The sequence below is a fragment of the Polaromonas sp. P1_F8 genome, assembly GCF_056405635.1.
Genome location: NZ_JBFUBS010000001.1, coordinates 733,315 through 790,985, shown reverse-complemented (window position 1 = coordinate 790,985; position 57,671 = coordinate 733,315). Strand labels below are relative to the sequence as shown.

The window sequence follows — 57,671 nt, the reverse complement described above, 5'->3', positions numbered from 1 at the left end:
TACACGGGGAGCGGCTCGTAGGTGTCAATGTCGAATTCAATTTCAGCCATCTGCACGTCAAAAGGCAGGTCGATCAACACCGGGCCGGGCCGTCCCGAGCGCATCAGGTGAAAGGCCTGCTGGAAGGAACGCGGCACCAGCGCCGGCTCACGTACAGTCACGCTCCACTTGGTGACCGGCTTGGAGATGGACTCGATGTCCACCGCCTGGAAATCCTCCTTGTACAGGCGCGCACGGGGCGCCTGCCCGGTGATGCACAAAATGGGGATGCTGTCGGCAATTGCCGAGTACAGCCCGGTGATCATGTCGGTACCGGCTGGGCCGCTGGTGCCTATGCATACCCCGATGTTTCCGGCCTTGGCGCGCGTGTAGCCTTCGGCCATGTGCGATGCGGCCTCGACGTGCCGCGCCAGGATATGCGTGATCGACTGTCGCTCACGCAGTGCGGAATAAAACGGGTTGATGGCCGCGCCGGGCACACCAAAAGCTTGTGTGATGCCTTCTTTTTCCATCACCAGAACGGCGGCCATGGCGGCCTTCATTTTTGCCATCGAAGTCTCCTAGAGGTTGCTGATCGTTGAGACGGATGGTCGCGACGTTGGTGGTTGCGGGGAAGTCCCATCCTGTGCATTACGCTTATTCCAAACTGGAATAAATGATTGCCTGGCCGATGTCGCCGTGGTCTACTTGTGGCCATGGACCGCATTCAAGCCATCCGGCTTTTCATTCGCGTGGTGGACCTCGGCTCTTTCAGCAAGGCGGCGGCCGACATGGGTATGGGCCAGCCGTCGGCCACCAAACTGGTGGTGCAACTGGAAAAGCAGTTGGGTTCACGGCTGCTCCACCGCTCGACCCGCGGCGTGACACCCACCGAGATCGGCGCGCTGTACTACGCCAAGTGCAAGCTGATTGCACACCATGTCGAAGAGGCCGAGACCGTGGCTGCGCTATTACAGTCGCAGGTCCAGGGCGGCCTGCGAATCACTACCTCCGTAGCTTTCGGACGGCGTGTGCTGGTGCCGCTGGTCATGCGTTTCATGCAGATGCACCCCAAATTGCAAATCGAGTTGAACTTCGAAGACCGTTATGTCAACCTGGTTGAGCAAGGCATTGACGTGGCGATCCGGATGGGGCCGCTCGCTGACTCGACGTTGGGGGCGCGTTACCTGGGTATCAACCCGTGGGTGGTCGTGGCCTCGCCCGAATACATCAAGAAGCGCGGTGCGCCGGCCGACCCTGCGGATCTCGTTGAGCACGATGCACTGATTTACAGCACCGTACAGGGCGATGCGCGCTGGCATTTCAACGGGGCCGAAGGCCACGCGCGTCCGGTCTCGGTCAGTGGGCCGCTGCGTTCGAACAATCTCTCGGCGTTGCTGGCGGCTGCGCGTGGCGGCATGGGCGTGGCTGCCTTGCCCAGGTATGTGGCGCATGAGTCGGTGCGCAGCGGTGCCCTGGTGCCTCTGCTGAACGGTTGGGTGCTGCCATCGCAGGAAATCCATGCTGTCTATCCTTCGCCCCAACTGGTGCCAGCCAAGGTCAACGGCTTTGTCGGTTGGCTGCAAGGCCAGTTCGGCGAGTCCTGGTGGGCGGACCAGAAATAGTCACAGGCGAAAGCCCATTCTGGTCGTCCGGCCTGCGATGAATGATTATTCATTGCTAACCCATTTGATACCATGAATTACTTATGAGTTATGGATTAAAGGGGCCGAGATGAAGAATGCGACGTTGCGCCAGCTCAAGGTGTTCGAGGCTGTGGCCCGCAACTTGAGCTTTTCGCGAGCCGCCGAAGAGCTGCACCTGACACAGCCGGCGGTGTCCATCCAGGTCAACAAACTGGAAGACCACGCAGGCCTTCCACTGTTTGAGCAGCTCGGAAAAAAAATTCATCTCACGCCAGCGGGCATTGAGATGCTTCACTCCAGCCGGATCATCATCCAGCAGTTCAAGGAGGTGGAGGAAGCCATGGCGCAGTTCAAGGGCATTTCCGGCGGCAAGCTGAACGTTGCGGTGATCAGCGCCGGCGACTATTTCTTTCCGCGCCTGCTCGTTGAGTTTGCACGGCGCCACTCGGGCGTGACGCTGGACTTCGGCGTCTGCAATCGCGAGGAACTCTTGAGCCAACTGACCGACAACCTGACGGATCTGGCCGTCATGGTGCGCCCGCCGCTGGACATGGACACAGTGAGCGAACCTTTCGCCCCGCACCCTTATGTTGTTGTGGCAGCGCCCAACCATCCGCTGGCAGCCAAGAAGCGCATTCCGCTATCGCGCCTGGCCAGCGAACCCTTTGTTGTGCGTGAAAAGGGTTCCGATACCTGGAATTCGATGGAGGAGGGTTTCGGCACGCACCTGGCTGACCTCAACATCGCGATGGAGATCAAGAGCACGGAAACCATCAAACAGGCCGTGATCGCGGGCATGGGGGTGAGTTTTCTGTCGGCGCATACCATCAGCCGCGAACTTCAGGTGGGCAGCCTGACCGTGCTCGACGTGCAGGGTTTTCCGTTGATGCTGAATTGGTATGTCGTGCACCGTCGCAACAAGCGGCTGACGCCGGTAGCGCAGGCGTTCAAGACTTTTTTGATGACCGATGGCGGGGCGTTGATCGAGCAGACAATTGGTTTTCGGCCCAAAACGGCACAGCCCCGGCGTGCTGTCACCCGCCGTTAGCACAACAAGGGTTAGCGCAGCAGGAAATAGGCTGCCAGGATATACAGCACGACCGCGAAGACTTTCTTCAGCGGCTGGATGTCCATGCGGTGCGCCGTGCGTGCGCCCAGGGGCGCTGTACAAATGCTGGCCACCGAGATGATGACCAGCCCTGGCAGGTACAGAAAGCCGATGGAGCCGGGCGGCATTTGCGGGAGATTCTGGCCGGCCCAGATGTAGCCCAGGGTGCCGGCCAGTGCAATCGGAAAACCAAGCGCTGCCGAGGTTCCCACGGCGTCATGGATTTTCACGTTGCACCAGGTCATGAAGGGCACCGAAACGAAGGCGCCGCCTGCGCCCACCAGCGAAGACAGCATGCCGATGACACCACCCATGCCAAAGGTGCCCAGGCGGCCGGGCAGGGTGCGGCTGGGTTTGGGTTTACGGCCCAGAAACATCTGGGTGGCTGAAAACGCCACAAAAATGGCAAACAGGATGCTGAGGATTTTTCCCGGCAAGGCCACTGCCAGTTGGGCACCAATCAATGACCCCAGCAAAATGCCGGGCGCCAGCAGCCGAACGATGGGCCATAGCACGGCCCCGCGCCGGTGGTGCGCACGCACTGATGACAACGAGGTGAAGCAGATGGTGGCCAGCGAGGTGGCGACCGCCATTTTCACGGTGTATTCCTGCGGGTAGCCCTTTGCCGTGAGGATGAAGGTGATGAACGGCACCATCAGCATCCCGCCGCCGATGCCCAGCAGGCCTGCGAGAAAACCGGTGCACAGACCCAACAAGAGAAGTTCGGCAATAAGTTGGGGTTCGAGAGACATCAGATCTGCTGTGGCACGGCGGGCTGGGCCCGCAACCGGCTATTGTTTTTGTTCGCGGCCTGGATTCCGTTCGGATCCGGGACAAGAAAAGAAAGGTGTCTGCGAGTGCCACTGGACCGTCATCCTGAACCGGGGTTCAGGTGGGCGAGGGCAGTCAGGTTTCGGGTTCGTCTGACGCGAGACGATCACACCTGCCGGACAATTTACCAAGCCCGTGCTCGAAGAGCATTGGTTCAAGGAAATATAAAGCCCAATGCGCATCGCAGACATGTTCATTGTAGGCCTTTGCGGCCCTCGCGCGCGAAGTAGGGAGTGATTTACCGCAGGGGTGCGCGGGCTTAAAGCAGGCGGCCGTCAACACCCAGGGCCGTGTCAAGCCGCTGTAGCAAGGCTGTGAGTTGCGGATGCGTTGTTTCGCCAGCACTGGCGGTTGTTTCCGCTGTTGTCGCGGCGGGTGTGGGCGTGGCGTTTGGCGTGCGCTCGGGGAGCTCAAAGGCGAGATTGAGCGCCGCCAGAACGGCAATGCGGTCACGTGCCTTGATTTTCCCGGCATCGCGAATCCTGCACATGGCCATGTCAACACGGTTCACGGCGTCCAGCATTCGGGCGTCGCCATTTTCGGGGCAGCCCAGCAAATAGCTTTGGCCCATGATCTGCACTTCGAGCTGTTTCATGACTCGGTTCCCACGGTGTTTTTGGCGGCATGCCCGTTGGTTTCGGGCAGGCGCTCCAGCAGTGCATCCACACGGGCGCGTGCCGCGCCGAGCCGCGATTTGAGGGAGTCGCGTTCGTGCGTCAGAACGCCGACCTGCTCCACCAGGAGCTCGTTGGTACGCTGCAGCTCCTCATAGCGCAGCAGGAGCCGCTCAACGCGTTCGACGATCTGGTCGATTTGGGTTTGGTTCGACATGGCAGCTCCGATTGTAGGGTTTGCGGCCGGACATGGGGAAGGCCCGCGTAGAATCTGCCCTGTTGGTGCCCGCAGTGTGGTTCGCACGCTGCAGTTCAACGGGAAGCAGGAGGGGGTCAAAGCCATGCATCAGGTCAACCTGATTCGCTGGCGCCGAGACCTTTAACCTGCGCTGCCCCCGCAACGGTAATACGGACGAATGGGCTCCTGACGCCAAGTCAGAAGCCCATTCAGCTTTCATCACTAGCCACTGAGCGTTTTGAACACACGCTTGGGAAGGCGATGGAGGCAGTTCCGTCAGCCCGGATACCGGCCAACAAGGTGAACGCGCACGTCCATGAACTGGCATGAGCGTTTGTAACGCTCATGCACTGGCGGGGAAGCCAGTGAGGGTATTTTGTTGATTGTCTGATTCCATGAAAACCTGTGTTTTCCACACACGCCTTGCCGTGCTTCCGCTGGCTGTGGCCGCTGCCTTTCCCGCCTTGTCCCAGACTGCCCCGGCGGCCCGGGCCGGCGCGACGCCACAACTCAAGGAAATGGTGGTAACCGCTACGCGCAGCGCCCAACCCATCGGCGATGTCATTGCTGATGTCACGGTCATTGACCGTGAAACCATAGAGCGCGCCGGCCCGGTGGGGCTGGCTGACGTTCTGGTTCGCGTGCCGGGCATACAGATCACCCGTAACGGCGGTATCGGCAGCAATACAAGCGTTTTTGTGCGTGGCGGTGAAACCCGCCACACCCCGGTTTTTGTAGACGGCGTGAGGATGGAGTCGCAGACGACGGCTGGAGCCGCCTCCTGGAACAACATCCCCCTCTCGCAGATTGATCGCATTGAGATCGTGCGCGGCCCCAGCAGCGCAGTCTATGGCTCCGATGCCGTGGCCGGCGTGATCCAGATATTCACCAAGCGCAGCCAAGGTCCTTTTTCGCCTTCCGTGACGGTCGGTTACGGTTCCTACAATACCAGCCGGGTCGAGCTCGCCGCCAGCGGTTCAGCGGGCGGCTTTGACTATTCTCTGGGCTTGACGCAGGGACAAAGCGATGGCTTCAATGCCCGGACCATCCCGGCTCAAAACCCCGATGCCGACGGCTACAAAAGCCAGAGCGCCAATGCCAAGCTGGGTTTGCAGATCAACCCTGACCACCGCATTGAAGCCAATGTGTTGCAGAGCCATATGGATGCGCAGTACGACGGCGGCCTTACCCGCGATTTCCGCCGTATCAGCGACCTGCAGACCCTGGGCCTGCAGTGGGAAGCCAAATGGTCTGGCCAATACAGCACCAAGCTGGCGATCACGCAAGGTACCGACTCAGGTGAAGAAGGCCTGAACGGCTCGACCCCGCAGATTTCTTACGACAAGAGCACCATCAGCACGCTGCTGTTCCAGAACGAATACCGCATTGGCGCGCATCTCCTGAGCGCCACACTGGAAAGCCGTCGCGATGTGTTCCGCCTGGTCGGATCCTCGGCCGTGCCGGCTGGCATGAGCACCCTCAACGGGAACCGTTCGCTGGATGGCGTGAGCCTGGGCTACGGCTGGAGCGGCGGTGCGCACACGGTGCAGTTCAACGCCCGCCATGACACGGACAGCGAATTCGGCGGCAAAACCACCGGCTCCGCCGCCTACGCCTTGGCGCTCACACCGCAGTGGAAAGTGTCCGCATCCGCCGGCACCTCCTTTCGGGTCCCCACGCTGTACCAGCGCTTCAGCATTTACGGCACCTCGACCTTGAAGCCCGAATCCGGCCGCAGTGTGGAAATGGCGCTTAAGTACAGCCAGGGGACTGCCCAGTATGGTGTCACCGCTTATCGCAACCGCCTGACCAACCTGCTGAGCTATGTCACGGGTAACGGCCCCTGCCTCAACGGCGGCCCGCCAACAGTGCTGAGCAATCGTGGCTGCTATGCCAACACGGCGCAGGCCCAGTACACGGGGCTGACGTTCACGGCTGCAGAGGCGCTGGGCAATGTTCACGTCCACGGCTCGCTGGATTTGCAGAATCCCAAGAACCTGGTCACCAACCGAACCCTGCAGCGCCGCTCCCGCCAATACGGCACGCTGGGCGCCGAGATGCCAGTGGGCAGCTGGCAACTGGCGACCGACCTGGTGATGGCCTCGCACACCTTCGACAGCGACACCAGCAACGTGGTGCTGCCAGGCTACTCGCTCGTGAACCTGAGCGCCACGACGGCGCTGTCGCGCGACTGGAAACTGGTCGCCAAGCTGGACAATGTGACCGACAAGGCCTACCAGACTGCCGGCACTTACGCCAATGGCCGGCGCTCTGTGTACGTCGGCCTGACCTGGGCGCCCCAGTAAGTAAGCCTCATCCACACCAGCCATGCAAACCTCCGTCCGTTGCCCTGCAATTCTCATCGCCGCCCCGGCTTCCGGCCAGGGCAAGACGACGGTGACCTGCGCGCTGGCGCGCCTGCATGCGCGGCAGGGCCGCCGGGTGCGGGTTTTCAAGTGCGGGCCGGATTTTCTGGACCCGTGCTGGCACGCTCTGGCCAGCGGCACGCCGGTGTACCAGATGGATCTGTGGATGACGGGCGAGGACGATTGCCGCGCGCGCCTGCATGCGGCGGCGCAGGAGGCCGACCTGATCATTGTCGAAGGGGTGATGGGCCTGTTTGACGGTGAGCCCAGCGCGGCCGACCTCGCACAGCGCTTTGGCTTGCCGGTGCTGGCGGTGGTGGATGCATCGGGCATGGTGGCAACCTTCGGCGCGCTGGCCTTTGGCTTGCAGCACTATCGTCCCGATATGCCCTGGGCCGGCGTGCTGGCCAATCGCGTGGCCAATGCGCGCCATGCGGGCATGCTGCAGGCCAGCGTGGCGCCGGAACAATGGTTGGGGGCAGTGCTGCGCAATGCCGCGATGAGCCTGCCCAAGCGCCACCTGGGCCTGACCGTGGCCACCGAAGTGGCAGATGCCATGGAGCGGCTGGACGCCGCAGCCGATACGCTGGCCACCACGCCGCTGGGTCAGATGACCCTGGACGACTTGCAGCGCTGGGCGGTGGACTTCGCGGCACCGGAAGCCTCTGCGCCCATTGCTCCCATGCTGAAAGGCAAAACCATCGCTGTTGCGCGCGACGCCGCCTTCTGCTTTATCTACGCCGCCAACCTCGACACCCTGCACTCGCTGGGTGCCGACGTGGTGTTTTTCTCGCCGTTGTCTGGCGCGGCGCTGCCTGCGTGCGACGCGCTGTGGATTCCCGGTGGCTACCCTGAGCTGCACGCAGAGGCGATTGCCGCTAACACCCCCATGCGGGAAAGTCTGGTCGAGCACATTGCCGCAGGCAAACCTGTGTGGGCTGAGTGCGGCGGCATGATGGCGCTGTTTGAGACGCTGGTCACGCTGGATGGCGAGCGCCATGTGCAATGGGGCGTGCTGCCTGGTGAGGTGACCATGCAAAAGCTGCTGGCCGGCCTGGGCCCGCAGCAGCTGCCGCTGGCCAGCGGCACCTTGCGCGGCCACACCTTCCATTACTCGACCACGGCCACGCCCCTGCAGGCGACGGCCCGAACATCGCGCCCAGGTACCGAACCTTCAAACGACGCGGGTGAGGCCGTGTGGCAGCAGGGTGCGGTGCGCGCCAGTTACTTTCACGCCTGGTTTCCATCCTGCCCCGAAGCGGTGGCGGAGCTATTCACCGCACCTGTGGAGGCGGTTACATGACGGACTTGCTGCACTACCAGCCCGGCCCGCAGCGCATCGTCTGCCTGACCGAGGAAACCACCGAATGGCTTTACCTGCTGGGCCAGCAGCAGCGCATTGTGGGCATCTCGGGCTACACCGTGCGGCCCAGGCGCGCGCGAGACGAGAAGCCGCGCGTCAGCGCCTTCCTGAGCGCCAAGATCGACAAGATCATGGAACTGCAGCCCGACTGCGTGCTGGGCTTTTCGGACCTGCAGGCCGACATTGCATCGGACCTGGTCAAGCGCGGCGTGCAGGTCACCATCTTCAACCAGCGCAGCGTGGCCGAGATTTTCTCCATGCTGTTTCAGTTGGCTGCCATGGTGGGCGAGGCAGAGCAGGGCGCGCAGCGCATTGCGCAGATGCAGGCCGATCTGCGTGCCATGCAAGTGGCCGTCGCAGCCAGGGTGGCCAACGGTGCGCGCCGCCCCAAGGTGTATTTTGAAGAATGGGACAGCCCACACATCAGCGCGATCCGCTGGGTGTCCGAGCTGATCGGCATTGCGGGAGGTGACGATTGCTTTCCTGAGCTCGCCGCCGAATCGCTGGGCAAGAATCGCATCATTGCCGACGGTACTGAGATCGTGCACCGTAACCCGGACATCATTCTGGGCTCCTGGTGCGGCAAGAAATTCCGGCCTGAGAACGTGGTGGCGCGCGAGGGCTGGAGTGCGGTGAATGCGGTGCGTCACAACCAGCTGTTTGAAATCAAGTCGCCCGACATCCTGCAGCCCGGCCCCGCTGCGCTGACCGACGGCGTGGCTCGGATGCACCAGATCATTTTGCGATGGATGGACGCTGACCAAGCCGGAGCGTACCAATCATGAACGCGATGACGATTGCCAAAAGCGAATTGATTTTGGGTGGCCAGAAAAGTGGCAAGTCACGCCGTGCCGAACTGCTGGCGCGGCAATGGTTGTTGCAGTCGACAGAAAACCGCGCTGTGTTGATCGCCACGGCCCAACCCTGGGACGACGAAATGCGCGAACGCATTACCCGCCATCAACAGGACCGTGCCGCACGCGTGCCTGGCATGGCCACGGTCGAAGAGCCGCTGCAACTGGCGCAGGCCCTCGCGCAGCACAGCCGCATGCACACGCTGGTCGTTGTCGATTGCCTGACCCTCTGGCTGACGAATTTATTGATGCCGGCGGAAAGTCTTAAGGAAAAAGAGCCCGCAGCGCAGGAGGGACGGGCGCAAGTAGCTATGCTTTTAGGAGCAATACAGGCTGCCGAGGGGCCGGTCGTGCTGGTCGGTAACGAGATCGGGCTGGGGGTGATACCGCTGGGCCGCGAGACGCGCGCGTTTGTAGATGCGCTAGGGCGCCTGAACCAGGATGTGGCCGTCACCTGTCAACGGGTGACGTTGATGGCGGCGGGCCTGCCATTGACTTTGAAAGATACGGCATGAGGGTACAACTATTCAGCCGTTTTCATGGGCTCCTCCCGCGGCGAGGGCGCGGGGCGGCAGAGCGTTCTGCTCCGTGTCCCCCGCCCGCTTTGCGGGCTCCTCCTTTACCTGCGCAGAACCCTCTACCGCCCCGCGTCTTGGCGGCTTTAATGCTTGCGTTCGCTTTTACGCTGACCAGTGCCGCCCACGCGCTGCAGGTCACCGACGACCGCGGCGTCACTGTCACGCTGCCAGCAGCACCCCAGCGCATCGTCAGTCTGCTGCCCTCGTTAACCGAAACCGTATGCGAACTCGGCCAGTGCCAGCGTCTGGTCGGTGTGGACCGCTATTCCAACTTCCCGGCCAGCGTGCAGAAGCTGCCACAGGTGGGTGGTGGCTTGGACCCAAATATCGAAATGATCGTTGCCCTCAAGCCCGACGTGGTGCTGATGGCCACTTCGTCCCGCGCGGGCGAACGGCTGCAGGCGCTGGGCATCAAGGTGGTGGCCCTGGAGCCCAAGCGCCATGCCGATGTGCAGCGTGTGATACTCAAGCTCGGCCAGTTGCTGGAGGTGCGTGATGCCGCACGCATCTGGCGCGCGATTGATGCGGGTGTCTCTGCCGCAGCCCAGTCGCTGCCGGTCAGCGTGCGCAATGTGAAGGTCTACTTTGAAGTGAACCAGGGCCCGTATGCGGCCGGCGAGTCGTCCTTCATTGGCGAAACGCTCACGCGCCTCGGTGCCCAGAACATCGTACCCGCCAAGCTGGGCCCGTTTCCCAAGCTCAACCCCGAATACATCGTTCGCGCCAATCCTGACCTGATCATGATCGGCCAGCGCAGCGCCGGCGGTTTGACGGCCCGGCCCGGCTGGCAAAGCATCCGCGCACTGCGCGAGCAGCGGGTCTGCATCTTCCCACCCGACGAGGCCGACATGCTGGTGCGTCCCGGCCCGCGCATGGCTGAAGGTGCGCGCCTGATGGCCCAATGTCTGCTGAAAAATGCGCCCGCCCCGGGAGCCAAACCATGATGCAAACCCGCGTTTTCTGGCTGGTCTGGGCCGGTGTGCTGGGAGCATTGGCTTTGGTGGCGTTGGGTATCTGTGTCGGCAGCGCCGGACTGGAGAACCTGATTCGTCCGCTGCTCAACCCCGCACAGGACCCGCAGCAAACCGCCATGGCACAGCAAATCATCTGGCAGATCCGCCTGCCGCGCACCTTGGGCGCCTGGGCCGCCGGCGCCTTGCTGGGCCTGGCCGGTGCCGTAGCCCAGGGCCTGTTTCGCAACCCCCTGGCTGACCCGTATTTGCTGGGCAGCGCCTCGGGTGCCTCGCTGGGCGTGGCGCTGGCATTGGCCGCTTTGGGTGGGGGCGCCGGCATGTTGGGCGGCAGCATGATGAGCGGCGGTATGGCCGTCAGTGTGTTCTCCAGCAGCTTGTGGGTGCGTCTGGGGTTGACCGGTGCGGCGTTTCTGGGCGCCGTGTTTGCGGTGATGCTCACGCTGGTGCTGTCGCGCGGTGTGGGCCACACGCTGCGCCTGCTGCTGGCCGGTGTGGTGGTGGGCGTTGTGCTGGGTGCCATGACGCACCTGGTGCTGCTGTTCTCGCCCGAATCGTTGCAGGCCATGCAGGCCTTCATGCTGGGCTCGACCGCCTTTGTCGGTTGGACCTCGTGCGTGCTCATGGCCAGTGTCTGGGGCGTGTGTGTGCTGGCGGCGTGGCTGTTGGCGCGCGTCCTTGATGGTTTGAGTTTGGGTGACGCTACGGCGATCAGCCTGGGCCTGCCGGTGGCGCCTATGCGAGCGGCGCTGGTGGCGGTACTGGCGCTGGCTACGGGCACCGCGGTGGCTCAAACCGGGTTGATCGCTTTTGTAGGCCTGGCCGCACCGCACCTGGTGCGCTCGGTGGTCAAGACCACGCACGCGCACCTGATGCTGCTCTCCAGCCTTATGGGCGGCGTGTTGCTGATGGCGGCCGACACGTTGGCACGCTGGCTGATCGCGCCGCAGGAGCTGCCCGTGGGCATGCTCACCGCGGTGCTGGGCGGCGGCTATTTGTTGTGGCTGATGCACCGTAGCAGCAGTCTGGGTGGAGGGCGTGCGGTATGAGTGATGCTATGAAATCAATAGCTGTCCGCGCAGACTCCATAAAGGCCAGTCTCGGAAATGGCTTGCAAAAGCAACACGTACTGCACGGCATCAGCCTGGACATTGCGGCGGGTCGATGGACCAGCATCGTCGGCCCCAACGGCGCAGGCAAGTCCACCTTGCTCAGGGCGCTGGCCGGCGTACTGCCGCACAGCGGTGAAGTCAGCTTGCTCGGCCAGCCGCTGCAAAGCCTGCCGCACCGCGAACGCGCCCGGCAGCTGGCCTGGCTGGGTCAGAACGAAACCTCGGCCGATGACCTGACGGTGTGGGACGTGGCCATGCTGGGCCGCTTGCCGCACCAGGCCTGGCTGGCCCCGCCCAGCGTCGCCGACCGTGCAGCGGTGGAGCAGGCCCTGCGCGCCACCCGTGCCTGGGACTGGCGCGAGCGCGCCTTGGGGCAACTGTCCGGCGGCGAGCGCCAGCGCGTGCTGCTGGCGCGTGCCCTGGCAGTGCAGGCCCAGGTGCTGCTGATGGACGAGCCGCTGGCCAACCTCGACCCGCCGCACCAGGCCGATTGGCTGGACGTGGTGCGTGCGCTGGTGGCCGAAGGAAAAACCGTGGTCAGCGTTCTGCATGAGATCACCATGGCATTGCAAGCCGACACCATGGTCGTGATGGCTGAAGGCCGCATCACCCACCAAGGCGCCTGCGCCGATCTGGCCACCCACCGCGCACTGGAAGACGTATTTGACGGACGCCTTGCCGTTCATCCCTTGCAAGGGCAGTGGATTGCGCTGCCCAAAGTCAACCATCCTGCAAAGAGAGCCCCCATGCAAATTGAAACCCCACCCGTCGATTACGAGCGTGTCGTTCCCACGGCCGAGCGTCGCGGCCTGATCATGATCAACACCGGCCACGGCAAAGGCAAAAGCACCGCAGCCTTTGGCCTGGCCCTGCGTGCGCATGGCCGCGGCAAGGCCGTCAAGGTCTACCAGTTCATGAAGGTGCCTACGGCGCGCTTTGGTGAGCACCGCTTGTTTGAGCAACTGGGCATTCCCATCGAAGGCCTGGGCGACGGCTTCAGCTGGAAGAGCCGCGACCTGGAGCACTCTGCGCAACTGGCACTCGACGGCTGGGCCAAGGCAGAAGCCACCATCCGCGCGGGAGAACACTTCATGGTGGTGCTCGACGAAATCATGTACCCGCTGCGCTACGGCTGGATTCCGCTGGAGACCATCCTCACCTGCCTGCGCGAACGCCCGCCGCATGTGCATGTGGTGCTGACGGGCCGCAATGCACCGGGTGAGCTGGTGGACCTGGCGGATACGGTGACGGAGATGACTTTGATCAAACACCACTTCAAGGCGGGTGTGCCCGCGCAACGTGGCATTGAAGACTAGAAATATGGCCCCCACGCTTTTCACTTCGCCTTCGGCTCCGTGTAATGCGCTGCCCCCCGGGTGGGCGCTGCGCCTGCGGCCCGGCAAAGCCGGTTCCGCGGCCCCGGCTGGTGAAGGCGGGGCGCGGACTCGGAGCTTGCGTAGGCGAGTTCCCGCCGTGGCGTCGTTGGTGGTGCTGGGGCTGCTCTCGAGCTTCGCGATGGCGCAGGGCACGCAGCCGGTGTCGCGCATCGTCACGCTCGCGCCCTCGCTGACCGAAGCCGTGTGTGCGCTGGGCCGCTGCGCGCAGCTGGTGGGCACTGATCGCCACTCCACCTGGCCCGTTTCGGTACTGGCGCTGCCCAAAGTGGGCGGGTTGGAAGACGCGCAGGTCGAGCGCATTGTCACGCTGCGGCCGAACCTGGTTTTGCTGGGGCCGCGCAGCCGCGCCGGTGAGCGCCTGCAGGCGCTGGGCGTGCCGGTGATGATGCTGGATGCCCGCACCCATTCGGATCTGAAACGCATGCTGGTGAAGCTGGGCGACACCTTGGGTGAACCGGCCCGCGCCACCGAACTGATAGCCCGTATCGACACCGAACTCGACACCGCCGCGGGCCGCATGCCCGCCGCATTGCGCGGGCGCAGCGTGTATGTGGAAGTTGGGGCAGGGTCGTCCGCCGCCAGCGAAAAAAGCTTTATTGGCGAGACCGTGGCCAGGCTGGGCCTGGTCAATGTGGTGAGCGGCGAGCTGGGCCTGTTCCCCAGGATCAATCCCGAGCTGCTGCTGCGCCGCCCGCCCGACATCATCATTGGCCCGCGCGCCACGCTGGCCAACTTGTCAGACCGCCCCGGCTGGAGCGCCTTGCCGGCGGTGCGCCAGCAGCAGCTGTGCCTGCTGGATACTGAACGCATGGACCTGCTGTCACGCCCTGGCCCTCGCCTGGGCGAGGCCGCCCAGATGCTGGTGGAGTGCCTCAAGGCCCTGCCTCCCCGTGACGCGCCCCGTTAATTTTCTTTACCCGAGAGACTCTTATGCAAACCCGAAAAATTCCCGCCACCATCGTCACCGGTTTCCTGGGCAGCGGCAAGACCACGCTCTTGCGCCACCTGCTGGCCAACGCGCAGGGCCGTCGCATCGCAGTCATCGTCAATGAGTTTGGCGAACTCGGCATCGACGGCGAACTGCTGCGCGGCTGCGGCATAGGCTGCGACGAGAACGGTGAAGAAAACGGACAGCTCTATGAGTTGGCCAACGGCTGCCTGTGCTGTACCGTGCAGGAAGAATTTGCACCGGTCATGGAAAAGCTGGCCGCTCGCCGCGACCAGATCGACCACCTGATCATCGAGACCTCGGGCCTGGCCCTGCCCAAGCCGCTGGTACAGGCCTTCCAGTGGCCCGCGCTGCGCAATACCTTCACGGTGGATGCGGTGGTGACCGTGGTGGACGCGCCTGCGGTGGCCGCGGGAGACTTTGCCGACGACCCGGTGGCCGTGGACGCCCAGCGCCGCGCCGACGACAACCTGGACCACGACTCGCCACTGCACGAGTTGTTTGAAGACCAGCTCGCCACGGCCGATCTGGTGATCGTGCACAAGACGGATGGGTTGACGGCCGAAGAATTGGTGGGCGTGGAAGCCGCCATCCGCGCCGAAACCTTGCCCGGTGTGAAGCTGGTGCATGCGCAGCATGGCCGCATCGATATTGGCGTGTTGCTGGGCCTGGAGCGCGCAGTGGAAGACCAGATCGACCAGCGCAAGACGCATCACGACGAGGAAGAAGACCACGACCATGATGCGTTTGACTCGGTGCAGGTGGCGCTGGACGTGACCGGCCGCGAAGCATTGCTGGCCGCGCTGCGCGATGTGGTGGGCCGCCACGAGATTTACCGCGCCAAGGGTTTTGTGGCCTTGCCCGGGGTGGCCATGCGCCTGGTGGTGCAGGGCGTCGGTACGCGCTTTGACAGCTACTTCGATCGCCCCTGGCGTGCGGATGAAGTGCGCCAGTCGCGCCTGGTGCTGATTGGTTCCGAGCTCAATGCGGCTGTGTTGCAGGCTGAGTTGAGTGCGGCGCTGGCGGCACCCGTCGCGGCTTGAATCCAAATGCACGCTGAAGCTTTAGTTTTGTGGCGGGCACAGGCCGACGGGGCACTCCGCTCCGCGGCTGTCCTCCGCCCTGCGGGCTCCTCCTTTATGCCGCTGCGCAGAGCGCCCCATCGACCTGCGCCAGGATGGGCTGTTCAACCTTACCTTGTGAAATAAAACATGCATTTGCTCTCCACCCGCCCCGGCGGCCACGTTGAAGACGGTGGTCAGGGTGTGGTGCGCGTGGAGCAAACGCCGGGTGACATCGTGGTGCTCAGCGCGGCGGACACGACGCTGTCGCTGCTGGCCGATGCAGCGGGGGCGTTGCCCGAAGGCTTTCCCACGGTGCGCCTGGCTAACCTGATGTGGTTGCGGCAGCCCGCGTCGGCGGACATGTATGTAGACGAGGTGTTGCAACATGCGCGCGTGGTGGTGATTGACCACCTGGGCGCTGCCAGCGACTGGGCCTATGTGGTGGAGCGCGTGCGTGAACTCGCGCGCGAACGCGGCCAGTGGCTGGCCCTGTTCTCGGGTGACGCGAGTGAAGACCTGCAACTGCTGTTGCGCAGCACCGCCCCGCATGAGGACTGCCGCCAGTTGTGGCGTTGCCTGCGTGAAGGTGGCCGTGACAACGCCCGCAATTTTTTTGAATTGATAGGCCACTCCGCTTTTGGCCTGGGCGCACGGCCCACGCCACCTGCAGCGTTGCCACCGGCCATGGTCTACCAGTCGCCTGTGCCGCAGGCGTGGCGTGACGGAGCCCCTGCGGCGCTGCTGGTGTTCTACCGCGCGCATGTACAAGCTGGCAACACGGCGGTGTTTGATGCCATGCTGGCTGCACTCAGTGATGCGGGTCTGAATACCGTGGCCGTGGCGGTGGATTCGCTGAAAACCCCCGCCAGCCTTGCGCTGTTGCAGTCACTGGCTGCACAGCATGGGGTGGGCGTGGTACTCAATGCCACCAGCTTTGCCATCACCGCGCTGGATGGGGATGACGTTGACAGCGTGGACGGCGCGCAGATGGAGCCTCTGGCCGGCGACGCGCCCGTGTTGCAGCTGATCACCGCAGGTTGCGCGCAAGAGCAGTGGGCGGCTGACCCGCACGGCCTGGCCCCGCGCGACCTGGCGATGCAGGTGGTGCTGCCCGAGGTGGACGGCCGCATCGGCACCCGCGCCATCAGCTTCAAGGGCCTGGCCTGGCGCGATGAACGCACCGAGGTGGACGTGGTGCGTTACCAGCCCGAACCCGAACGCATGGCCTTTGTGGCCGAGCTGGCGCGCCGCTGGTGTGTGCTGCGTGACAGGCCCAATGCCGACAAACGCGTCGCGCTGATCCTGGCCAACTACCCCAACGACGATGCCCGCCTGGCCAATGGCGTGGGTCTGGACACCCCGGCCTCCACGGTGGCCCTGCTGCGCGCCATGCAGGACACAGGTTATGCCACAGGTGCCTTGCCCGAGGGTGGTGACGCGCTGATTGCCGCGCTGGTGGCGGGCGTCACCAACAACCTGGACGCGAACGATATCCGGCCGGCAGGCCAGAGCCTTGCCATGGCCGATTACCTGCAGGACTTCAACCAACTGGGCCTTGCCAGCCGCGACGCAGTGAACGCGCTGTGGGGTTCGCCCGAACAGGACCCCATGGTGCGCAGCGGCCGCTTCATGGTCCCCGGCCTGCGCCTGGGGAATGTGTTTGTCGGCATCCAGCCCGCGCGCGGGCGTGACCTGGACCTGGTGGCCACGTATCACGACGCCGACCTGGTGCCCACGCACAACTACCTGGCGTTTTACTTCTGGCTGCGGCGCAGCTTTTCGGTGGACGCAGTGGTGCACGTCGGCAAGCATGGCAACCTCGAATGGCTGCCTGGAAAAAGCGTGGCGCTGGGCGCAGCCTGCTGGCCCGATGCCATCCTGGGCCCCTTGCCGCACCTGTATCCCTTCATCGTCAACGACCCCGGCGAAGGCAGTCAGGCCAAGCGCCGCACGCAGGCCGTCATCATCGACCACCTGATGCCGGCCCTGACCCGCGCAGAGACCTACGGCCCGCTGCAAAAGCTGGAGCGGCAGATGGACGAGTACTACGAGGCCCTGTCGCTGGACCCACGCCGCGCCCAACGCCTGCGCGGCGACATTCTGGAGCGTGTGCTGACTGAGAACCTGCACACTGACCTGGGTTTTGCCAAACCCGCCGATGACGCGGGCCGTGAAGCGCTGCTGCTGCGGCTGGACGCCTACCTGTGCGAGATCAAGGAATCCCAAATCCGCGATGGGCTGCACATCCTGGGCACATCACCACAGGGCCGCCAGCAAATCGACACGCTGGTGGCGCTGGCGCGTTTTCCAGGTGGTGCGGCCGCCGGCCAGCGCAGCTTGCTGGTGGCATTGGCTCAGGATTTGAAGCTGGATGGTGTGGACGGCTTCAGCGTGTTGAGCCCCGAATGGGGCGCACCTTGGGGCGGCCCATTCCCTCCGGTGTTGCAAGACATGAGTACCGAAGCCTGGCGTCACGCCGGCCATACACGCGAGCGGCTGGAGCTGCTGGCCCGGCAGCTCGTCGCTGACCATGTGGTGGCCGATGCACCCTGGGATGCCACTGCCTGGCCGCACACCGCCCCGGTGCTGCAACGCATGCGCCAGGTGCTGCGCCCGCGGCTGGACGCCTGCGGCCCGCAAGAGATTGCGCAATGCCTGCGCGGCCTGTCGGGCAAGTTTGTGCCCGCCGGCCCCAGCGGTGCGCCGTCGCGGGGCCGGCCTGATGTGCTGCCCACGGGGCGAAATTTTTATTCAGTGGACACGCGCGCCGTGCCCACACAGACCGCCTACGCCATGGGCGCCGCGGCGGCTGAGCGCGTGATTGAGCGCCACCTGCAAGACCATGGCGAGATGCTGCGCTGCCTGGGCCTGTCGGTCTGGGGCACCAGCACCATGCGCACCGGCGGCGAGGACATTGCCCAGGCCTTTGCATTGCTGGGTGTGCGGCCCAAGTGGGCAGACGGCAGCAGCCGGGTAGTAGACATTGAAGTACTGCCCATGGCCATCAGAAATCGGCCCAGGGTGGACGTGACCTTGCGCGTGTCGGGTTTTTTCCGCGATGCCTTTCCTAATGTGATTGACCTGTTCGACACCGCGGTACGTGCCGTGGCCGCGATCAGCGAAGAGGACGAGCCCAACGACGTGAACCCCATCCGCGCCCGGGTGCAGCGCGAAGCCGCTGAGGCAGAGGCCAAGGGATTGAGTGTGGAAGACGCCCAGCGCGAAGCCACCTGGCGCGTGTTCGGCCCGCGCCCCGGCGGTTATGGCGCTGGTCTGCAAGAGGTGATGGCCAGCGGCCGCTGGAGCGACGGCGCCGATCTGGCCCAGGCTTATCTGCGCGCTGGCGCCTTTGCCTACGGCCAGGGTGAGCACGGTGTGGCGGCACGTGGGAGCTTTGAGCAGCGCCTGGCCGGCCTGGACGCGGTGCTGCACAACCAGGACAACCGCGAGCACGATGTGCTCGATTCGGACGACTACTACCAGTTCCAGGGGGGCATGGCGGTGGCAGTCGAACATCTGGCGGGTGCGCCCGCGTCGCTGTATCACGGCGACTTCAGCGTGCCTGGTGCGCCGCGCATCCGCACGCTGGGTGAAGAAGTGGCGCGCGTGGTGCGTTCGCGCGCTGTTAACCCCAAGTGGCTGGAAGGCGTGCGCCGCCACGGCTACAAGGGCGCTTTTGAGATGGCCGCCACGGTGGACTACCTGTTTGCATTTGACGCCACCACCGGTGTGGTGGGCGACCACCAATACGCGCTGGTGGCCGATGCCTATTTGCACGACGACACCAACCGCGCGTTTTTGCAGCAGCACAACCCCGGCGCCCTGCGCAGCATCGGCGAGCGACTGCTCGAAGCCATGCAGCGCGGCCTGTGGGAGGCGCCAGGCGAGCACCGCGAGCGCATTGAAGACCATTTGCTGGCGCTGGAGCGTCGGCTTGAAGAACACGGAGAAGGACCCTTGCCATGAGCACGACCATGAACATTCCTGAACTGAACATATCCGTAGAGCCCGCCACGCGCGCGGCCTTTCCCTTCACCGCGCTGGTGGGCCAGCCGCAGTTGCAGCGTGCCTTGCAACTGGCGGCCATTGATCCCGGCATTGGCGGTGTGCTGATCAGCGGCCCGCGCGGCACGGCCAAGTCCACCGCGGCTCGCGCGCTGGCCGCGCTGCTGCCCGGTGCACCCTTTGTCACCTTGCCGCTGGCTGCCAGCCTGGAGCAACTGGTGGGCACGCTGAATGTGGAAGACGTGCTGCGCGACGGCCAGGTGCGCCTGGCGCCCGGGCTGTTGGCGCGCGCCCACAACGGCGTGCTCTATGTAGACGAAGTCAATCTGCTGCCCGACGCGCTGGTGGACGCCTTGCTGGACGTGGCCGCCAGCGGTGTGAACACGGTGGAGCGCGATGGCATCTCAAAACAGCACGCCGCGCGCTTTGTGCTGGTGGGCACCATGAACCCGGAGGAGGGTGAGCTGCGCCCGCAACTGCTGGACCGCTTTGGCCTCTCGCTGGTGCTTGCCAACCCGGTGGATGCCGCAGAGCGCACCGCCATCCTGCGCGCGCGCCTGGGTTTTGATGAAAACCCCGGGGCCTTGGGCGCGCAGCATGCGGAAGAACAGCGCGCGCTCAGTGCCGCACTGGTGGCGGCCCGCGCTGCGTTGTCACGCCTGACCTGGTCGGATGAGGTGCTGCACCATGCAGCGGCCTGCGCCATGGCGGCGGGCGTGGACGGCATGCGTGCCGATCTGGTGATGCTGCGCGCCGCGCGTGCGCTGGCAGCGCTGGAAGGGCGCAGCGAAGTGACCGTGGACGATGTGGACGCGGTGGCCGAACTGGCGCTGGCGCATCGCCGGCCCGAGAGCAGTACAGTGCAAGCACCGGGAAATAGCAACGGATCGACCCAGCCCAAAAACAATCCAGAGCGCCTGCAAGACCAGCCGTCTGTCCCATCGTTGCCGCTCGTGCCCCAAGGCGACTGGGGCGCTTTGCCCGCTCAGCCCGAAGGCACCACCAAGGTCCACGCGATAGCAGGGTGGCCGCCAAAAAAAGCCTAGGCCACCCCAGCCGCCGCCCGCGCAACGGGCCTGGCAGCTGGCGGTGGCCTCCACCCCAACGCATTCCTTCATCAGGCGCTGTGGTACGTACCCACAGCGCGCCGCAGCGCAGCACGGCCATTGCCTGGCTGCCTACGGTGGTGGCCAAGGGGCCTGCGCCACTTCAACGCGAACACCTGCGCCACCAGCCCGTGGCGCTGCGCAGCAGTCGCCTGCATTGCATCGTGCTCGACACCTCGGGTTCCATGCGCCAGCGCGGCCGCTTGGCGCTGGCCAAGGGCCATGCGGCCTTCATGATTGAGCAAGCCGCGCGGCAGGGCGACGATGTGGCGCTGTTGCGCTTTGGCGGGCAGGGTGTGGAACTGCTGCTGCCCCCCGGCCGCGCACGCGCCTCCGGCAGCCAGCGCCTGCGCCCCGTGGGCGGTGGCGGTGGCACACCGCTGGCCGAAGCCTTGGCCCAGGCCGACCGCCTGCTGCAACGCACGCTGCGCAAGAGCGGCCCCACGGAGTGCTGGCTGTGGCTGCTGACCGATGGCCGCACGCTGGAGCAACCGCAGGCGCCGTTGACCCCGCAGCACCTGGTGATTGTCGATTTTGACGATCCGAAAAAGAACCTGGGCCGCTGTGCCGCCTGGGCCATGCGCTGGGGCGCGGAGCACCGCCTGGCCATGGCCCCGAGTTACCAACCGTAAAAGATCGTCATGCCCGACACCGAAATCATTGTCTGCACCACTTGCCGCCCGACGGGCGCCTCGCGTGAGCTGCCTGCCCACGGCCTGGCGCTGTTCGAGGCCGTGCAGGAAGCGCTGCTGGTGTGTGAGCTGGACACCGGGCAGCACAAGGGCCTGCAGGTGCGCGGCCAGGCGTGCATGAGCGGCTGCACCCGTGCCTGCACCGTGACGCTGCAAGCCCTGGGCAAGTTCACCTACTACTTTGGCGACCTGGCTCCTGATGGCGAGACCGCAGCCCAGGTGATTGCCTGCGCGCAACTGCACGTGCAGAGTGCCGACGGCAACCTGGCCCGCAATGCACGGCCCGATCGCCTGCGCAGCGGTATCCTTGCCCGATTGCCCCCTGTTGGTTTGAACGGCCTGGGCTCGACATGAGCGGCCAAATCCACTAAGTTTGTTTTTTTCACCACCCACCTTCCCACTAACCCCAAGGAGAACGCCATGACTGAACCGACGACGCTGACCCACAACCCTTCTCACACCCTGAATCCCGGCCTGGCCGTGCTGCGCCCGTTGCTGGGCGCCGCCGCACTGGGCCTGGTGGTGCTGTACGGCGTGGCTTTTGCCGAAAGCCCGCTGGCCCACAACGCCGCGCACGATGTGCGCCACATCACCGTCAAACCCTGCCATTGAGCAGCACTTTCACCGGGAGACAGCTATGGTTTTTCAACGATTGATCTGGGCGGCGCTGGCCACTGCGGTGGTGGTGGGTAGCGTACAAACCGGTGTGCAGCGCTGGCAAGCCGCCCCGCTGATTCTGGCGGCCGAGGTGTACGAGGAGCAAAAGGTGGAGGCTCCGGCGCCCGCCGCCGCTCCCGCTGCCCACGTGCATGCCGAAGGTACGGCCCCTCATGCGCATGAGCACGGTGCTGCCAAGGAATGGGAACCCGCGAACGGCGCCGAGCGCATTGGCTGGACCTGGGTGGCCAACATGCTGCACGCCTTCAGCATGGCGCTGCTGGCATTTGCGGTGATGGGCGTCTGGCTCTACAAACGTGACGCACAACGCGGTGGCGCGGTGGCTTCACTGCGCCTGGCCGGCGTGGTGGCTGCAGCTGGCTGGTTGAGCTTTCACCTCTGGCCTTCGCTGGGTTTGCATGCGGAAGTACCCGGCATGGAAGCCGCGCCGCTGCAGGCCCGCCAGGTCTGGTGGGTTCTGGCAGTGGGCAGTGCGGCGGGTGCCTGCGCCGTAGCCGGTTTTGCGCGTGCATCCTGGCGCTGGCTGGTGTCCGCAGCCTTGCTGGCGCTGCCTTTTGTGGTGGGTGCACCCAAGCTTCAAGGTGATGCCCTGGCCGGTTTTGGCCCCGAAGCCCATGCCGCTCTGGAACAACTCGGCACGCAGTTCATCTGGGCCACGACCTGGGTGTCTCTGTCGTTCTGGGTGAGCCTGGGTCTGGTCTGTGGCCTGGCTTTCCAGCGCTGGGTGCGTCCGGCTTTGCTGGCGGTGCTGCAGCGTGCAGACGTACCCGTAGCGGGCGCGGTGCAAGCTCCTCAGTGAATGGTGTGACGGGCTTTGTCTCCGCCGCCGGGGCGGGCCCGGCCGATGCGGCCCGACCCGGCCACGCCTTCAGCACCGCTGAGCAGTTGGCGGTGTACCGGGCCATCTTCGAGCGGCGCGACATGCGCCACTTCAGCGGCGGCACGGTGGCTGACGATGTGATGCAGCGCCTGCTCTCGGCCGCGCACCACGCGCCCAGCGTGGGCTTCATGCAGCCCTGGCGCTTTATTCGCGTGCGCAACTGGCCCTTGCGTGAAGGCATTCATGCGCTGATTGAGCAGGAACGTGTGCTCACGGCCCAGGCCTTGGGCGAGCGCGAAGACGAGTTCATGAAGCTCAAAGTGCAAGGGGTGCTCGACGCCGCCGAAGTATTGGTCGTGGCCTTGCCGCCAGGGCGCGAGCAGCATGTGTTTGGCCGCCGTACCCTGCCCGAAATGGACCTGGCCTCGGCGGCTTGTGCCATCCAGAACCTCTGGCTGGCCGCCCGCGCCGAGGGCCTTGGCATGGGCTGGGTCTCGATTTTTGATCCGCAGCAGCTGGGCGGGCTGTTGCAGATGCCGGAAGGCAGCAAGCCGATTGCGGTGTTGTGTCTGGGCCCGGTCCAGGCCTTTTATGACCAGCCCATGCTGCAGGCTGAAAAGTGGGCGCGCCGTGCCCCGCTGGCCGACATGGTGTTTGAAGACAGCTGGGGCACGATTGCCCGGCATGAGCCGGGAGCCGGCTGACATGTTCACGCACTGGGCCAGCTTTCATGCCTTTGCCGTTCCTGCTTCCATGGCAGGGTACACGGCGTGCGTGCTCGGTGTGGTGCTGTTGCTGGCTTTGTGGGTAGACAAATCTTTCGGTGAGCCGGCCACAGGTGTGCATCCGGTGGTCTGGATGGGCAACTACCTTCGGGCCTGCGGAAGCATTACCGTGCGCTGCCCGCCCGGGCCAGCTTTTTTTCTCGGCACACTGGCCTGGTGGGTGGGTGTGGCATTGGTGGGCGCAGCAGCCTGGGGGGTGCAGGCCCTGGTGTTCTGGCAGCTGGCCGGCTACATCAAGGCGCCGGCCTGGGGCGCCGCCATCGACACTGCGCTGCTGGCCGTGCCGATGGCCTGGTTGCTCAAATGCATGCTGTCATGGCGCATGCTGCGCGAAGAGGTTGGTGCGGTTGAACTGGCGTTGGGCCAGTCGCTGGAAGCAGGACGGGAGCGCCTCTCCTGGCTGGTCAGCCGCGACACCGCCCAGCTCACTGAAAGCCAGGTGCGGGAAAGCGCAATCGAATCGCTGGCCGAAAACCTCAATGACTCTGTGGTGGCCCCGGTTTTCTGGTTTGCACTGCTGGGTTTGCCGGGGGCGGCCATGTACCGCTTTGCCAATACGGCAGACGCCATGTGGGGTTACCGCGGCACCTACCGTGGCAAAAATTGGGAATGGGCGGGCAAGTGGGCTGCGCGGGCGGACGACGTGCTTTCATGGCTGCCGGCGCGCCTGACGGCACTGTTGCTGGCACTGGCGGCAAAGGGCCTGCAACTCAAGGCATTGCACGAAGAAGCCCGCAAGACCCCGTCGCCCAACAGCGGCTGGCCCATGGCGGCCATGGCGCTGGCGCTGGGTATCTCGCTCGGCAAGCCGGGCGTATATACCTTGAACCCGCAAGGGCGGCCACCTGAAGCATCGGACACGGCCCTGGCCCAAACCCTGGCCTCGAAGGCGGTGTTCTCCCAGACCCTGGTTGCCGCTCTGGCGATGCTGTTGATGGCGCTGGCGGTATCGGCATGAGCACCCGCCTCGTCACCACGCGCATTCACGGCGGACCCGACGCGCTCGGTGTGCCGCTGCACGACTTTTCAACCAACAGCAATGCCTGCGGGCCTTGCCCCGCAGCGCTGGCTGCCGTCGGCCAGGCTGACGCCACCCGTTACCCCGACGCCGGCTACACGCAGTTGCGCAGGCAACTGGCGGCCTTTCATCGTGTCGATGAGGCGCGTGTATTGCTGGCCGCCAGCGCCAGCGAATTCATCTTTCGCATGACCACCCTGGCCGCGCAGCAGGGCGCACGCGCGGTGTGGCTGCCACCGCACAGCTACGGTGATTACGCACAGGCAGCGGGGGCGCATGGCCTGGAGGTGGCCGGCAAACCCGAGGATGTGCAGCTGCTCTGGGCCTGTGAGCCTTCCAGCCCATTGGGTGCTGCGCATCGCGGCCTGGGTGAGCTGGTTGACGGCCGGAAAGTGGTGGAAGTGTCAGCCCTTGTCGTGCTGGACCGCGCTTACGAGCCCTTGCGGCTCAGCGCTGTGCCGACGCTCACGCCGCAGCAGCTGCAAACCACCTGGCAGCTCTGGACGCCCAACAAGGCGCTGGGCCTGACCGGCGTGCGCGCGGCCTATGCGATTGCACCGATGGAGCAAACGGACAACGCTGCAGCGCTGGAGCAGCTCTGCCCCTCGTGGCCGGTGGGCGCGCATGGCGAGGCCATGCTGCAAGCCTGGGTGAGCAAAGAGGCGCAGGACTGGCTCGCCGGCAGCCTCAATACTTTGCGCGAATGGAAAGCCCGGCAGATCAGTTTGTGCGAATCATTGAGCTGGCACTGCCTGCCCAGCGATGCCAATTTCTTCTGCGCCCAACCGGCCTTGCCCGAAGGCCTGAGCTTGCAGCAGGCGCTGTCAGCACTGCGCGCTCAAAGCATCAAGCTGCGCGATACGACATCATTCAGCTTACCCGGCCATGTGCGCCTGGGCGTGCAGCCGCCAGCCGCGCAGGATGCCCTGCACAACGCGTGGCAACAACTCTCCAGGACAAGTTCATGAGTGCAAAAAGTGTCATGGTGCTGGGCACCACCAGCGGCGCCGGTAAAAGCTGGCTGACGACAGCGCTGTGCCGTTACTACGCGCGCCAGGGTTTGAAAGTCGCGCCCTTCAAGGCGCAGAACATGAGTAATAACGCCAGGGTCGTAGCTCAGGGTGAGATCGGCTCCGCCCAGTACTTTCAGGCACTGGCAGCGAGAGCCGTGCCCGACGTGCGCATGAACCCGCTGCTGCTCAAGCCCGAAAAAGACACACAAAGCCAGGTCGTGTTGATGGGCCAGGTGAATGCCGAACTCTCCCGCATGGAATGGCGCGGCCGCAGCGCTTCGGTCTGGCCGGTGGTCTCGCAGGCGCTCGATGAGTTGATCGCCGAAAACGACGTGGTGGTGATGGAAGGCGCGGGCTCGCCGGCCGAAATCAACCTCAAGTCCAGCGACATCGTCAACATGCGCTCGGCCCAGCATGCCAACGCGGCCTGCCTGCTGGTGACCGACATTGACCGCGGCGGCGCCTTTGCCCACCTGTATGGCACCTGGGCCATGCTGGACGAAGCCGAGCGAAAACTCATCAAGGGCTTTGTGCTCAACAAATTTCGCGGCGACGCAAAACTGCTGGCGCCCGGACCGCAAATGCTGCAGGACATGACCGGCATCCCCACGGTGGCCACGTTGCCGATGTGGTGGCAGCATGGCTTGCCCGAAGAAGACGGCGTGTTTGATATGGCCCCCACGCTCGGCACTGACGTGTCCTCGCTGCCCCCCGGGGGGGCTGAACTTGCTCGGGGCGGCCCGTCGCGGCGTTCGGGACCGCTGTTGGTAGCCGTCGTGGCCTATCCGCGCATCAGCAACCTCGACGAATTCCAGCCCCTGAAAAATGTACCCGGCGTACGCTTGAAGTGGGTGCGCAGCCCGGTTGACCTGGCCGGCGCCGACTGGATCATCCTGCCCGGCTCCAAACACACCAGCGGCGACCTGGCCTGGCTGCGCGCTCAAGGGCTGGACCAAGCCATTGCCGCTCACGCAGGGCAGGGCGGCGCGGTGCTGGGCATTTGCGGCGGCCTGCAGATGCTGGGCGAAGCGTTGATTGACCCACACGGCATCGACGGCAACGCGCCGGGACTGGGACTGCTGCCGGTGGTCACCGTGTTCGAAGAAGGCAAAACAGTGCGGCAGCGGCAGGCCCGCTTTGGCGAGGTGGACGGCGCCTGGGCGGCGCTGTCAGGCGTGGCCCTGCAGGGCTATGAAATCCACCACGGCCAGACCGCGCAGCACCCGGCGCTGGCCGCAGCGGGCGACACCGCCAGCGCGGTGATGGCAGAAGGCCTCGCCTGGCAGAACATTCGCGGCAATGTGTTGGGCCTGTACCTGCATGGCATGTTTGAAGACCCGGCGGTATTGCAGGCGCTGTTCGGCGCCACGGTGCCTACGCTCGACTCTGTGTTTGACGGCCTGGCCGACTACATTGGCGAGCATTTCACGCCCGGTGTTTTGCAGTCGCTGATCAGCGGCCGCTGAGCACTCGCAAGGGCGCTAGCCAGGCATCCGCTTCAAAGGCCCGAAGCAGGCCTGCAACGACTCGGCCTTGCACACAATGAACTGGTCCTGCTTGGGGCTGAACTGGATGAAGCGCACGACCGGCGGGTCCGACGCTTCGTGCAGGTCGCCTGAGCAGTCCCGCTTGCCATTGCTGTCGGTCACGGTGTCGGTGAGCCGGTAAAACCCCTGCGCACTGGGCGCTGCGGATATTTCGTAGTCGCCCCGTGTGACTTCTTCGCCGCTGGTGTTAAGCCGGGTGCCCTTGGCGCTGTATTGCCAGGTTTCGGTGCAGGCTTTTCCTGCCAGCGTCCAGCTCCAGGTGCCCACGAGAGGTTGGGGCGAGGGGACTGACGCTGGGGCGGGTGGTGTGGGCTTGGCCGTCTGCGCAGCGGCAAGGCCACAGAACAAGGTGGCAAGGGCCAAACCCGTCAGCTTGCGCAAGGGGTGGCTCCTGGCCATGGAATGGGGATAGCTGTGTGAAAACTTCATGGGGTGATTATGAAGAGGCCGCGACGTGGCTTCCCCTGCGCAGAGCCATCCCTTTGTCGCCAGGTGTTATTTCTTGAGAAAAACAAGCCCTGAGCCCAATGGAGACGGGCGCAAGCAGCTATAAAACTGTAGCAAGTAGGGCTTCCCGGGGCTGCGCCGTGCGTGAAACCCAGGCTATCGCGCCGGTCCGGGGCGTCGTAATATGGCACTTGTCATGCGCGGCGCATGGGCCTGTGGCCCCAGATGGCAGGCCATCGCCGGCAGGAAAAGAGAGATCTTTGGGGGCTTCGCCGCCCGTCCTGTCCCGAAAGGCTACACATGAAAAGCCATGCCGGCATCAAACGCATTTACCGCCTGGCCCGACGCGGCGCCAATGCAACGGGCGGGTTCACACTCAACGCTGCCTGCAGCGCCGCATTGCTTTTGCTTGCCGGAGGTGCCCAGCAGGCCCAGGCCGCAGACGCCGCCAACGCCAGCGTGTCTGCAGGCGCCGCCAGCCTGGCCACGGTGGGCAACACCACCACCGTCAACCAGACCAGCCAGCGCGTGGCGATTGACTGGACCAGCCTGTCTACGGTGGCCAATGAGGCGCTGATCTTTAACCAGCCCAATGCGTCGGCGATTGCGCTGAACCGCGTCACCGGTAGCAGCCCGAGCGAACTGCTTGGCAGCCTTACAGCCAACGGCCAGGTGTTTATCCTGAACCCGAACGGCGTGCTGTTTGGCGCGGGCAGCCAGGTCAACGTGGGCGGCCTGGTGGCTTCAACCTTGGGCATGAGCAATGCCGACTTCATGTCCGGCAACCATGTGTTCACGGGTTCGGGCGGCCCGGTCGTCAATCGCGGCACGCTGAGCGCTGGGCAGGGTGGTTACCTCGCCCTGCTGGCGCCCGAAGTACGCAATGAAGGCGTGATGACGGCATCACTGGGCACCGCACTTCTGGCCGCAGGCAACAAGGTCACCCTGAACATCGACAACGGCAGCCTGCTGGGTTACAGCATCGACCAGGGCGCCATTAACGCGCTGGCCGAGAACAAACACTTGATCCAGGCGAACGGCGGGCAAGTACTGCTTTCCGCGAAAGCCATGGACAGCTTGACCACCGCCACGGTGAACAACACCGGTGTCATTGAAGCCAAAACGATCCAGAACAAGGCCGGCCGTATCCTGCTGATGGGTGATATGGCGACAGGCACGGTCAATGTGAGCGGCACGCTGGACGCCAGCGCACCGAACGGTGGCGACGGCGGCTTTGTCGAAACCAGCGCGGCCCATGTGAAGGTGGCCGACGGCACCGTCATCACCACGCTGGCGGCCAATAGCCACCACGGTACCTGGCTGATAGACCCGACCGACTTCACCGTCGCCGCGGGCAGCGGTGCGCTGACCGGCAGCGGCATAGGCGCGGGCACGCTGGCCGCCAGCCTCAACCTGGGCAACGTCGCGCTGGCGACCAACAATGCCGGCGGTACGGATAACGGCGACATCCACGTCAACGCTGCCTTCACCTGGAACGCGGGCACCACGCTGACCTTGAGCGCCTGGCGCAACATCAACATCAACGCGTCCATCACCTCGCAGCACGCCAACGGCAAGCTGGCACTGGAATACGGGCTGGGCGCCATCAATGCGGGGAACACGGCGACCTACAACGTCAGGGCAACGGTCAACTTGCAGGCCGGCGACAACTTCAGCACCCGGCTGGGCAGCGACGGCGTCACGGACCCGTACAAAGTCATCACCAGCCTGGGCGTGGCAGGCAGCACCACCGGTACCGACCTGCAGGGCATCAACGGCAATCCCACCGGCAACTACGTGCTGGGCGCCGACATCGACGCGAGCGACACGGTGAACTGGAACGCCGGTGCCGGCTTCGATACCCTGGGTGGCGTCGGCGCGCCGGGTATTTTCGAGGGGCGTTTTGACGGCCTCAACCACAAGATCCGCAATCTCTTCATCAACCGTCCGGGGGACAACTTCGTGGGCCTGTTCGGCCTCACGCAGAGCACCAGCATCCAGAACCTTGGGCTGGTGGGCGGCAGCATCACCGGCGCCGACTTTGTGGGCGCCATCGCGGGGCAGGGCTGCTGCACCACCTTCAGCAATGTCTACAGCACGGCAACGGTGCAGGGCATTGACGAGGTTGGCGGCCTGGTGGGCGAACTCAGCCAGGGCGGCATCACCGACGCGTACGCCAGCGGCGCCGTGAGTGGCGCCGACAAGGTCGGTGGACTGGTCGGCAGCTCGCTGGACGGCATCATCACGCGCGCCTACAGCACTGGCCGCGTCACCGCCACCGGCATGGCAGGCGGGCTGGTGGCCGAACAGGTCGGAACAGCTGTGACAAACAACAGCTATTGGGACGTCAACACGTCCGGCCAGGCCACCAGCGCGGGCGGCACCGGCAAGACCAGTGCGCAGCTGACGCAGGCCAGCACTTTCAGCGGCTGGGACATCGCCACCCAAGGCGGCTCCACGGCCACGTGGCGCATTTACGAGGGCCAGACGGGCCCGCTGCTGCGCAGCTTTTTGCAGCTGCTCACACTGTCCGACACCAGCGTGGCCTACAACGGCGCGCAGCAGTCGGGCGCCGGGGCGCCGGGCATCACGGCCGCCAGCGGTACCAACCCCGGCAGCTACTTCGCCTGGTCGGGCCAGGAAGGCTATGACATCACGGGCGGCACGCTGACGATCAGGTCAGCCGGTTCGGGCGGCAACTTCCTGATCGACGAGGCCTACCGCAGCGCGATGATCTACCTGGCCGGCGTGAACCGCTCCGCGAACCCCCGCATCGGCCTCAGCCCCGATGCCCAGGTCGATGCCCTGAGGACGGCCGCCGCCGAAGCCGGCAACACAGGCGAGGACGAGTAATTCTCAAGCGCATGCAGCGGCTCCCTTGGCTTCAGACCAGCAGGGCGGCGAAACCGGCTTGGCCGGGCCGTCGAGAGCTGTGCGTAGAGCTCTGGATGCTATGGTTTTAATAGCTGCTTGCGCCCGTCTGTATTGCCTAAAAGCCTGATTTCATGCTTAAAAATCGGCCAAAAGGGCCTTTTTTGGCATCTACGAACCCAACGGGGTCCGGAAAAATGGCGAAAAACTGCTTTTTCAGGAAATTTCGGCTCTTTTTTCAGCACTAAAAGTGCCTGAATGGCAATAGTAGCGGGCGCAAGCAGCTATTAAAAACATAGCAAGCGACTTCGCCGGCGGGGCCGTGTTGCCGCACGGATACGACGGTGTTGAAACGCCACAGGCAGTCGTTTCTCCCATGCCTTCCAGCAGTCAATTCATGGATACTTATGGTTACCTTCACGGGGCCCTAATTACCCCGCTCGTCCAGGCAGTAGCCGGATTTTCTGACTTCCGAAAAGACTCTCATGAAAAGTCACGCCAGCATCAATCGCATCTATCGCCTGGTCTGGAACGCCGCGTTGGGCCTGTGGGTGGCGGTGGCTGAAACCGCCAAAGGCCGAAGCAGGGGCGGCTCGGGGCGCAGCGGTGTTGAAGTTGCTTCCGTCGGCCCCCGTGAGGGTTTCGTTTTTGTCCTGCATGCACGTTGTCGCGCCGCCGTGGTCATGCTGCTGGCGATGTCCGTCTTTAACTTGCAGGTGCATGCTGCCGATGCGCTGAATTCCACCGTGGTGGTGGGCAGCGGCAGCGTCAGCACCAGCGGCGCCACCACCACCATCAACCAGGCCAGCCAGCGCTTGGCGATTGACTGGACCCATCTTTCCACCGCGGCCAACGAAGCCCTGGTGTTCAACCAACCGAATGCCCAGGCGATAGCGCTGAACCGCATTACCGGCGCCAGCCCGAGCGAATTCCTGGGCAGCCTGACAGCCAACGGCCAGGTTTTTATCCTGAACCCGAACGGCGTGCTATTTGGCGCGGGCAGCCAGGTCAACGTGGGCGGCCTGGTGGCTTCCACACTTTCCATGAGCAATGCTGACTTCATGGCCGGCAGCACCACGTTTGGCACAGACCCCGGCCAAGCTGGCACCGGCAGCAGCGCGGGCAAGGTCACCAACAAGGGTTCGCTGACGGCCGCCACTGGCGGCTATGTGGCCTTGCTGGCGCCTGAGGTGCGCAATGAAGGTGTCATCACCGCCAGCCTGGGCACCGCTTTGCTGGCTGCCGGCAACAAGGTCACCCTGAATTTAGACAACGGCTCCTTGCTGGGCTACAGCATCGACCAAGGCGCCATCAACGCCCTGGCCGAGAACAAACACCTGATCCAGGCCAATGGCGGGCAAGTGCTGCTGTCCGCCAAGGCGATGGACAACCTGACCGCGGCTACTGTTAACAACACTGGTGTCATTGAAGCGAAGACCATCGCCAACAAGGCCGGGCGCATCCTGCTGATGGGCGACATGGAGCACGGCACTGTCAATGTGGGCGGCACGCTGGATGCCAGCGCCCCCGATGGCGGCAATGGCGGGTTCATTGAGACCAGTGCCGCCAATGTGAACGTTGCAGCCGGCACGCGGGTCACGACCAAGGCAGCCGATGGCCAAAGCGGCACCTGGTTGATCGACCCGGTGGACTTCACCATTGCCGCCGGCAACGCGGCGCAAACCACTTCCGGCATGGGTGCGGCCACCTTGTCGGCCGCATTGAACGCCGGCAACGTGAGCATTGCGACGGATGGTTCCACGGCTGGCAATGGCGACATCAACGTCAACAGCGCAGTCAGCTGGGCGAGCCCCAGCACCTTGACCTTGACGGCGCACCGCGACATCAACTTCAACGCCAACGTGGCATATTCCGGCGGCGCCGCGGGGGGGCTGACCGCGCAAGCCACACGCAACATTACCGGCGTGGGAACCCTGAACCTGGGCATAGGCGGCGGGACGTTGGACATGACGGCCGACGGCAGCATCGGCGGCACCGACGGCCTGGGGCAAATCTTTGCCGGCAGTTTGAAGCTGAAAGCCACCACGGGTGAAGTGATCATGAATAGCGGCGTGGACTGGCAGGCCAGCTCCTTTGACCTGTACGCGGGTACCGACATTCGGGGAAATGCCGGCGCCGTCAATGCCACCATGACTGCGCCCGGCGGCAGCTTCACCGCTTCCGCGGGCAACACGGGCAATGGCCGAATACGCATCAACAGCTTCTCCAATGCCATAGGCACGCTGAACCTGACCGCCCTGGGGACAGGCGGAGGTGGTCAGGTCGACTTTTTGAGTGCCTCAGCCATCGGCAACGCTTCCATCACGGCCGCGCGTGACGTGAACGTCAGCGCGACCGGCAGCCTCAACCTCAATGCCCTGACCCTGACGGGTGCCAACCAGAACGTCAACCTGGCGGCCGGCGGTGGCACGCTGACGACGCTGGGTGCCCTGAACACCGGCGCAGGCAACCTGACCCTGTCGGGCGGCTCTATGTCTCTGGGCGGCGCCTTGAGCGCCAAAGATCTCAGCCTGACCGCAACGAGCGGGCTGAACATCAACCGGGACCTCACGGCGACCGGCAACCTGACACTCGCCGCGAGCAATGCGGCCATCCAGCAAACCGCCGGCGTCCTGGTCGCGGGCGGCACGACGACCGTCAATGCCGGCGCGGGTAGCGTCAACTTGAGCGGCCTCAACAATTTCAACGGCGCAGTCAGCGTCAGCAACCTGGGCGTGAACAACGTCGCGATCAACAACGCGGGCGGCGCGCTGACTCTGGGTACTGTGTCTGTCGGCAGCGGCACGCTGAGCCTGACGGGCAGCAACATCACGCAGACGGGTGCGATCACCCAGGCCGCCGGTGCGGGCGCGGTGACCATCAACGGCGGCGCCAGCGCGATAGACCTGAGCAACGCGGGCAACAATTTCACCGATGCGGTTGGGCTCAATAATTCCGGCGTCAATGCCGTGACCATCCGGGATGTGAACGACCTGGTGCTGGGCCCATCCACCGTGGGCGGCAGCCTGACGGCGACTTCCAGCACCGGCTCCATTTCGCAGGCCGGTGCATTGAACGTGACGGGTGCTTCCACGTTCACGCTGAACGGCACCAGCAAGGACGTGTTGCTGGGCACTTCGGCCAACACCTTCGGCGGCGGCGTGACGGTGAACGGCACCGGCAGCGTCAGAGACATGGCCTTCCGTTACGGCAGCGGTTTTGCCTTTCCCACCACACCCAGCTACTCCGGCACATTGACGCTGGTCAATGACGGCGGCGCCATCAACCTGGGCACGCAAACCTTCAGCGGCGGCCTCGCGTTGACGGCGGCCGGCGGCATCAACCTGTTCGGCGGTACGCTGCAGACGGGCGGTGCACAAACCTTCAACAGCGCGGTAACGGTTGGCGGAACCGTCAACCTGGTCAGCACCGGCGGAGGCATCACATTTGCCAACACGGTCAATGGCGCGAATGCACTGAGCACCACGAGTGCCGGGCCCACCAATTTCAATGCGTCGGTGGGCGCTACCACCGCGTTGACCAGCTTGAGCGTCACTTCGGGCGGCGCCATCAACGTGCAGACCGGCGCCACGCTGCGCACGGGCGACTTGAAGCTGACGGCGGCAGGCGGCATAGGCAATGGCATCGGCGGTGCAGCGGCTATTGATGCGGCGCGCCTGAGCGCCATCAATTCAGTCGGCGGCCATATTGCACTGTCGCACACCGGCACGGGCACGCTGGTGGTAACAGACCTGGGGCAGGGCGATGGCATACAGAACAGCGTCGTGGGCGGCAACGTCAGCCTGGCAGCGGCCAATGGCAGCATCCAGGTGCTGGGCAGCAAGGTCAGTGCGGCCGGCGGCAACGTCGTGCTCGGCGCGGCGGGCGCAAGCACCACGCATTCAGTGGAGATCGTGAACAACGGCGCTACCCAATCGAACGTTACTACCACCGGCACAGGCAACATCACCATCAACGGCAACCTCACGAGCGGCGGTGCCAGCGCCACCGGCGGCTCGGCGGGCGGTGTGGTCGTCACCAATTCCAACATCACCGCAGGCAACGGAACCATCACCATTTCGGGCGACGCGGGCGTGCCTTCCGGTTTGCCGCAAGTGTCACGCGGCGTGCGCCTGGACTCGGGTACAAAAGTCACCGGGGCCGGCAACATCAGCATCACGGGCCAGGTTGGCAGCAGTGCGTCGATTAACAGCGAGGGCCTGCAATTGGCCGGTGGGGCGGAAGTCTCCAGCACCGGTGGAGACGTTGCACTCACCGGTTCGCTAAACAATCCTTCCACCCTTGCTGGCACCGGCCTGCATGTCAGTGGCAAGGTGCAGTCCGGCGCGAGTAAAAAAATCACGCTCACGGGCTCGGCGACCGTGGGCGGCAGCTCTGGCACCGGTGTAGTGATTGATGGGGCGGCGGAGCTACTTGCCGGCACAGGTGGGTTGACCATTCTGGGCAGCGTCAGCTCTTCAACGACTGCCACCAACGTCATTGGCACATCCATCGTCACCTCCAGTCCCGCTGCCAGCCCCATCATCAGCTCGACAGGCGCAATAGATATTACTGGCACCATGAGTGCCGGCTCCGCTTCAGGCAACGGCGCTTTACGCATGGAGGGCGGCACCATCAACTCAAATGGCGCGAACATTGTTTTGCGTGGCTCCGGCGTGCCTGCGCCTGCGCCTGTGGCTGCCCGTGATGTCTATCTCGCCGGTACGACGGTCGCCAGCAGTGGCGGCGAAATCCAGATTATTGGCGACCGCGTCGAGATTCTCAGTACGGTCAATGCAGGGGCCGGCCGTGTGGTGATTGCGCCCTTTACCCCCAACCGGGAGATCAAGCTCGCGTCATCGGTGGGGGGTATTGAGGCCGTAGCACTGAATTTGAGTACCTCTGAGATCAACCTCATCACGGCGGGGGTGTTGCAGATCGGTACCCTGACGAGCACTGGCGGCATTGAGATTGGTGGCGCCATCACTGCCGCACCGGGACCTTTGCCGGTCATCAGCCTGCTCAATGCCGGCAGCATCACCCAGACGGGCGCACTCAGCGTTGGCAAGCTCCGCGCGGCGGGGTCCTCCGTGACCCTGACCAACGCCGGCAACCAGATCGATGAAATCAGCGGACGCTCTACCACCGGCGCATTCGCCGTTACCAGCAGCAAGTCCGCGCCGCTCACAGTGGGCACGGTTGACGGGTACGCGGGCATCAACTCGGGCAGCAACGCCACCACGCTCACCAACCTGAACGGCGCCATCGCACAGACCCAGGCCATTGTGGCCAGCAGCTTCACCGGCAGCGGTGTGGGTGGCATCAATCTCAACCTGGCTGCCAACCAGATCGGCGCTTTTACGGCGACCAATAGCGGCGCGGGCGACATCGTGCTGCGCAACGGCATCAACACCACACTCACGTCCCTCACCAATACCGGTACGGGCCGCATTGACGTCGACAACATCGGTACGGTCACGCTGGCGTCAAGCGGCATCACCAGCAGTGGCACGGCCGCGGGTACTTCCGCCGGCACAGCGGCGGTGCGCATCAAAGGCTCGCAGGGCATTGTGGCCAGCGGCGCGTTTCCGCACATCAGCAATTCTGCGGGCGGCTCGGTCTACCTCGACGGCGGCGCAGGCAGCGTGGGCACCAACCCCGCCGGCGCGGTGGGTATTTCCGCTGCGTCCGTCACTGCGGTGGCGGCAGGCGGCGCCTCGCAAGTCAACCTGAGCCTGGCGAACGGCGGAACGCTGGAGAACATCTTCGCGGCGGGCAGCGTGAATGTCACGGCCACGACCGGCAGCCTGGCGGTCAAGACGGTGTCAAGCAGCTCGGTCAGCCTCAGCGCCGCAGCCGGCGCCATCACCGACGCCAACGGCGCGGCGAATAACATCAGTGGGACGTCTCTGACTGCTTCCTCACAAAACGGCATCACGCTGGGCACCAACGTGAGCGGTGCGCAGGTGCTGGGCACCACGGGCGCAGCCGGCGACATCACCATCACCGCCGCCAATGCCATCGACACCAGCAACTTCAGCGTGAGCACCAACGCAGGTTCCGCCCAAACGGTCAGCCTGGCTTCGAATGCCGGCATCACGGTGGGCAGCGCCTTCGGCAATAGCCAGGACAAGCTCAAGCTGATCACGACCGGCGGCAACATCGCCGTCAACGGCGCGCTGACGGCCAGCGAACTCACGCTGAACACCGCCGGTACCAGCACCCAGAGCGCGGCGATCACTGCCACAGGCCTGGAACTGCTGGGCACCGGCAGCCATACGCTGAACAATGCAGGCAACGCGGTGACGACGCTGGCAGGCAATACCGGCAACGTCGACTATTCGCAGGCCGGCGCACTTGCCGTCGGCACGGTCAACACCGCGGGCCTGACCACCAGCGGCAAGGTGCTGGTGCGCGCCACCGGCGCTGCAGGCGACATCACGCTGAACAACACCGTGACTTCCGGTAGCGCGGCCAATGATTCGCTGGTGCTGGCCGCCGGGCGCAATTTCATCAACAACGCCGGCGCCACACCGCTGAACCCGGGCGCGGGCCGCTTCCTGGTGTATTCGACCGACCCGACGGCCAACACCATGGGCGGCTTGGCCTCCACCGGCAACGCCTTTAGCCGCACTTATGCGGCCAATGCGCCCACCGATGCGTCCATGACTTCGCTCAGCGGCAACCGCATGGTGTACAGCGTGACGCCGGTGCTCACCATCACGGGTGACAACCAGGCCAAGGTCTATGGCGCGGCCGACCCGGGCCTGACGTACACGCTGAATTCCGGGCTGGTGGCCGGCGACACAGCCGCAACCGCGCTGGCCGGCCTGCTGGCGGCGCCGACGGGTTCTGCGGCCTCCGCAGGCACGCACGCCATCACCCAGGGCACGCTGGCTTCAGCCCTGGGCTACGGCATTGCGTACACCAACGGCACCCTGACGGTGGGCAAAGCCACGGTGAGCGTGACGGGCATGGCGGCCAACAACAAAACCTACGATGGCACCGCAACAGCGACCCTGGGCAACGTCGGCACCCTGACGGGCCTGGCCTACGGCGAGCTATTGACCCTGAATTCCACGGGTGCCAGCTTCTCCGACGCGAATGCTGCCAACGGCAAGACCGTGACCGCCACCTACGGCCTGGCCAACGGCGCGGGCGGCCTGGCCAGCAACTACCAGCTGGCGGCGGCTCCCGTCACGGCGACGGCCGACATCAACAAGGCCAACCTGAGCGTCACGGCCAACAATGACAACCGGACCGTGGGCGCCGCAGCCTATACCGGCGGAAACGGCGTGAGTTTCGGCGGCTTTGTGGGCGGCGAAACGGCCGCCGTGCTGGGCGGCGCGCTGACCTACGGCGGCAGTTCGCAAGGCGCGAGCGCCGTAGGCAGCTACGCCATTACGCCCGGCGGCTACAGTGCCGGCAACTACGCGCTGGCGTACCTGGACGGCGTGCTGACCATCAACCCTGTAGCAGCGCCTGTGCCGGTAGTGCCGGTAGTGCCAGGCGGCAACCCGGCAAGCGACGCTTACCTGAGTGCGCTGCGGAACATCGCGAGCCTTGGCGCTTCAGGTGACGGTGGCGGCGCGCAGGGTGGTGGTGCGGACCCCAGTGACGCCCTGAAAGCCGCCGCTGCCGAAGCCGGAAATACGAACGAGGAATAAGCCCACCCCCGTCCAGCCTCACTTCGTGTAGCCTGTTCTCAGGGGGCGGCGCCTGCGGTCTGGCAAAGCCAGTCCCGCGACCCCCGTTTATGCGCCCAGAACTCTTCAACCAGCATGAGCCGTGGAACCGGCTTTGCCGGGCCACAGGCGGGCGGCTCCCTCGGGGGGGGCAAGGAACTACACGGAGTGAGTGACTGTGGGGGCCAATGGAAGCCACAAGGTAAAGCGCGTGCCCGCCGGTCCCGATTGCCAGTTGACCGTGCCGTCAATGGTTTGCGCGCGGCGCCGCTGGTTTTGCAGGCCTTTCCCCGCGGCGTCGCCAAAGGCTTGGTCGACATCAAAGCCCTGGCCGTTGTCTTCGATGATGACCTGCACCCCGGCGCCTTCGATGGCAGTGCTAAAGCGGATCTCGGTCGCATGCGTATGGCGCAGGATGTTGGCCACGCTTTCCTGGATGATGCGCAGGATGTGCAGCGCGCTGGAAGGGTTCAGCCAGTCCAGCGTGGGGAGTACCTGCACTTCCCACAGCAGCGTGACGCCGGTGCCTTCCAGCCGGGGTTCGAGCCGGAAACGCAGTGTGGCCAGCAGCAGCAACAGGTCGGCCTCCACCGGCTCCATCGAGTCGATGGCGAGCTTCAGGTCGTCCATACAGTCCTTGAGGGTCTGCGTCACGCGTTCGTCGCTCATGCCGCCGCCTTCGATGGAGCGGATGGCGCTGATCAGCGTCGAGCCCAAGCCGTCGTGCATGTCCTGCATCATGCGCTGGCGTTCATCGCTCAGCATCTGCTGCTGGGCAATCTCGCGCAGGCTGCGGTGGCTGGCTTCAAGTTCGGCTTCGCGTGCCCGCAGGCGCTCGGCCAGGCTGGCGTTGACCTGCTCGACTTCCGCAATGGCGCCGGTGTAACGGCGGTACATCACATAACCGAAGACGCTGAAGGTGATCGCGTTGGTATGCGGGCCCAGATACCAGTTTTCGGGGCTGATGAAATTGTTCTGTACCAGCCAGTCGGTCGCGCTAAAGAGCGTGGCCAGCACCGTCCCGATGGCCACCACCATGGCGCTGCGAGAGCGCCCCCAGGCGTTGATGACGCCCGCCACGCTGACGCTCACGCCCATCAGTGCGGCCACCACATACAGCACTGGTGTGGTCCTCGGCGTGTTGGGCAGGGCCGACCACAGGGGCAGGGTCAGCAGGGCCATCAGCACGGACGCGGTGATCAGTGCCCGCGTCAGCCACAGTTGCTGGCGCCGGTGCAGCAGGCCGATTGAAAAGTGCACCACCGTGACCAGCCAGAACAGCGAGTTGACGGTGAACCAGGCAAACCAGTCGTTGGCAATCGGGAAGCTCACATAAAAATGCAGGCCCCGCATGAAGGACATGGCCGCCAGCACAAAAAACAGCAGATAGCCCGGCTCATGCCGGCGCCGCAACCACACCAGCAAGGCGAAGATGCCGACCGCGAGGAAAGCCGAGCTGAACATGCCCGGCAATTCCTGCTGCAGCCATTGGCGGCCGTGGTAGCGCCAGCTGATGGCATCCACCGGGCCCAGCCACAGTGATGACAGCGCCACCTGCGTCGCAGCCGTGTGCTCGATGCGCAGTGTGATCTCGTGCGGCAGCCGGCCGTCCGGTGATTTCTCCAGCAGCACCCACATCGGCGTGTGCGGGCTGTTCCATAACGGGCCTTGCTGCTGAGCGGTGTGTACCAGATGACCGTCGGCATAGACCGCGAGGGTGCCGTCGGTGCGCACGCGGGCCGCATACAGCGCCAGTGGCGTGGACGATGCCGGGGCCTGCGGCACGGTCAGTCGAAACCAGCTGGTGCGTGTGACGGGGGCCACGCCGGCGGATGCTGCAGCCCGGGCCTGTCCCAGCAACGCTATGGGCAGGGCATGCGGCAGCGTAACGGGTTGCCAGCGGTCCAGCAGGATTTGGCCGTCGAGAGTGAGCGGTGGCGAGGTGAAGCCCGCATCGGTTTGCACCTGCCAGTCAGCCTGGGTGAGATGCAGGGCCGCTGCGTTGGGGGAGCCACCCGCGCGGGTGCCCGCAGAGTCACAGGCGACAAGACCCGTCAGCACCGCAGCCGCTGCCAGCAGCGCTACGGCTATGCGGGGCGAAAAACGCAGGAGGCGGTGGTGATGAAAAGGCATTCGCGCGGGCAACTACTGCGCCAAAATGCCCTGGTTCCTGGCTTCGTAGATCGCTTCAGCCTTGGAGGTAACCTTGAGTTTGCTGTAGATGCGCCGCACAAAAGTGCGCACCGTGAAGTGCGACAACTCCATCAACCTGGCGATTTCCACCGCAGTGAAGCCTTTGGTGATGTAGTCCAGCACTTCTTTTTCACGTGCCGACAGCAGCGATGACGCGTCGATATCGGCGGGCGTCGTGCCGGCGCCAGCTGCGGTGCTGCGGCGAAAGCGTGCCAGCACCTGCCGGGCGATGATGGGGCTGATCGGGCTGCCGCCGCTGGCCAGGCTGCGGATCTCGGCCGCCATCTTCAGCGGTGAGCTGTCTTTCAGCAGGTAGCCGGCAGCGCCGGACTCGATCGACTGCATCACATGCGTCTCGTCGCCAAAATTGGTGCTCACCATGATGCTGCAGGCCGGCCACTGTCGGGAAGCCGCGCGGATCACGTCAATGCCCGAGCCATCGGGCAGGCCCAAATCAACCAGCAGCACATCGGCCGGCGGCTGCTTCAGCATCTGCAAGCCTTCGGCACGGGTGCCCGCCGCGCCCACCAGGCGCATGTCAGAAGCGCCCTGCACCACGCGACTCAGCGCTCCGCGAAAGCCCGGATCGTCCTCGACGATGGCGACATGGATCACGGGCAGGTCTTGTTCAGCGGAAGGTGCATTCATCAGGCAGACATTTTGCGACGGTTTCGGGCGCACGACTCGCTATTTGTGTAGCTCGTTTGTTCTACGTGCAGGCCGGTAACGGGTGTCTGGTCACCGGCAGGGCCTGTTCGCTGCCCGCCGGTGCCGATCATCATGCCACCCGGCCGACCGGTTTGCTATATTTTTGATAGCTGTTCGCGCCCATTTTTATTGGTCTGCAACCCGATCTCGTCTCTAGAACGGGGCCCCTGAAGGTATCTGGCGTAGCGCATATGCGCTACAGACAGCGGCTTTCGTGATTCGTACGATGACGGCCAGTCGGGCAAGGCGTTCCACAACATCCGGGGCGCTGGCCCGACTGATTGGCGGGCAACCTGGCTCGCTGCAAGTTCCACCCGCCAACGAAAGCCTCCATGAAAAGTCACGCCAGCATGAACCGTATTTACCGCCTTGTCTGGAACACCGCCCTGAATCTGTGGGTGGCCGTGGCGGAAAATGCCAAGGGCAGAAGCAAGGGTGGCTCGGCGCGCGGCAGCGTGCAGTGGGATGACGTGCAGGCGGAAGGAGGCCATGGCGTCGATGGCGGTGGCGCGGACTTCAGGCTCAATACGGCCTGCCGCGCGGCGCTGGTGTTGCTTACCTCCCTGGCGGTGCTCACACATGAAGCGCATGCGGCCGATGCAGCCAATGCCAGTGTGTCGGCGGGTAGCGGCAGTGTCTCCACGCTAGGCAACACCACCACCATCAACCAGGCCAGCCAGCGCCTGGCCATCGACTGGACCAGTTTGTCTACTGCGGCCAACGAGGCGCTGCGATTCAACCAGCCCAATGCCTCAGCGATTGCACTGAACCGCATCACCGGCGCCAGCCCCAGCGAGCTGCTCGGCAGCCTGACTGCCAATGGCCAGGTCTTCATTCTTAATCCCAACGGGGTGTTGTTTGGTGCCGGCTCACAGGTCAACGTCGGCGGACTGGTGGCTTCTACCTTGAGCATGAGCAATGCCGACTTCATGGCGGGGAACCACGTCTTCAGCAGCAACGGCAGCAGCGGCTCTGTGGTCAACCAGGGCACCTTGACGGCGGCTCCCGGCGGCTACCTGGCGTTGCTGGCACCGGAAGTGCGCAACGAAGGCGTGATGACCGCAAGCCTTGGCACGGCGCTTCTGGCTGCGGGCAACAAAGTCACCTTGAACCTGGACAACGGGAGCCTGCTCGGCTACAGCATCGATCAGGGCGCGATCAACGCACTGGCCGAGAACAAACAGCTCATCAAGGCCGACGGCGGCCAGGTGCTGCTGGGCGCGAAAGCGCTCGACAGTCTCACCACGGGCACCGTCAACAACACCGGCGTCATTGAAGCGAAGACGATTGCCAACAAGGCCGGCCGCATCATGCTGATCGGCGATATGGAGCACGGCATGGTCAACATGGGCGGTACGCTGGATGCCAGCGCCCCGGATGGCGGTGACGGCGGCTTTATCGAGACAAGCGCCGCGCACTTCAAAATCCTGCCGGGCTTCAGGGTGAACACGCTGGCGCCGCGAGGCAAGACCGGCACCTGGCTGCTCGACCCGGCCACGATGACCATCGCGGGCGGCACAGGCGGGGCCGCCGACACCATTTACGAGGACACGATTGAAGCGATGGGTTCCGACGTGGTTATTGAGGCCACGGATTCGATCAACGTCACGGGCACTTTCGGCAATGCCGATGTAGAGCTCCTCAGTGGCCTCAATCTCACCATCAGAACCACCGGTCCCACCGGTACCGGCATCGACCTCACGGGCAGCACGCACGGCGCCGGCCTGGCGTTCAAGGTTTCCGGCGGGGGCTCGGCGAGCGTGACCACAGCGGCGGCCACCCAGGCTATCAAGACCTCCGCCATCTCCGCGACCGGCGGCGCCGGCACGATCAATCTCAACTCCGCCGGCGCGCTGGATATCAGCAACACGGTCCTGCAGACCAGCGGAGGCGCGATCACGCTGACCGGCGCGGGCCAGGCCGGGAGTTCGGGCGTGCGGGTGTCCCAAAGCACCCTGAACGCCGGCACCGGCGCCCTCACCATCAACGGCACCACGACAGACCAGTCGCAGTATGGCGTGCTGTTGGACCGCTCCACGCTTACCAGCGGCAATGCCAACATCAACAGCGCCGATAGCGCCGTGAAGCTGGCGGGCACCAGCGTGGCAAGCACCGGAAACATCACCGTCGAAGCGTCGGGTGCCAGGACGAGCCACCACGCGCTCGAGCTCGTCAATGAAGGCGCCACGCAAACCAACATCGGCGTCAGCGGGGGCGGAACGATAAACATCACCGGCAGACTGGTGAATGGCGGTGGCAGCGCCACGGGCGGCTCTTCGGGCGGCGTGGTCGTCACCAATTCCAGCGTGACCGGCGGCACCGGCACCGTCACCATCGCCGGTGACGTAGGCATGACCGGGGTCATCGCTCAGGTGGCCCGCGGCGTACGGCTGGATTCTCTGGCCAGGATCACAGGTGCGGGCAATATCGACATCACCGGGCGTACAGGGTTGTTTTCCCTGGCAGGTACTGCCGGCGTGGAACTCGGCACCGGCTCGGAGGTATCCAGCACCGGCGGCTATATCACCGCTACCGGCCGGGCCGGTGTCAGTAGTGCCGCCACCGAGGTCAAGGGCCTGATAGCAAGAGGAAAAGTGCAGTCCGGCACCTTGCGCAGCATCACGCTGGACGGATCGTCCTCGTTAAATGCTGCCGGGATCAGCGGCTCCGGCGTCCTCATCGATGCCGGCGCAGACATCGTCGCGGGCAGGCTTGGTTTTAACAGTACGGGTTTGTTCAGTAGTTCGAACGGGGGAACGGCGAACATTACCGGCATCTCCATGGTGGGCGGCAGCATCAACTCGACCGGCGAGATCACCATGATCGGCAACCTCGGTGGGACAAGCTCTATGGGCGGGGGTCATGCCGTGAGCCTGACCGGCGGCAGCATCAACTCCAACACGGCGGCCATGACGCTGCGCGGAATGAATTTTCCTACGGGTGCAATTGCGCCGGCCGGCAGCTACGCCCTGAACATCGACGGCGCCAGCATCACCAGCGGAGGCGGTGCGATCACGCTGCTGGGCGACCGCATCAACATCGGCTCCGCCGTCAACGCGGGCGCGGGCAAGGTGCTGGTCAACACGGACATCTTCAGCGCCAACCAGCCGATCACACTCGGCGGCGCATCAGAAACCGCCGCCATGAACCTGAGCAACGCCGAGCTTAACCGGATCACCGCGTCGGTGATCGCGATCGGCAGCACTTCCAATACAGGCGGCATAGTCATCGGCAACACCGGCGGCGCGATCAACCTGGCCAGCGCACCCAGCTTGAGCCTGATAAACAGCAACGCTGCAGGTTCGGGCATCTCGCAAACAGCGGCATTCACGGTTGCCAACCTGAAGGCCGATGCACAAACCGTCATCCTGGACAACTCACTCAACCAGATCAGCCAGGTCAGCGGTCGCGCCTACGGAACGAACAATTTCGAGGTTAGCTCCTACTCTGCCTTGTCGGTGGGGACGGTGGACGGAACGGCCGGCATCACCCAGTCCGGCACCGGTCTTGTTGCGCTGCTAAGCCGCGGCGCGCTGTCGCAAACCCAGGCCATCGTCGCGAACACCTTGCAGGCCACCAGTTTCGGGGGCATGACGCTGGCCAACGCAGGCAACCAGATCCAGAATTTCGGCAGACTTCACAACAGTACATCGGGCGACATCACCCTTCGCAACACCGCCGCCACCGCCAGCTTCCAGGGCAGCTTCAACAGCGCCGGCCGCGTCGATATCGCCAACACGGGCAATATCTTGATGGTGGGCTCCTACATGCCTTTTTTGAGCAACGCCACGGGTACGACTGCGGGCACCGCCGGCTTCAGCATGGTGGCCACGGGCGGCATCAGTACGCAAACTGTCCAGACCAACATCAATCCCCTCTCGGGTGGCTCGGTCTACCTGGAGGCGGGCAACGGCAGCATAGGCGCCAGCACCGCCCGCCCCATCACCATTTACACGACCGGCCCGGTCGTTGCGGTGGCGAGCGGCGCCGGTTCACAGGTCAACCTGGACCTGGCCAACGGCGGCACCCTGGAAAACGTCAGTGCAACGGGCGCGGTGAACGTCACCGCTGCCTTCGCCCTGGCGGTCAAGACGGTGTCCGGCAGCTCGGTCACTCTCAGCTCCTCGCTCGGAGCCATCCTTGACGCCAATGGCGCGGCCAACAACATCACCAGCACCACGCTTAACGCGACCGCACGGGAAAGCATCACGCTGGGCACCAATGTGACCGGCCTGCAAACGCTGGCGACCACAGAACCTGGCGCTGCGGGCGACATCAGCCTCACTGCCGCCAATGCGCTGAGTACCAGCAATCTCGCCATCAGCACTAACGCCGGGTCTGCGCAGACAGTCAGCGTGTCATCCGCGGCCGGCATCACGGTCGACAACGCCTTCGGCAATGCGCAGGACAAGTTCAAGCTGATCACGACCGGTGGCAACATCGCCATCAACGGCGCGCTGACGGCCAGCGAACTCACGCTGAGCACCGCCGGTACCAGCACACAAACCGCGGGCATCACGGCCACCGGCCTGGAGCTGCTGGGCACGGGCACGCACACCCTCAACAATGCAGGCAATGCGGTCACGACGCTGGCCGGCAACACAGGCGATGTGGCCTACGCGCAGGCCGGTGCGTTGACGGTGGGCACCGTCAACACGGCAGGCCTGACGGGCACCGGCAAGGTGCTGGTGCGCACCACAGGGGCGGCCAGCGACCTCACCTTGAACAACAGCGTCACCTCCGGCAGCGCGGCCAATGACTCGCTGGTGCTGGCCGCCGGGCGCAACTTTGTGAACAACGCCGGCGGCGGTGCGCTCAACCCAGGCGCGGGCCGCTTCCTCGTCTATTCGACCAGTCCTGTTGCCAGTAACCTGGGCGGCATGGTTTCCACAGGCAACGCCTTTGGCCGCACCTATGCGGCCAACGCGCCCACCGATGCGTCAATGACTTCTCTCACCGGCAACCGCTTTGTCTACAGCGTTGTGCCGACGCTCAACGTAAGCGGTGACAACCAGAGCAAGGCGTACGGCGGGGCCGACCCGGCTCTTACATACACCGTGGGCACGGGCCTGGTGGCGGGCGACACCGCGGCAACTGCGCTGAACGGTGCGCTGTCGGCGCCCACAGGCGCTGCCACGACCAGCCCCACACATGCCATCACGCAGGGCACGCTGGCATCGGCCCTGGGTTACAACGTCGTCTATACCAACGGCACGCTGACGATGACCGGTACGCCGCCTTTGCCTGCATCCCTTTTCGGCGTGACGGCAGCGCTGGATGGGCCTTATGTGACCGCGCTCAACGCCATTGCCGGCACGGGCAATGCCATGGGTGGCGTCACGGGTGGCGCCGATAGCGCCAATGGAGATGGCACAGGCAGCATATCGAGCGCGGTGGACGACGATCCGTTCAACATACTGGATGATGGCGCGCGCATGAAGGCGTTGAATGCCGCCGCAGAGGCAGCCCGCCAGGACAGAGGCGAATAGGCGGCAGCTTGGGGAGGAGGCGGGGTAGGCGAGGCCCTGGTGGGCCTGCGGTGAGACTCTGCGCAGGCAGCCTGCACGGGTGTGGTTACCTTGCTGGCCACTGGCTTGCCTTTGGTGACTGCCAGTAAAGGCAGTACTACGCCCGGCACGCCAGACACAGTGCAGTACAGGATCGCGCTGCAAACCGTCTACCAAACCAGCCGCGAGACGGTCAACAGCGGCCCCGCCAGCTTCATTGAGCCCGACAACCGCGACGATGAGGCGGGCGGGAATGGCAACGGCAGTAACGGCAACAGCGGTGACAGCGGCAACGCCAGGCTGTCGAACTCGCTGGTCAGTATCGTCAGCTGCGGTTTATTGATGCCCAAAAGCGTTAGCCGTGCCACTTGTGAATAAACCATTTTCATGGCTCTTCATTAGCTCGGTCGGGCTGTAGCCATTTATGGGCGGGCGCAAGCAGCTATTAAAAATGTAGCAATGACTCCGCGAAAGCCAAGTCGTCCCCCAACGATGGCAAGCTGGACGCGCGGCCTGGCCATTTCGGAGCCTGCAGGGAATCCCTGGTTGGGCTGAGCGCTTACATCAATTGGGGCGCCGTTGGGCGACGGATTAGGGTGGGCCTCATAGCGCATTTGTGCTACAGGCAAAACCGGCAGATATAGTTACGATTGGTTTCATGTCCCTAAAAATGGGGACATACAGGATGAGCTGTCTCTGCGACATTGCCGGAGCGGTCACGCTGGACGTACTGCATCCGCAGTATGGCTGCATGAGAGTCGGGTACACACAATTGCAGGATGTCGCCCGGGGCATCGAAGCCATGGCCCGGGGGGGGGGGCGATGGGGTATATGGATGGTCAGCTGCCATGAAGGAGCAGTTGCTTGTGTTGGATGAGCATTAAGAAAAGTAGAGCGAAAAAATGAAACAGAATTCGTTACCCCTTTCCGCGCTGGCTTCCGCCCTGTTGGTAGCTTTGCATACCGGCGCCTGGGCGCAGACTGCCCCAGTCCCTGACGCCGGCCAGGTGCTGCGCGACCTGCAGCAGGCGCCCGCCTTGCCGCCGCCACAGAGCGTTCCGCTGCAGCGCATCGAAGAGTCAGCCGACCTCAGCCAGAAAGGCGAGGCGAGGGTGCTCGTCAAGTCCATCACCATCACCGGGAATCAGGAGATCCCCAGTGCGCAGCTGCAACCCCTGGTGGCTGGCCTCGTCGGTGCCGAGCGGTCGCTGAGCCAGCTGAACGCCGCCGCCCGCCGCATCACCGCCTACTACCGCAGCCAGGGTTTTGCCGTGGCCCGCGCTTATTTGCCCGCGCAGGACATCACCGATGGCGCTGTCACCATCAGCGTGATCGAAGGCCGCATCTCCAGCCACAAGATCAACAACCAGTCGCTGCTGAGTGACGAGCGCGCGCAGGCCTACCTTGGCCAGGTCAAGGACGGCGACGTCATCAAGTCCGACCAGATTGACCGCGGCCTGTTGCTGCTGCAGGACACGCCCGGCGTCAGCACCTCGCGCGCCACGCTGCAGCCCGGCGCCAGCGTGGGGACGTCCGAGCTGCTGATTGAGGTCAACCCGGCCAAGCCCTACAGCGGCAATGTCGTGGTCGACAACTACGGCAGCCGCTACACCGGCGAATACCGCGTGGCCGGTACGTTCAACCTCGTCAGCCCGCTGAAGATCGGTGACCAGCTCACCGTCAATGCACTGACCAGCGGCCGCAACCTCAGCTTCACGCGATTGGCCTACCAGTTGCCTGTGGGCAGCGACGGCCTCAAGGTAGGCGCCGCCTACTTCGACACCCGCTACAAGCTGGGCCAGGAGTTTGAAACCCTGCAGGCCCATGGCACGGCCACCTCTGCCAGCCTGTTTGCCGCTTACCCCTTCATCCGCAGCCAGCTTAAAAACCTGAACGGCACAGTGTCGGTGGAAGACAAGCAGCTCAAAGACTATGTAGACGCGACCTCTACCTTCACACCCAAGAAAGTCCTGGTCACCACCTTTGGCCTTTCAGGCAACCTGCAGGATGCCCTGGGCGGCGGGGGCATCACCGGCCTGGACCTGTCGGTAGCGATGGGCAACCTGCGCATCAACTCGCCCACCGCATTGGCCATTGACGCGGCCTCGGCACAGTCCAATGGCAGCTACACCCGTGTTTCTTATGGCGCCAGTCGCTTGCAGCGCTTTACCGACAGCACCTTCCTGGCCGTGTCAGTGACGGGCCAACTGGCCAGCAAAAACCTGGATTCATCCGAGAAGTTCTCATTGGGCGGCGTCAACGGGGTGCGCGCCTATCCGCAGGGTGAGGCTGGCGGCGACGAGGGCTATCGCGGCACAGTCGAGTTGCGCCACACCCTGATGACCAATGTGCAGGCCACCGTGTTCTATGACTGGGGCAAGGTCACCATCAACCGCAACCCTTTCGGCGCGGCGGCCTCCAACAGCCGCCAGCTGGCCGGCGCGGGCTTTGGCCTGAATGCCAGCCTGGCGGGTGTGCAGCTGCGTTCTTCGCTGGCCTGGCGCACCGACGGCGGACTGCCGACTTCCATCCCGGCCTCGTCGGCCAAGCGGCCCACGCTGTGGCTGCAGGCGTCCATGGCGTTCTGACGGGCCAGGTATCTGAGGCTTGCCGGCGGCTCTCAAATCTCCGAAGTAAATCGGGTGTTTGGCCAACAGGGACGGGCGCAAGCAGCTATCAAAAACATAGCAAATTTGAAGCACTGCCTTGCGGGTTGCCGTGTAAAAGTTTTTGCGGCCTGGTGATCTGGAGCAGGGCGGTAAGGGCACTATCGCGCACTAGGCGCGCTGAAAAAATAGCGCGCCGAGGTTTCCAGGACGCGCAAGGCGTTTGCCCTGACATCGCTTGAGAGCTGCTTCGGGGCTTGTACGTAAAACGGCCAGTTTGCAGAGGTGCGGCCCTGTGGTGGCCGGGTGACCGGAGTGACTGGCGTGGCCAGGGTGACAGGGGTGAAGGGTGGCCTGGTGGGCGGGTCATGTAGAAGCTGCATATCAGTCTCTGGGTTGGGTTGTTCTATGGAATCACTTTGAAGAACAATGGTACTGTACATATATACAGTCTTCAACTATGATTTACCCATGGACACAAACACCCCACCCGAATGGATTGCCCGCTGCGCTGAAAGGCTGCACCAGCGATGGCACACCGTCGGGCCTGACCAGCTTGAAGAGGTCGCAGCAGTCATCTGGCAGGACGTGAACCTGCGGCGCATGGCGCCCGCTGATGCCGCGGCGCTATGGCTCAAGCCGGTTGTGCCGGCCCCAGACGGGACATAGCGGGCCGGCCGCAAGCGGCGCGGCGCGCAGTGGCCTTACTTTTTCATCTCGTCCTTGCCCATGGCGTCCTTGGCCATGTGGTCTTTTTTCATCTTGTCTTTTTTGGCCATGGCCATCTTGTCGTCCTTCTTCATGCCGTCCTTCGCCATGGCATCTTTACCCATGGCATCTTTCGCCATCGGGTCCTTGGCCATGGCATCTTTTTTCATCGCATCCTTCTTCATGCCGTCTTTGGCCATGGCGTCTTTGCCCATGGCGTCCTTTTTCATCGCGTCTTGCGCCATGGCGCTGCCGCCGGCGAAGAGCATGCAGGCAGACAGGAGGGTTGCAGTCAATTTGTTCATGGTGTTGTCCTTGAGTGGTAGTGAATGAATGGATTGTTGAAAAAAGGCAATCGTTAAATGATTGCCCGCGTTGCAGGGTCTCTGAGCGGCGCTCAGCTACCTCCGAACCAGTTGTAGCCCTGGTCTTCCCAGTAGCCTCCAGGGTAGGTGTTGGTGACAAAAATCGCCTGGATGTGTTTGGGGTTCTTGTAGCCCAGCTTGGTGGGCATGCGCAGCTTCATCGGGAAGCCGTATTTGGGCGGCAGCGGCTGGCCGTCGTAAGTCAGCGCCAGCAGGGTTTGCGGGTGTAGCGCGGTGGGCATGTCGATGCTGGTGAAGTAGTCGTCGGCGCATTTGAAGCCGACGTACTTCGCGCTCAGGTCGGCGCCCACATGACGCAGGAAACTGCCGAAGTGCACGCCGCCCCATTTGCCGATCGCGCTCCAGCCTTCCACGCAGATGTGGCGGGTGACCTGGTCCACTTGTGCCATGGCGCGCAACTCGGGCAACGCCCATTTGCGCCTGTCGGACACCATGCCCGTGACTTCCAGCCGGTAGCTGCTTTCTTCGATTTCCCGGATTTCGTCCTCGCCGTAGTAGGCGTTAAAGGGGAAAGGCCGGGTGATCATGGATTCGGGATAGGTCGGCGCCAGGCGGTTGGGGTCAAACAGCAAGCCCTGCACCTCGTCGTTGATGCGCGAGATCTTGCTGAGAGCGGTGTTGACGCTTTCGCTGTCGTCCAGCATGCAGCCGGTCAGCATGGAAAGGCCACCCAGCGTGAGCGAGGTGCGTAGAAAATCGCGGCGCGCCGTGCCGAGCTTGCGGGTGTGGGCAATGCGTGCAACGGCTTCATCCAGCACGGCGGCGCTGTCGATGTCCATACGGGGAGGGGGTTTGATGATCATGGGTAATCCTTGCGGCTTTGCGGCGGTTGGGCAGTTCGGCGAGTCAGCGGCCGCGAACCATATAGACGAGGGTGCGCGGCACCAGCGCCACCATCACCAGGTGGACCGCGACGAATGCGGCCAGCGCGGCCATGGCGAAAAAGTGAACCAGGCGCGCACCTTCGTAACCCCCCATCAGTTCGCGCAGGAGCGGAAACTGCACAGACTTCCAGAGCACCAGGCCGGAAACGACGAGCAGGACACTGTCCACCATGACGAAGAGATAGGCCAGGCGCTGCACGGTGTTGTAGTGGCTGGGGTCGGCATGGGCCAGCTTGCCCTTGAGGGCAGCGAGCAGGTCGGCGACCAGCGCCCTGGGTGAAAGCGGAAAGAATTTGTGAAAGAGCCTGCGTGTGACGATGTTGAACGCCAGATAGAGCAGGCCGTTAAAGAACAGCAGCCACATGGCCGCAAAGTGCCATTGCAGTGCGCCGCCCAGCCAGCCGCCCAGCGTGAGATCTTTGGGAATGGCAAAACCGAGGAAGGCCGTGGCGTTGTAGATGCGCCAGCCGCTCATCATCAGCACGACCACGGCCAGCGCATTGAGCCAGTGCATGGCGCGCAACCAGCCGGGGTGGATGATCTGCCGGGACGTGTTCATGAAATGCTCCTCTTGTGCTGGCCGCAACGCCCGGTGTTCCAATGGACTGCCGGGATTTCCGCCGCAGTCTTGCTGCGTGTTGCTGTTTGGTCGGACTGGCCAAGCGCTTCTTACAAGCTGGTTGCATTTATTTGCAAAAGGGCGGGGAGCATGCCTGCATGCCTCTGGATTGGCCGCCGCCTAGAATCGGCCGGTGTCCCTGCCCAAACCCGCAATAGAGTCAAGATGCACCGCTACAAACGACTGATCGCCGTAGTCGCGTTTCTGGGACTGCTGCTGGCGGTGTTCCAGCTTTCCGGTTTGCGCGACAACTTCAGCCTGGTCTTCTTGCACCAGAAATTCCTGGACAACGAAGTCAGCGGCTTGCTGATTTTTATCGCGCTGTTTGCGCTGGGCAACCTGATCCAGATCCCTGGCTGGATTTTTCTGGCCGCGGCTGTGCTGGCACTCGGCGAGATGTGGGGTGGCCTGGCAACTTACCTCGCGGCCGTGATCTCATGTGCCTTTACCTTCTGGCTGATTCGCCTGATGGGCGGGGATGCTTTGCGGCAGATCAAGGGTCGGTGGGCTCAACGCACACTGGCTCAGCTGGACGCGCGGCCGGTGGCGAGCATCGTGGTGCTGCGCATGCTGCTGCAGACCGTACCGGCGCTGAACTATGCGCTGGCAATGTCGGGCGTGAAGTTTCGTGACTACCTATTAGGGACCCTGCTGGGCCTGCCGCTGCCGATTGCGCTGTACTGCGTGTTTTTTGATTACCTGGCGCGGGTGTTGAAGGTGCCGGGGTACTGAACTTAAACGGCGTTGCCTGCCATGCTGGCAAAGAAGGGTAGTGCAATCGCTGCCGCAAGAGAGAAGAAAAAAACCAGCCCATAGGTCATCAGCGCGAGCAAGGCTCCGCCTTTCAATTCAAGGGGTGCATCCGCCCTTGTTCTGGCTCGTGAGCCGAGCCACCATGCACCCAGACCCAGTTGTGCCGCCAGTCCGGTGGCAAGGTCCACAAGAGATTGGCGTATGGGGTCCGAGCCGGCGCCCAGCGACCTGACAACAGCACCGACGGCGAACAGAACCATGAACAGGACAACACCGAAAATGAATGCGTGTTTCCAGCTCAGTTGCGTACGGCGATAAAGCCAGGCCGCCAGTTTGACGCAGACAACATACGAAAAAATGGTGAATGCGATCGGGACAAGACCGGGAAGTTCGGGCATGTGTCAATCTCCGCGGTCAAGCGGCCTTGCCCAGCACCTGCTGGTAGACCGTCAGGTCTTCCGCCGAAAAGCAGCAGAACACCACTTCCGCCAAGGAAGAGGGTTGCTGCAGAGCCTGTCGCACGCTGGCCACCGCGACCTGGGCAGCCAACTCAATCGGGTAGCCGTAAATGCCGGTACTGATGCTGGGGAAGGCCATCGACGTGACGCCTTTGACTGCCGCGATTTCCATGGAGCGTCTGTAGCAGGAGGCCAGCAACTCTGGCTCGCCGTTGTTGCCGCCGCGCCAGACCGGGCCCACTGTGTGGATGATGAACTTCGCCGGGAGTCGGTAGCCTTTGGTTGCCTTGGCTTCACCGGTTTTACAGCCACCTAGCAGGCGGCATTCATGGACCAGTTCAGGCCCTGCAGCGCGATGAATGGCACCGTCGACACCGCCGCCGCCCAGCAGCGACGAGTTGGCTGCGTTGACGATGGCGTCAAGCTGCAGCTTCGTGATGTCGGCCTGGACGGCCCGGAGGGTTGCAGGCATGGCGACTTCTCTGGATGGCTGAACCTTGCTGGAAGAAGCACGCGCCCGCAGGAACGGGCGCGCGCCGTCTCACAACACCTTGCTCAAAAAGCGCTGGGTACGCTCTTCCTTGGGGTTGTCAAAGATCTCCGCCGGTGAGCCCTCTTCGATCACCAGGCCTTCGTCGATGAACATCACGCGGTCGGCCACCTGGCGGGCAAAACCCATTTCGTGGGTAACGACCACCATGGTCATGCCTTCTTCGGCCAGGGCCTGCATGACGGCCAGCACTTCGCCGACCATTTCGGGGTCGAGCGCAGAGGTGGGTTCATCAAACAGCATGATGCGCGGCTGCATGGCCAGCGCACGGGCAATCGCCACGCGCTGTTGCTGCCCGCCGGAGAGCTGGTTGGGGTAGGCGTCGATCTTGTCGAGCAGCCCGACCTTGACCAGCAGTTCGCTGGCGCGGTTGCGCGCCTCAAGTGCCGTCAACTTGCGCACCTTGGTCGGCGCCAGCGTGATGTTTTCCAGCACGGTTTTGTGCGGGAACAGATTGAAGCGCTGGAACACCATGCCAATTTCCGAGCGCAGGGCATCGACGTCGGTTTTGGGTTCGTGCACCGACACGCCGTGCACCAGCACCTCGCCGCCGCTGGCGTCTTCCAGCCCGTTCAGGCAGCGCAAAAAAGTGCTTTTGCCCGAGCCGGAGGGGCCGATGACGCAGACGACTTCGGTGGCCTTGATGGCGCAGTCGATGCCGCGCAGCACCGGCGTGTGGCCAAACTGCTTGGTCAGCCGCTTAACGCGAATCACCTCGTCCATAACGAGCCTCCAGTTTCTTGACAAGGTAAGCCAGGCCCAGCGTCAGCACCCAGTACATGAGGGAGATGGTGAGGTAGGGCTCCCAGTAGCGTGAATAGGCGCCGGCGACGGTGCGCGCGGCGTAGGCCAGTTCGGCAAGGCCGATGGCCGAAATCAGCGACGAGTCTTTCAGCAGCGAGATCGCGTTGTTGCCCAGGGGCGGCAACATGCGCCTGAAGGCCTGCGGCAGCACGACGTGGTACATGGTGCGCGGGAACGACATGCCCAGCGAACGCGAGGCCTCCACCTGGCCCTTGTCGATGGACTGGATGCCGGCGCGGAAGATCTCGGAAATGTAGGCGCCGGCATTGAGCGTGAGCGCCACGATGCCGGACAGGAAAGCACCGTAGTTCTGCTTGATGTCGCGCGCTGTTTCACCCGAGATGATCAGGCCGTCAGTCGGGTTGATGAACAGCGGCAACACGGCGAAGTGGATCAGCAGGATCTGCACGAACAGCGGCGTGCCGCGGAAAAAACTGACGTAGACGGTAGAGGGCCAGCGCAGGGCGTATTTGCAGATCGCGCGCGCGGGTGAATGGCGCGATTCGGCCACGCGCGCCATGCCGACCGCCAGACCCAGCAAGGTGCCCTGCACGATGCAGATCAGCGTCACCATGATGGTCATCTGCAGGCCGCGCCAGAACAGCACGCTGTACTCGGCAATGATGTCGGCCCGGAACCAGCCGAACCAGAGGACGTGTTCCATAGGGAGGTGTCCTGGTGGTTACTGGGCGGGCAACGCGGGAGCGTCGGCCTGGAACCATTTCTTGTAAATGGCGGCATAGCTGCCGTCGGCCTTGACGGCGGCCAGGCCTGCGTTGAGTTTGTCCTGCAGCGCCTTGTTGCCCTGTTTCACGACGATGCCGAAATATTCCTTGGGAAAGCTCGTGTCGCTGACGGTCTTGAGCTGCTTGTGTTCCTGGGCGCGAAAGGCGATCACGCCGTTGTCGCCGATGGCGGCGTCCAGGCCGTTGTTGGCCAGCTCGGAGATCACGACCGGGGTGCTTTCAAAGCGGCGAATGTCGGGGTTGGTCTTGCCGAATTCGCGCGAGGCCATGTCGTCGCCGGTGCTGCCGGTGACCACGCCGATTTTTTTGCCGGCAAGGTCTTTCAGGCTCTTGGCCGTGCTGTTGCTGTGCACGGCGATCAACTGGCGGGCTTCGAAGTAGGGGGCGGTGAAGTCGTAGGACTGCTTGCGCTTGTCGTTGATGGTGACGCCCGAGATGACCAGATCCACGTCGCCATTGTTGAGGGCAGCAAAGATGCCGGTCCAGGGGGTGTTGACGATCTTGATCTGCAGGCCGGATTTCTGGGCGATGGCTTTGATCATGTCTACGTCATAGCCGACAATTTCCTTGGTCGGGCTTTCATAGGCAAACGGACGGTAGGTGGCGCTGGAGCCGACGACCAGCTCCCTGTTTTGGGCCTGGGCTGCGCCCAGCGCACAGGTAAGCAAGCCGGCTGTCGCGGCAATTTTTTGCAGAATGTTCATGGTTGTGTCCAGAGGATCTGAGTGAGGGAAACGCTCGCCGGCTCGCGGAGAGGCCGAAAAGCGAAAGTAGCCAATGGTAACGCGTGCAAAAGCCGTGCCTGGCGCGTTCCGGGCAGGGTTTTCGCGGGGGACGATGCAGGGATGGGCGGGCAGCGGGCCCGCGATGCCTGACCGGTTCTAGGCCCTGAGCTGTTTGTTAAAAAACGCCAGGGTGCGCTCCCACGCCAGCTTGGCCGCGGCGGCGTCATAACGCGGCGTGGTGTCGTTGTTGAAGCCGTGTTGCGTGCCCGGGTACTGGTGGGCGGTGTAGTTCGCACCTGCCGCCTTGAGTGCCGCCTCGTAGGCGGGCCATGCGGCATTGATGCGCTCATCCACCGCGGCGAAATGGATCAGCAGCGGCGTCTTGACCTTGGCGGCATCTTCCGCTGCCGGCAGGTTTCCGTAGAAGGGAACGGCCGCACTGAGCTCCGGCAGGCGCGTGGTGAGTGTGTGCGACATGCCGCCGCCGTAGCAGAACCCGACGACTCCCAGCTTGCCGGTGCAGTCGTCCCGGCTCTTGAGCCAGGTGGTGGCCGCCACGAAATCCTCCACGCACTTTCGCTGGTCCAGTTTGGCGAACAACTCGCGCGCCTTGTCTTCGTCGCCGGGGTAACCGCCCAGGGGGGTGAGTGCGTCGGGTGCGAAGGCGATGAAGTTGTCCAGCGCCAGCCGGCGGGTGATGTCTTCAATATGCGGGTTGAGGCCGCGGTTTTCATGAATGACAAGCACGCCGGGCAGTTTGCCCGTGGCATTGGCAGGCCTGGCCAGATAGCCTTTGACTGTGCCTGAGCCGGCGGACGACGGATAGCTGACCATGTCGGTCTTGATGCGTTTGTCATCCCGGGCAATTTGCTGCCCCGCGGCAAAATCGGGGCTGAGGGCGGCCAGCAGGGCTGTCGCGGTCAGGCCGGCGGTGGCGAATTTCTGGGCGCGCTCCAGGAACCCGCGCCTGTCAATGGTGCCGTGGACATAGGCATCAAACAGAATCAGCAGTTCCTGGTCAAAATCCTGGGCGGTCTTGCGTGGCATGTTGGGCTCCTGCAAAAAATCGAGCATACCGATTCGTGGCCTGCGTGGCAAAGGTCATCGTCAACCCGCAGGGCCGCAGTGTTTTGCGGCGCCATCCGGATGCTATGAAAAATATAGCTGCTTGCGCACGGCGGGGTTGGGCTGGAGGCTCTTTTTGTGCCTGAAACCCCTGGAAAACCGGCAAAACCTGTTTTAATAACGCACCGGGACGCTGGCCTGAATTGACAGGGCGTCCGTTCTGTGACTCACTGGGGTCGCTGTTCGCACTGCCTGGCTTCGGCGGCATCCCCAATCGATAGAGGAGAACTGCATCTTGAACCTGATTTCCTGGCTGATGACGTTGCTGGGCGTCGCCGTGGGCGCGCTTGCAGGTGTTTTGCTGTATGCCGCCTGGCTGCGCAAAAGCGCGAGTGCGAAGCTGCGGATACCCCACAAATGGCCGCTGCGTGCCCGCGGGGTGGTTACCAACGATGAATACGAGGTATGGAAATGGCTGCGAAGCACTTTCCACGACCACGCGGTGATGGTCAAGCTGCCGGTGCTGCGCTTTACCATTCCGCTGGAAAAAGACAAGGAAAAGGAAAAAGACAAGGAAAAAACCGAACGCCTGCTTGAGCTGCTCAATGGCGTCTACACGACTTTCACCATCTGCACCCTGGATGGCAAAGTCGTCGGTTGCGTGGATTTGCGCGGCAAGCGTGATGTGAGCAAGGCCACCCGCCAGCTCAAGGAGACACTGCTGTCGGATTGCGGCATTGCCTACACCTCCATCAAGGCCGGCCGTCCGCCCACGGTCAGCGCCATGCGTGCCGCCTTCCTGGGGGAAATTCCGGAGGAGCTGGTGCAGGAGCACCAGGAAACCCGCGGCGGCGACAGCAGTTTCCACGCCGACCTGGAATCTTTCACCCGGGAACGTGTCAAGGCCGCCAAGGACGCCGCGCTCAAGGAACTCAACAAGGACAACCAGCCCGAATCCCCGCGAGCCACGGCTACCCGCAATGTCGGTTTCAACCCCGATGGCACCGGCGGCATTCGCATCGACAAGAACGACCGTTTTGCGACGCAGTGGGAAGACTCCTTCACCCAACCCGCCGACGCGCGGCCGGCCAGGATCGAATAGGGGGCGCGGCAATGAGCGCTGCGCAAAGGCAGCTGCCCGCGAGCGGCGGTCAGAGGAAAACGCTGCCGTGAGCAGGCTGGGGCTTACCCGGGACAAGATCTACAAAACTGTGGCACGGCA

The 57,671-nt window shown here is 63.9% G+C and carries 46 protein-coding genes, 1 other RNA gene, 1 pseudogene and 1 riboswitch (2 of these 49 only partly in view); of the genes and pseudogenes, 31 read left to right on the top strand and 17 right to left on the bottom strand.

Features of this window, described 5'->3' with window-relative positions:
• Window positions 1–551: the beginning of a glyoxylate carboligase gene (gene gcl / locus AC1D1J_RS03750; protein WP_477685538.1), read on the bottom strand. The gene continues 1,246 nt to the left of window position 1, outside the view; only the first 551 of its 1,797 coding nucleotides appear in the window; it begins with the start codon at window positions 549–551; its stop codon lies off the left edge, out of view.
• Window positions 552–695: 144 nt separating this feature from the next.
• Here gcl and AC1D1J_RS03745 point away from each other — a divergent pair, with 144 nt between their 5' ends.
• On the top strand, window positions 696–1,604 hold the full coding sequence (locus AC1D1J_RS03745) for a LysR family transcriptional regulator (RefSeq protein ID WP_477685539.1): 909 nt from the start codon (window positions 696–698) through the stop codon (window positions 1,602–1,604).
• Between the two features lie 109 nt (window positions 1,605–1,713).
• Complete coding sequence (locus AC1D1J_RS03740) at window positions 1,714–2,673, top strand: LysR family transcriptional regulator (RefSeq protein ID WP_457280492.1); 960 nt, start codon at window positions 1,714–1,716, stop codon at window positions 2,671–2,673.
• Window positions 2,674–2,684: 11 nt separating this feature from the next.
• Here AC1D1J_RS03740 and AC1D1J_RS03735 read toward each other — a convergent pair whose 3' ends face one another.
• The 4 genes from AC1D1J_RS03735 to AC1D1J_RS03720 all read right to left on the bottom strand — a co-directional run bounded on the left by AC1D1J_RS03735 (window position 2,685) and on the right by AC1D1J_RS03720 (window position 4,395).
• Window positions 2,685–3,485 (bottom strand): sulfite exporter TauE/SafE family protein, encoded by an 801-nt coding sequence (locus AC1D1J_RS03735; protein ID WP_477693920.1) that lies wholly within the window; start codon window positions 3,483–3,485, stop codon window positions 2,685–2,687.
• A gap of 92 nt (window positions 3,486–3,577) precedes the next feature.
• A non-coding RNA gene (gene ssrS / locus AC1D1J_RS03730) (6S RNA) lies at window positions 3,578–3,757 on the bottom strand.
• 66 nt (window positions 3,758–3,823) lie between these two features.
• The gene (locus AC1D1J_RS03725; RefSeq protein ID WP_457280494.1) at window positions 3,824–4,159 is read right to left on the bottom strand and encodes a cell division protein ZapA; all 336 of its coding nucleotides are present in this window, start codon (window positions 4,157–4,159) and stop codon (window positions 3,824–3,826) included.
• Window positions 4,156–4,395 (bottom strand): DUF904 domain-containing protein, encoded by a 240-nt coding sequence (locus tag AC1D1J_RS03720; protein WP_457280495.1) that lies wholly within the window; start codon window positions 4,393–4,395, stop codon window positions 4,156–4,158. Before AC1D1J_RS03720 ends, AC1D1J_RS03725 begins: the two co-directional genes overlap by 4 nt.
• Before the next feature lie 46 nt (window positions 4,396–4,441).
• A riboswitch (cobalamin riboswitch) is annotated at window positions 4,442–4,727 on the top strand.
• A gap of 84 nt (window positions 4,728–4,811) precedes the next feature.
• On the opposite strand from AC1D1J_RS03720, the gene AC1D1J_RS03715 reads away from it, so the two are divergent.
• The 20 genes and pseudogenes from AC1D1J_RS03715 to AC1D1J_RS03620 all read left to right on the top strand — a co-directional run bounded on the left by AC1D1J_RS03715 (window position 4,812) and on the right by AC1D1J_RS03620 (window position 26,653).
• On the top strand, window positions 4,812–6,722 hold the full coding sequence (locus tag AC1D1J_RS03715; RefSeq protein WP_477693919.1) for a TonB-dependent receptor domain-containing protein: 1,911 nt from the start codon (window positions 4,812–4,814) through the stop codon (window positions 6,720–6,722).
• Window positions 6,723–6,744: 22 nt separating this feature from the next.
• Window positions 6,745–8,085: a cobyrinate a,c-diamide synthase gene (locus AC1D1J_RS03710; RefSeq protein WP_477685541.1), complete on the top strand. Its 1,341-nt coding sequence runs from the start codon at window positions 6,745–6,747 to the stop codon at window positions 8,083–8,085.
• Entirely contained in the window at window positions 8,082–8,930 is an 849-nt protein-coding gene (locus AC1D1J_RS03705; protein ID WP_477685542.1) for an ABC transporter substrate-binding protein, read from the top strand. The genes AC1D1J_RS03710 and AC1D1J_RS03705 overlap by 4 nt, the downstream gene beginning before the upstream one ends.
• Window positions 8,927–9,514 carry a bifunctional adenosylcobinamide kinase/adenosylcobinamide-phosphate guanylyltransferase gene (gene cobU, locus AC1D1J_RS03700; protein ID WP_477685543.1) on the top strand — a complete coding sequence of 196 codons (588 nt, stop codon included), beginning with the start codon at window positions 8,927–8,929 and terminating at the stop codon, window positions 9,512–9,514. Before AC1D1J_RS03705 ends, cobU begins: the two co-directional genes overlap by 4 nt.
• A gap of 149 nt (window positions 9,515–9,663) precedes the next feature.
• The gene (locus AC1D1J_RS03695) at window positions 9,664–10,521 is read left to right on the top strand and encodes an ABC transporter substrate-binding protein (RefSeq protein ID WP_477685544.1); all 858 of its coding nucleotides are present in this window, start codon (window positions 9,664–9,666) and stop codon (window positions 10,519–10,521) included.
• Window positions 10,518–11,597, top strand: a complete 1,080-nt coding sequence (locus AC1D1J_RS03690) for a FecCD family ABC transporter permease (RefSeq protein WP_477685545.1) — start codon at window positions 10,518–10,520, stop codon at window positions 11,595–11,597. Before AC1D1J_RS03695 ends, AC1D1J_RS03690 begins: the two co-directional genes overlap by 4 nt.
• A gap of 8 nt (window positions 11,598–11,605) precedes the next feature.
• Window positions 11,606–12,379, top strand: a pseudogene (locus AC1D1J_RS03685) (ABC transporter ATP-binding protein); the annotation flags it as partial.
• A gap of 27 nt (window positions 12,380–12,406) precedes the next feature.
• Complete coding sequence (gene cobO / locus AC1D1J_RS03680) at window positions 12,407–12,976, top strand: cob(I)yrinic acid a,c-diamide adenosyltransferase (protein WP_477694465.1); 570 nt, start codon at window positions 12,407–12,409, stop codon at window positions 12,974–12,976.
• 157 nt (window positions 12,977–13,133) lie between these two features.
• Window positions 13,134–13,964, top strand: a complete 831-nt coding sequence (locus tag AC1D1J_RS03675; RefSeq protein WP_477685546.1) for an ABC transporter substrate-binding protein — start codon at window positions 13,134–13,136, stop codon at window positions 13,962–13,964.
• A gap of 23 nt (window positions 13,965–13,987) precedes the next feature.
• Complete coding sequence (gene cobW / locus AC1D1J_RS03670) at window positions 13,988–15,049, top strand: cobalamin biosynthesis protein CobW (protein WP_477657986.1); 1,062 nt, start codon at window positions 13,988–13,990, stop codon at window positions 15,047–15,049.
• A gap of 168 nt (window positions 15,050–15,217) precedes the next feature.
• Window positions 15,218–19,036: a cobaltochelatase subunit CobN gene (cobN, locus tag AC1D1J_RS03665; RefSeq protein ID WP_477693918.1), complete on the top strand. Its 3,819-nt coding sequence runs from the start codon at window positions 15,218–15,220 to the stop codon at window positions 19,034–19,036.
• Window positions 19,033–20,121, top strand: coding sequence for a magnesium chelatase ATPase subunit I (locus AC1D1J_RS03660; protein WP_477693917.1), 1,089 nt, complete (start codon window positions 19,033–19,035; stop codon window positions 20,119–20,121). Before cobN ends, AC1D1J_RS03660 begins: the two co-directional genes overlap by 4 nt.
• 80 nt (window positions 20,122–20,201) lie before the next feature.
• A complete protein-coding gene (locus AC1D1J_RS03655) occupies window positions 20,202–20,813 on the top strand; it encodes a vWA domain-containing protein (protein ID WP_477685550.1) in 612 nt (203 codons plus the stop codon).
• Between the two features lie 9 nt (window positions 20,814–20,822).
• On the top strand, window positions 20,823–21,227 hold the full coding sequence (locus AC1D1J_RS03650; RefSeq protein ID WP_477693916.1) for a DUF1636 family protein: 405 nt from the start codon (window positions 20,823–20,825) through the stop codon (window positions 21,225–21,227).
• A gap of 66 nt (window positions 21,228–21,293) precedes the next feature.
• Window positions 21,294–21,485: a CbtB domain-containing protein gene (locus tag AC1D1J_RS03645; protein WP_457280507.1), complete on the top strand. Its 192-nt coding sequence runs from the start codon at window positions 21,294–21,296 to the stop codon at window positions 21,483–21,485.
• 25 nt (window positions 21,486–21,510) lie between these two features.
• Complete coding sequence (locus tag AC1D1J_RS03640) at window positions 21,511–22,350, top strand: CbtA family protein (protein WP_477693915.1); 840 nt, start codon at window positions 21,511–21,513, stop codon at window positions 22,348–22,350.
• A gap of 86 nt (window positions 22,351–22,436) precedes the next feature.
• Entirely contained in the window at window positions 22,437–23,075 is a 639-nt protein-coding gene (bluB, locus tag AC1D1J_RS03635; RefSeq protein ID WP_477685857.1) for a 5,6-dimethylbenzimidazole synthase, read from the top strand.
• Window positions 23,076–23,124: 49 nt separating this feature from the next.
• On the top strand, window positions 23,125–24,114 hold the full coding sequence (gene cbiB / locus AC1D1J_RS03630; RefSeq protein ID WP_477694464.1) for an adenosylcobinamide-phosphate synthase CbiB: 990 nt from the start codon (window positions 23,125–23,127) through the stop codon (window positions 24,112–24,114).
• A complete protein-coding gene (locus AC1D1J_RS03625; protein ID WP_477693914.1) occupies window positions 24,111–25,142 on the top strand; it encodes an aminotransferase class I/II-fold pyridoxal phosphate-dependent enzyme in 1,032 nt (343 codons plus the stop codon). The genes cbiB and AC1D1J_RS03625 overlap by 4 nt, the downstream gene beginning before the upstream one ends.
• Window positions 25,139–26,653 (top strand): cobyric acid synthase, encoded by a 1,515-nt coding sequence (locus AC1D1J_RS03620; protein ID WP_477693913.1) that lies wholly within the window; start codon window positions 25,139–25,141, stop codon window positions 26,651–26,653. The genes AC1D1J_RS03625 and AC1D1J_RS03620 overlap by 4 nt, the downstream gene beginning before the upstream one ends.
• A 15-nt stretch (window positions 26,654–26,668) precedes the next feature.
• Here the strand turns inward: AC1D1J_RS03620 and AC1D1J_RS03615 are convergent, their stop codons facing one another.
• Entirely contained in the window at window positions 26,669–27,163 is a 495-nt protein-coding gene (locus tag AC1D1J_RS03615; protein WP_477693912.1) for a hypothetical protein, read from the bottom strand.
• A gap of 318 nt (window positions 27,164–27,481) precedes the next feature.
• Between AC1D1J_RS03615 and AC1D1J_RS03610 the strand changes: the two genes are divergently transcribed.
• Together AC1D1J_RS03610 and AC1D1J_RS03605 are read left to right on the top strand one after the other, a co-directional pair.
• Window positions 27,482–30,034 carry a two-partner secretion domain-containing protein gene (locus tag AC1D1J_RS03610; RefSeq protein ID WP_477693911.1) on the top strand — a complete coding sequence of 851 codons (2,553 nt, stop codon included), beginning with the start codon at window positions 27,482–27,484 and terminating at the stop codon, window positions 30,032–30,034.
• A 503-nt stretch (window positions 30,035–30,537) separates the two neighbouring features.
• Window positions 30,538–37,719: a two-partner secretion domain-containing protein gene (locus AC1D1J_RS03605; RefSeq protein WP_477693910.1), complete on the top strand. Its 7,182-nt coding sequence runs from the start codon at window positions 30,538–30,540 to the stop codon at window positions 37,717–37,719.
• 177 nt (window positions 37,720–37,896) lie between these two features.
• Here the strand turns inward: AC1D1J_RS03605 and AC1D1J_RS03600 are convergent, their stop codons facing one another.
• Together AC1D1J_RS03600 and AC1D1J_RS03595 are read right to left on the bottom strand one after the other, a co-directional pair.
• Window positions 37,897–39,870, bottom strand: a complete 1,974-nt coding sequence (locus AC1D1J_RS03600; protein WP_477693909.1) for a sensor histidine kinase — start codon at window positions 39,868–39,870, stop codon at window positions 37,897–37,899.
• 12 nt (window positions 39,871–39,882) lie between these two features.
• Window positions 39,883–40,578 (bottom strand): response regulator, encoded by a 696-nt coding sequence (locus AC1D1J_RS03595; protein ID WP_477659127.1) that lies wholly within the window; start codon window positions 40,576–40,578, stop codon window positions 39,883–39,885.
• A gap of 392 nt (window positions 40,579–40,970) precedes the next feature.
• Here AC1D1J_RS03595 and AC1D1J_RS03590 point away from each other — a divergent pair, with 392 nt between their 5' ends.
• The 4 genes from AC1D1J_RS03590 to AC1D1J_RS03575 all read left to right on the top strand — a co-directional run bounded on the left by AC1D1J_RS03590 (window position 40,971) and on the right by AC1D1J_RS03575 (window position 49,420).
• Window positions 40,971–46,127 (top strand): two-partner secretion domain-containing protein, encoded by a 5,157-nt coding sequence (locus AC1D1J_RS03590; RefSeq protein ID WP_477693908.1) that lies wholly within the window; start codon window positions 40,971–40,973, stop codon window positions 46,125–46,127.
• Between the two features lie 114 nt (window positions 46,128–46,241).
• Window positions 46,242–46,523 carry a hypothetical protein gene (locus AC1D1J_RS03585; RefSeq protein WP_477693907.1) on the top strand — a complete coding sequence of 94 codons (282 nt, stop codon included), beginning with the start codon at window positions 46,242–46,244 and terminating at the stop codon, window positions 46,521–46,523.
• 524 nt (window positions 46,524–47,047) lie between these two features.
• Window positions 47,048–48,733 carry a ShlB/FhaC/HecB family hemolysin secretion/activation protein gene (locus tag AC1D1J_RS03580; protein WP_477693906.1) on the top strand — a complete coding sequence of 562 codons (1,686 nt, stop codon included), beginning with the start codon at window positions 47,048–47,050 and terminating at the stop codon, window positions 48,731–48,733.
• 489 nt (window positions 48,734–49,222) lie between these two features.
• The gene (locus AC1D1J_RS03575) at window positions 49,223–49,420 is read left to right on the top strand and encodes a hypothetical protein (RefSeq protein WP_477665830.1); all 198 of its coding nucleotides are present in this window, start codon (window positions 49,223–49,225) and stop codon (window positions 49,418–49,420) included.
• Window positions 49,421–49,455: 35 nt separating this feature from the next.
• Here the strand turns inward: AC1D1J_RS03575 and AC1D1J_RS03570 are convergent, their stop codons facing one another.
• The 3 genes from AC1D1J_RS03570 to AC1D1J_RS03560 all read right to left on the bottom strand — a co-directional run bounded on the left by AC1D1J_RS03570 (window position 49,456) and on the right by AC1D1J_RS03560 (window position 51,288).
• Window positions 49,456–49,764 carry a pentapeptide MXKDX repeat protein gene (locus AC1D1J_RS03570; RefSeq protein WP_477685563.1) on the bottom strand — a complete coding sequence of 103 codons (309 nt, stop codon included), beginning with the start codon at window positions 49,762–49,764 and terminating at the stop codon, window positions 49,456–49,458.
• A 92-nt stretch (window positions 49,765–49,856) separates the two neighbouring features.
• Window positions 49,857–50,648 (bottom strand): molybdopterin-dependent oxidoreductase, encoded by a 792-nt coding sequence (locus tag AC1D1J_RS03565; RefSeq protein ID WP_477685564.1) that lies wholly within the window; start codon window positions 50,646–50,648, stop codon window positions 49,857–49,859.
• 43 nt (window positions 50,649–50,691) lie between these two features.
• A complete protein-coding gene (locus AC1D1J_RS03560) occupies window positions 50,692–51,288 on the bottom strand; it encodes a cytochrome b/b6 domain-containing protein (protein ID WP_477693905.1) in 597 nt (198 codons plus the stop codon).
• A 225-nt stretch (window positions 51,289–51,513) separates the two neighbouring features.
• Here AC1D1J_RS03560 and AC1D1J_RS03555 point away from each other — a divergent pair, with 225 nt between their 5' ends.
• Window positions 51,514–52,080: a VTT domain-containing protein gene (locus AC1D1J_RS03555; protein WP_477685566.1), complete on the top strand. Its 567-nt coding sequence runs from the start codon at window positions 51,514–51,516 to the stop codon at window positions 52,078–52,080.
• Between the two features lie 2 nt (window positions 52,081–52,082).
• On the opposite strand, the gene AC1D1J_RS03550 is transcribed toward AC1D1J_RS03555, so the two are convergent.
• The 6 genes from AC1D1J_RS03550 to AC1D1J_RS03525 form a co-directional block, all read right to left on the bottom strand.
• A complete protein-coding gene (locus AC1D1J_RS03550; RefSeq protein WP_477685567.1) occupies window positions 52,083–52,499 on the bottom strand; it encodes a hypothetical protein in 417 nt (138 codons plus the stop codon).
• A gap of 16 nt (window positions 52,500–52,515) precedes the next feature.
• Window positions 52,516–53,031 carry an O-acetyl-ADP-ribose deacetylase gene (locus AC1D1J_RS03545; RefSeq protein ID WP_477685568.1) on the bottom strand — a complete coding sequence of 172 codons (516 nt, stop codon included), beginning with the start codon at window positions 53,029–53,031 and terminating at the stop codon, window positions 52,516–52,518.
• 69 nt (window positions 53,032–53,100) lie between these two features.
• A complete protein-coding gene (locus AC1D1J_RS03540) occupies window positions 53,101–53,832 on the bottom strand; it encodes an amino acid ABC transporter ATP-binding protein (protein ID WP_477685569.1) in 732 nt (243 codons plus the stop codon).
• A complete protein-coding gene (locus AC1D1J_RS03535; RefSeq protein WP_457280527.1) occupies window positions 53,810–54,577 on the bottom strand; it encodes an amino acid ABC transporter permease in 768 nt (255 codons plus the stop codon). Before AC1D1J_RS03535 ends, AC1D1J_RS03540 begins: the two co-directional genes overlap by 23 nt.
• Before the next feature lie 18 nt (window positions 54,578–54,595).
• The gene (locus AC1D1J_RS03530; protein ID WP_477693904.1) at window positions 54,596–55,363 is read right to left on the bottom strand and encodes a basic amino acid ABC transporter substrate-binding protein; all 768 of its coding nucleotides are present in this window, start codon (window positions 55,361–55,363) and stop codon (window positions 54,596–54,598) included.
• Window positions 55,364–55,540: 177 nt separating this feature from the next.
• Window positions 55,541–56,431: a dienelactone hydrolase family protein gene (locus AC1D1J_RS03525; protein ID WP_477685571.1), complete on the bottom strand. Its 891-nt coding sequence runs from the start codon at window positions 56,429–56,431 to the stop codon at window positions 55,541–55,543.
• A 313-nt stretch (window positions 56,432–56,744) separates the two neighbouring features.
• Between AC1D1J_RS03525 and AC1D1J_RS03520 the strand changes: the two genes are divergently transcribed.
• Together AC1D1J_RS03520 and AC1D1J_RS03515 are read left to right on the top strand one after the other, a co-directional pair.
• Entirely contained in the window at window positions 56,745–57,551 is an 807-nt protein-coding gene (locus AC1D1J_RS03520; protein ID WP_477671902.1) for a DUF2726 domain-containing protein, read from the top strand.
• 67 nt (window positions 57,552–57,618) lie between these two features.
• Window positions 57,619–57,671 carry the beginning of an HNH endonuclease gene (locus AC1D1J_RS03515; RefSeq protein ID WP_477685572.1) on the top strand. The gene runs 235 nt beyond the window's last position, so the window shows 53 of its 288 coding nt (coding positions 1–53); the start codon lies at window positions 57,619–57,621; the stop codon falls past the right edge of the window.

What these genes read in the sequence shown, in the direction of transcription:
- AC1D1J_RS03745 (WP_477685539.1), top strand. Translation starts at nt 696, where the DNA reads ATGGACCGCATTCAAGCCATCCGGCTTTTCATTCGCGTGGTGGACCTC.
- AC1D1J_RS03740 (WP_457280492.1), top strand. Translation starts at nt 1,714, where the DNA reads ATGAAGAATGCGACGTTGCGCCAGCTCAAGGTGTTCGAGGCTGTGGCC.
- AC1D1J_RS03735 (WP_477693920.1), bottom strand. Translation starts at nt 3,485, where the DNA reads ATGTCTCTCGAACCCCAACTTATTGCCGAACTTCTCTTGTTGGGTCTG.
- AC1D1J_RS03725 (WP_457280494.1), bottom strand. Translation starts at nt 4,159, where the DNA reads ATGAAACAGCTCGAAGTGCAGATCATGGGCCAAAGCTATTTGCTGGGC.
- AC1D1J_RS03720 (WP_457280495.1), bottom strand. Translation starts at nt 4,395, where the DNA reads ATGTCGAACCAAACCCAAATCGACCAGATCGTCGAACGCGTTGAGCGG.
- AC1D1J_RS03715 (WP_477693919.1), top strand. Translation starts at nt 4,812, where the DNA reads ATGAAAACCTGTGTTTTCCACACACGCCTTGCCGTGCTTCCGCTGGCT.
- AC1D1J_RS03710 (WP_477685541.1), top strand. Translation starts at nt 6,745, where the DNA reads ATGCAAACCTCCGTCCGTTGCCCTGCAATTCTCATCGCCGCCCCGGCT.
- AC1D1J_RS03705 (WP_477685542.1), top strand. Translation starts at nt 8,082, where the DNA reads ATGACGGACTTGCTGCACTACCAGCCCGGCCCGCAGCGCATCGTCTGC.
- cobU (WP_477685543.1), top strand. Translation starts at nt 8,927, where the DNA reads ATGAACGCGATGACGATTGCCAAAAGCGAATTGATTTTGGGTGGCCAG.
- AC1D1J_RS03695 (WP_477685544.1), top strand. Translation starts at nt 9,664, where the DNA reads ATGCTTGCGTTCGCTTTTACGCTGACCAGTGCCGCCCACGCGCTGCAG.
- AC1D1J_RS03690 (WP_477685545.1), top strand. Translation starts at nt 10,518, where the DNA reads ATGATGCAAACCCGCGTTTTCTGGCTGGTCTGGGCCGGTGTGCTGGGA.
- cobO (WP_477694465.1), top strand. Translation starts at nt 12,407, where the DNA reads ATGCAAATTGAAACCCCACCCGTCGATTACGAGCGTGTCGTTCCCACG.
- cobW (WP_477657986.1), top strand. Translation starts at nt 13,988, where the DNA reads ATGCAAACCCGAAAAATTCCCGCCACCATCGTCACCGGTTTCCTGGGC.
- cobN (WP_477693918.1), top strand. Translation starts at nt 15,218, where the DNA reads ATGCATTTGCTCTCCACCCGCCCCGGCGGCCACGTTGAAGACGGTGGT.
- AC1D1J_RS03660 (WP_477693917.1), top strand. Translation starts at nt 19,033, where the DNA reads ATGAGCACGACCATGAACATTCCTGAACTGAACATATCCGTAGAGCCC.
- AC1D1J_RS03650 (WP_477693916.1), top strand. Translation starts at nt 20,823, where the DNA reads ATGCCCGACACCGAAATCATTGTCTGCACCACTTGCCGCCCGACGGGC.
- AC1D1J_RS03645 (WP_457280507.1), top strand. Translation starts at nt 21,294, where the DNA reads ATGACTGAACCGACGACGCTGACCCACAACCCTTCTCACACCCTGAAT.
- AC1D1J_RS03640 (WP_477693915.1), top strand. Translation starts at nt 21,511, where the DNA reads ATGGTTTTTCAACGATTGATCTGGGCGGCGCTGGCCACTGCGGTGGTG.
- cbiB (WP_477694464.1), top strand. Translation starts at nt 23,125, where the DNA reads ATGGCAGGGTACACGGCGTGCGTGCTCGGTGTGGTGCTGTTGCTGGCT.
- AC1D1J_RS03625 (WP_477693914.1), top strand. Translation starts at nt 24,111, where the DNA reads ATGAGCACCCGCCTCGTCACCACGCGCATTCACGGCGGACCCGACGCG.
- AC1D1J_RS03620 (WP_477693913.1), top strand. Translation starts at nt 25,139, where the DNA reads ATGAGTGCAAAAAGTGTCATGGTGCTGGGCACCACCAGCGGCGCCGGT.
- AC1D1J_RS03615 (WP_477693912.1), bottom strand. Translation starts at nt 27,163, where the DNA reads ATGAAGTTTTCACACAGCTATCCCCATTCCATGGCCAGGAGCCACCCC.
- AC1D1J_RS03610 (WP_477693911.1), top strand. Translation starts at nt 27,482, where the DNA reads ATGAAAAGCCATGCCGGCATCAAACGCATTTACCGCCTGGCCCGACGC.
- AC1D1J_RS03605 (WP_477693910.1), top strand. Translation starts at nt 30,538, where the DNA reads ATGAAAAGTCACGCCAGCATCAATCGCATCTATCGCCTGGTCTGGAAC.
- AC1D1J_RS03600 (WP_477693909.1), bottom strand. Translation starts at nt 39,870, where the DNA reads ATGCCTTTTCATCACCACCGCCTCCTGCGTTTTTCGCCCCGCATAGCC.
- AC1D1J_RS03595 (WP_477659127.1), bottom strand. Translation starts at nt 40,578, where the DNA reads ATGAATGCACCTTCCGCTGAACAAGACCTGCCCGTGATCCATGTCGCC.
- AC1D1J_RS03590 (WP_477693908.1), top strand. Translation starts at nt 40,971, where the DNA reads ATGAAAAGTCACGCCAGCATGAACCGTATTTACCGCCTTGTCTGGAAC.
- AC1D1J_RS03580 (WP_477693906.1), top strand. Translation starts at nt 47,048, where the DNA reads ATGAAACAGAATTCGTTACCCCTTTCCGCGCTGGCTTCCGCCCTGTTG.
- AC1D1J_RS03575 (WP_477665830.1), top strand. Translation starts at nt 49,223, where the DNA reads ATGGACACAAACACCCCACCCGAATGGATTGCCCGCTGCGCTGAAAGG.
- AC1D1J_RS03570 (WP_477685563.1), bottom strand. Translation starts at nt 49,764, where the DNA reads ATGAACAAATTGACTGCAACCCTCCTGTCTGCCTGCATGCTCTTCGCC.
- AC1D1J_RS03565 (WP_477685564.1), bottom strand. Translation starts at nt 50,648, where the DNA reads ATGATCATCAAACCCCCTCCCCGTATGGACATCGACAGCGCCGCCGTG.
- AC1D1J_RS03560 (WP_477693905.1), bottom strand. Translation starts at nt 51,288, where the DNA reads ATGAACACGTCCCGGCAGATCATCCACCCCGGCTGGTTGCGCGCCATG.
- AC1D1J_RS03555 (WP_477685566.1), top strand. Translation starts at nt 51,514, where the DNA reads ATGCACCGCTACAAACGACTGATCGCCGTAGTCGCGTTTCTGGGACTG.
- AC1D1J_RS03550 (WP_477685567.1), bottom strand. Translation starts at nt 52,499, where the DNA reads ATGCCCGAACTTCCCGGTCTTGTCCCGATCGCATTCACCATTTTTTCG.
- AC1D1J_RS03545 (WP_477685568.1), bottom strand. Translation starts at nt 53,031, where the DNA reads ATGCCTGCAACCCTCCGGGCCGTCCAGGCCGACATCACGAAGCTGCAG.
- AC1D1J_RS03540 (WP_477685569.1), bottom strand. Translation starts at nt 53,832, where the DNA reads ATGGACGAGGTGATTCGCGTTAAGCGGCTGACCAAGCAGTTTGGCCAC.
- AC1D1J_RS03535 (WP_457280527.1), bottom strand. Translation starts at nt 54,577, where the DNA reads ATGGAACACGTCCTCTGGTTCGGCTGGTTCCGGGCCGACATCATTGCC.
- AC1D1J_RS03530 (WP_477693904.1), bottom strand. Translation starts at nt 55,363, where the DNA reads ATGAACATTCTGCAAAAAATTGCCGCGACAGCCGGCTTGCTTACCTGT.
- AC1D1J_RS03525 (WP_477685571.1), bottom strand. Translation starts at nt 56,431, where the DNA reads ATGCCACGCAAGACCGCCCAGGATTTTGACCAGGAACTGCTGATTCTG.